The 48,666-nt window shown below is 64.1% G+C and carries 35 protein-coding genes (1 of these 35 cut by a window edge); 24 read left to right on the plus strand and 11 right to left on the minus strand.

The genetic code is table 11. The annotated features are described in order from the left end of the window. The 8 genes from OXT71_16745 to OXT71_16780 form a co-directional block, all read left to right on the plus strand. Positions 1-2,640, plus strand: partial view of a dehydrogenase gene (locus OXT71_16745; GenBank protein MDE2928044.1) — the 3' portion only. Its footprint begins 426 nt before the window's first position; the window shows 2,640 of its 3,066 coding nt (coding positions 427-3,066); the start codon falls outside the window, past its left edge; it ends in the stop codon at positions 2,638-2,640. Between the two features lie 187 nt (positions 2,641-2,827). After that, positions 2,828-3,070: a hypothetical protein gene (locus OXT71_16750; protein MDE2928045.1), complete on the plus strand. Its 243-nt coding sequence runs from the start codon at positions 2,828-2,830 to the stop codon at positions 3,068-3,070. Beyond that, a complete protein-coding gene (locus OXT71_16755; GenBank protein ID MDE2928046.1) occupies positions 3,048-3,503 on the plus strand; it encodes a PIN domain-containing protein in 456 nt (151 codons plus the stop codon). The genes OXT71_16750 and OXT71_16755 overlap by 23 nt, the downstream gene beginning before the upstream one ends. A gap of 249 nt (positions 3,504-3,752) precedes the next feature. Beyond that, a complete protein-coding gene (locus OXT71_16760) occupies positions 3,753-5,567 on the plus strand; it encodes a CocE/NonD family hydrolase (protein MDE2928047.1) in 1,815 nt (604 codons plus the stop codon). Next, entirely contained in the window at positions 5,564-7,339 is a 1,776-nt protein-coding gene (locus OXT71_16765) for a hydantoinase B/oxoprolinase family protein (GenBank protein ID MDE2928048.1), read from the plus strand. Before OXT71_16760 ends, OXT71_16765 begins: the two co-directional genes overlap by 4 nt. Continuing rightward, positions 7,336-9,432, plus strand: a complete 2,097-nt coding sequence (locus tag OXT71_16770; protein MDE2928049.1) for a hydantoinase/oxoprolinase family protein — start codon at positions 7,336-7,338, stop codon at positions 9,430-9,432. The genes OXT71_16765 and OXT71_16770 overlap by 4 nt, the downstream gene beginning before the upstream one ends. 66 nt (positions 9,433-9,498) lie before the next feature. Continuing rightward, positions 9,499-10,095: a hypothetical protein gene (locus OXT71_16775; protein ID MDE2928050.1), complete on the plus strand. Its 597-nt coding sequence runs from the start codon at positions 9,499-9,501 to the stop codon at positions 10,093-10,095. A 245-nt stretch (positions 10,096-10,340) separates the two neighbouring features. Next, positions 10,341-11,099: a sialidase family protein gene (locus tag OXT71_16780; protein ID MDE2928051.1), complete on the plus strand. Its 759-nt coding sequence runs from the start codon at positions 10,341-10,343 to the stop codon at positions 11,097-11,099. Between the two features lie 84 nt (positions 11,100-11,183). Here the strand turns inward: OXT71_16780 and OXT71_16785 are convergent, their stop codons facing one another. After that, a complete protein-coding gene (locus OXT71_16785) occupies positions 11,184-13,472 on the minus strand; it encodes an ATP-binding protein (protein MDE2928052.1) in 2,289 nt (762 codons plus the stop codon). Positions 13,473-14,227: 755 nt separating this feature from the next. Between OXT71_16785 and OXT71_16790 the strand changes: the two genes are divergently transcribed. The 6 genes from OXT71_16790 (at position 14,228) to OXT71_16815 (ending at position 17,695) form a co-directional block, all read left to right on the plus strand. Beyond that, positions 14,228-14,764: a hypothetical protein gene (locus OXT71_16790; protein MDE2928053.1), complete on the plus strand. Its 537-nt coding sequence runs from the start codon at positions 14,228-14,230 to the stop codon at positions 14,762-14,764. Further along, the gene (locus tag OXT71_16795) at positions 14,761-15,450 is read left to right on the plus strand and encodes a hypothetical protein (protein ID MDE2928054.1); all 690 of its coding nucleotides are present in this window, start codon (positions 14,761-14,763) and stop codon (positions 15,448-15,450) included. The genes OXT71_16790 and OXT71_16795 overlap by 4 nt, the downstream gene beginning before the upstream one ends. A 3-nt stretch (positions 15,451-15,453) precedes the next feature. Beyond that, entirely contained in the window at positions 15,454-15,978 is a 525-nt protein-coding gene (locus tag OXT71_16800; GenBank protein MDE2928055.1) for a hypothetical protein, read from the plus strand. A gap of 79 nt (positions 15,979-16,057) precedes the next feature. Further along, entirely contained in the window at positions 16,058-16,264 is a 207-nt protein-coding gene (locus tag OXT71_16805; GenBank protein MDE2928056.1) for a hypothetical protein, read from the plus strand. A gap of 307 nt (positions 16,265-16,571) precedes the next feature. After that, positions 16,572-17,279 (plus strand): hypothetical protein, encoded by a 708-nt coding sequence (locus OXT71_16810; protein ID MDE2928057.1) that lies wholly within the window; start codon positions 16,572-16,574, stop codon positions 17,277-17,279. 185 nt (positions 17,280-17,464) lie between these two features. After that, positions 17,465-17,695 carry a hypothetical protein gene (locus OXT71_16815; GenBank protein ID MDE2928058.1) on the plus strand — a complete coding sequence of 77 codons (231 nt, stop codon included), beginning with the start codon at positions 17,465-17,467 and terminating at the stop codon, positions 17,693-17,695. A 66-nt stretch (positions 17,696-17,761) separates the two neighbouring features. Here the strand turns inward: OXT71_16815 and OXT71_16820 are convergent, their stop codons facing one another. Continuing rightward, a complete protein-coding gene (locus OXT71_16820; GenBank protein MDE2928059.1) occupies positions 17,762-22,843 on the minus strand; it encodes a sigma 54-interacting transcriptional regulator in 5,082 nt (1,693 codons plus the stop codon). Positions 22,844-23,152: 309 nt separating this feature from the next. Between OXT71_16820 and OXT71_16825 the strand changes: the two genes are divergently transcribed. Beyond that, a complete protein-coding gene (locus OXT71_16825; protein ID MDE2928060.1) occupies positions 23,153-24,019 on the plus strand; it encodes a glycosyltransferase in 867 nt (288 codons plus the stop codon). A 6-nt stretch (positions 24,020-24,025) separates the two neighbouring features. Here the strand turns inward: OXT71_16825 and OXT71_16830 are convergent, their stop codons facing one another. The 4 genes from OXT71_16830 to fusA form a co-directional block, all read right to left on the minus strand. Continuing rightward, positions 24,026-25,048, minus strand: a complete 1,023-nt coding sequence (locus OXT71_16830; protein MDE2928061.1) for a VWA domain-containing protein — start codon at positions 25,046-25,048, stop codon at positions 24,026-24,028. Between the two features lie 11 nt (positions 25,049-25,059). Then, entirely contained in the window at positions 25,060-26,022 is a 963-nt protein-coding gene (locus OXT71_16835) for an RluA family pseudouridine synthase (GenBank protein MDE2928062.1), read from the minus strand. After that, positions 26,015-26,818, minus strand: coding sequence for a prolipoprotein diacylglyceryl transferase (lgt, locus tag OXT71_16840; protein MDE2928063.1), 804 nt, complete (start codon positions 26,816-26,818; stop codon positions 26,015-26,017). The genes OXT71_16835 and lgt overlap by 8 nt, the downstream gene beginning before the upstream one ends. A gap of 187 nt (positions 26,819-27,005) precedes the next feature. Then, entirely contained in the window at positions 27,006-29,087 is a 2,082-nt protein-coding gene (fusA, locus tag OXT71_16845; GenBank protein MDE2928064.1) for an elongation factor G, read from the minus strand. Between the two features lie 55 nt (positions 29,088-29,142). On the opposite strand from fusA, the gene OXT71_16850 reads away from it, so the two are divergent. Beyond that, positions 29,143-30,132 (plus strand): M28 family peptidase, encoded by a 990-nt coding sequence (locus OXT71_16850; protein ID MDE2928065.1) that lies wholly within the window; start codon positions 29,143-29,145, stop codon positions 30,130-30,132. Between the two features lie 42 nt (positions 30,133-30,174). Next, a complete protein-coding gene (locus OXT71_16855; protein MDE2928066.1) occupies positions 30,175-30,402 on the plus strand; it encodes an SUMF1/EgtB/PvdO family nonheme iron enzyme in 228 nt (75 codons plus the stop codon). 60 nt (positions 30,403-30,462) lie between these two features. Here the strand turns inward: OXT71_16855 and OXT71_16860 are convergent, their stop codons facing one another. From OXT71_16860 to OXT71_16870, 3 genes are all read right to left on the minus strand, one after another. Then, positions 30,463-31,614, minus strand: a complete 1,152-nt coding sequence (locus tag OXT71_16860; protein ID MDE2928067.1) for a GNAT family N-acetyltransferase — start codon at positions 31,612-31,614, stop codon at positions 30,463-30,465. Between the two features lie 41 nt (positions 31,615-31,655). After that, a complete protein-coding gene (locus OXT71_16865) occupies positions 31,656-34,223 on the minus strand; it encodes an AMP-binding protein (protein ID MDE2928068.1) in 2,568 nt (855 codons plus the stop codon). A gap of 63 nt (positions 34,224-34,286) precedes the next feature. Further along, positions 34,287-34,775, minus strand: coding sequence for a hypothetical protein (locus OXT71_16870; protein MDE2928069.1), 489 nt, complete (start codon positions 34,773-34,775; stop codon positions 34,287-34,289). Positions 34,776-35,083: 308 nt separating this feature from the next. Between OXT71_16870 and OXT71_16875 the strand changes: the two genes are divergently transcribed. Then, positions 35,084-36,055: a quinone oxidoreductase gene (locus OXT71_16875; protein ID MDE2928070.1), complete on the plus strand. Its 972-nt coding sequence runs from the start codon at positions 35,084-35,086 to the stop codon at positions 36,053-36,055. Positions 36,056-36,079: 24 nt separating this feature from the next. Then, positions 36,080-37,015: a polysaccharide deacetylase family protein gene (locus OXT71_16880; GenBank protein MDE2928071.1), complete on the plus strand. Its 936-nt coding sequence runs from the start codon at positions 36,080-36,082 to the stop codon at positions 37,013-37,015. 46 nt (positions 37,016-37,061) lie between these two features. Here the strand turns inward: OXT71_16880 and OXT71_16885 are convergent, their stop codons facing one another. After that, the gene (locus OXT71_16885) at positions 37,062-37,955 is read right to left on the minus strand and encodes a dihydrodipicolinate synthase family protein (GenBank protein ID MDE2928072.1); all 894 of its coding nucleotides are present in this window, start codon (positions 37,953-37,955) and stop codon (positions 37,062-37,064) included. A 282-nt stretch (positions 37,956-38,237) separates the two neighbouring features. Between OXT71_16885 and OXT71_16890 the strand changes: the two genes are divergently transcribed. The 4 genes from OXT71_16890 (at position 38,238) to OXT71_16905 (ending at position 46,057) form a co-directional block, all read left to right on the plus strand. Beyond that, positions 38,238-39,236: a LysR family transcriptional regulator gene (locus OXT71_16890; GenBank protein MDE2928073.1), complete on the plus strand. Its 999-nt coding sequence runs from the start codon at positions 38,238-38,240 to the stop codon at positions 39,234-39,236. After that, the gene (gene gltB / locus OXT71_16895) at positions 39,233-43,831 is read left to right on the plus strand and encodes a glutamate synthase large subunit (GenBank protein MDE2928074.1); all 4,599 of its coding nucleotides are present in this window, start codon (positions 39,233-39,235) and stop codon (positions 43,829-43,831) included. Before OXT71_16890 ends, gltB begins: the two co-directional genes overlap by 4 nt. A gap of 45 nt (positions 43,832-43,876) precedes the next feature. Continuing rightward, positions 43,877-45,358, plus strand: coding sequence for a glutamate synthase subunit beta (locus tag OXT71_16900; protein MDE2928075.1), 1,482 nt, complete (start codon positions 43,877-43,879; stop codon positions 45,356-45,358). Between the two features lie 84 nt (positions 45,359-45,442). Further along, positions 45,443-46,057 (plus strand): RNA polymerase sigma factor, encoded by a 615-nt coding sequence (locus tag OXT71_16905; GenBank protein ID MDE2928076.1) that lies wholly within the window; start codon positions 45,443-45,445, stop codon positions 46,055-46,057. A 177-nt stretch (positions 46,058-46,234) separates the two neighbouring features. On the opposite strand, the gene OXT71_16910 is transcribed toward OXT71_16905, so the two are convergent. Continuing rightward, a complete protein-coding gene (locus OXT71_16910; GenBank protein ID MDE2928077.1) occupies positions 46,235-46,579 on the minus strand; it encodes a transposase in 345 nt (114 codons plus the stop codon). Positions 46,580-47,703: 1,124 nt separating this feature from the next. Between OXT71_16910 and OXT71_16915 the strand changes: the two genes are divergently transcribed. Continuing rightward, positions 47,704-48,636 carry a hypothetical protein gene (locus OXT71_16915; protein MDE2928078.1) on the plus strand — a complete coding sequence of 311 codons (933 nt, stop codon included), beginning with the start codon at positions 47,704-47,706 and terminating at the stop codon, positions 48,634-48,636. The last annotated feature ends 30 nt before the right edge of the window (positions 48,637-48,666 follow it).

Genomic DNA, 48,666 nt, shown 5'->3' on the forward strand with positions numbered 1-48,666 from the left:
CCCGACATCTGGTATCTGGAGGACACCGACGGCGACAACCGGGCCGACGTCAAGATTGCCGTTCTGACCGGTTTTGCCCTGACCAACCCCCAGCACACGGTCAGCAACCCGCGCTACGGCCTGGACAACTGGATCTACCTGGCTCACGAGCCCCCCATCCGGACCGTCATCTTCCAGGAAAAGTTCGGCGACGAGGGCTCCAAGATCCGGTTCCCCGGCCGGGACGAGGGCGCTCGCCTGGAGAACCGAATCGGCAATCTCCGTTTCCGGCCCGATACGCACCAACTGGAGGCCGTTTCCGGAAGCAGCGGGTTCGGCTTGAGTTTCGACCGCTGGGGACGGCTGTTGACTCTGAACAGCGTCCGGCATATCCGCCAGCAGGTCCTGGCCGCCCCGTACCTGAGCCGTAACCCGGCGCTGGGAGCCGCCTCCACCTCCAAGGACGTTTCCGATCATCCACCTCGCGTCTATCCGGTCACGCTGAATCCGAAGCATCGGATCCTGACCGATATCGGGAACTTCACGTCGGCCTGTGGAATCGCTGCCTACGCGGGCGGCCTCTTTCCCGCTCCTTACGATCAGGCCTCCTTCGTGGCCGACCCGGCGCACAACCTGGTCCATTGCGACCTTCTCAAGGAGGGCGGGGTCGTGCTGAGGGCCAGCCGGATTCGGGACGAGGCGGAGTTCCTGGCCTCCACGGACCATTGGTTCCGTCCCGTCTTCGTCTACGCGGGACCGGACGGAGCTCTTTACGTCGTCGACTACTACCGGCGAATCATCGAGCACCCGGAATGGATGTCGGACGAGTACCACGATCCCGGACCGGGGCCGGAGGCCCTCTACGAGGGCGGGCGGCACGGGCGGATCTACCGGATCACTCCGGAATCGGAGAATCCGGCGCCATGGAATCCGAAGCTGGCATTGGGTCCGGCTTCGGACCGGGAACTGGTGGAGTCACTGGACCATCCCAACGGCTGGTGGAGGACTCACGCGCAGCGATTGCTGGTGGACCGCCGGAGTCGAGAGGCTGTCGAACCTCTAAGGGAGATGTTCGGTTCGAGTTCCAGTCCCGACACGCGGCTGCACGCCCTCTGGACGCTCGAGGGTCTGGGAGCGCTGGGAACTTCCGACATCCAGGTTGCTCTCCAAGACGCGGAGCCCGGAGTCCGGGAAAATGCGATCCGTCTCGCCGAGTCGAGATTGGATCAGGCGCCCGCTCTGGTGCAGGACCTGTTGGCGATGACCGGGGACGCCCATCCCGCGGTGCGCTTCCAGCTGCTCTGCGCGCTGGGATGTCTGGATTCGCCTTCCGCCCGCCGGGCGCGCCGCCAGTTGCTGCTGCAGGACATGGAAGACCCCTGGGTTCAGCTCGCGGCGCTGAGCGCCTCCGCGCCCCGCCCGCTCGAGCTGCTCGAACTGGCCGTATCCGAGTTCTCCGGATCGGCATCGAAACAGAGGGTCGAATTTTTTCGGCAGATCGGGACGCTTGTCGGCGCGGCGGGCGATCCTTCGGCCTTGCGGCGGCTCTTCGAAAGGGTCTCCGGGAGGGGCAGGCCGGCTTCGGACTGGTGGCGCGCCGCCGGCCTGGAGGGGCTGGCCCGGGGACTTCGCCGGGAATCGCGCGACGATGGCACACCAGGCATCTCGACCGGCCGTCTGTTGAAGCTGGCCGAATCGTCCTCACCGTTGCTGCGCAGCGCGGCGCTGCAGTTGTTGGATCTGGCGCCGAAGCCGCTGAGCCGGGTCGGGAAATCCCTCCCGGATCGGGTCCTCTCCAGGATCGGGGACCGGACGTTGTCCCCCGCTCTGAGGGCCGATTCGGTGCGTCTCCTGGCGCTCCTGGACGCGAAGTCCAGGTTCGACCTGTTGGCCGGACTCCTGGACACCCGGGAACCGGAGCAAGTCCAGGTCGCGGCGGTCCGGGCGTTGGCGCGGACGGAAGGCGACGGGGCGGGGAAACTGCTGATTTCCAAGTGGAGGGAAATGACGACCGACGTGCGGTTGGGAGCCACCGCGACGCTGCTTTCCAGACCGGAGACCGTCGAGCTCCTGCTGACGTCCATCGAAAACGGGGACATCCCCTTCTGGACCGTCAGCCAGAGGCACAAGTCGCGCTTGGTGATGCACACGGACCCGTCGATCCGGGCTCGGGTCCATGACCTGATGCGCAAGCTGGAAGGACGGCGCCTCGCCGCCCTGGAACGCTATCGGGCTGCGCTGGGTGTCGCGGGGAACCCGGCTCAGGGCGCCGCGGTTTTCGAGAAGAACTGCGAGAAATGCCACGAGATCGAGGGCGCCGACACCGGCTTCGGACCCGATCTGGGGGCTGTCCGGCATCGATCGCGGCAGGAGCTGCTGTCGGACATCATGCTGCCGAGCCGGGCGATTGCGGACAACTACCAACTGTACGTGGTGGAACTGAACAACGGGGTTCTTCAGGAAGGAGTGATCGCCTCCCGGACTCCGGTCTCGGTGACCCTCCGCAGGGAAGACGGTTCGGAGACCGCGATTCCCCGGGAGAACATCCGGGCCATGTTCGTCTCCAGTGTGTCCGGCATGCCGGAGGGGCTGGAAGAGGAGATCAGTGTTACGGAGATGGCCGACCTGTTGAGCTTTCTCACCGGACCGGCGAAAGATTGAGGGCCGGGAGTGGACTTTGCTGTGCCCCCTTTCTGTTCCTGCGTTTCCCCTGAGTCGGCGCCTGAACGACGACGCCCCAAGCCCCTGGAAGGGGACATTCCTGCCCTCTCACTCCCCCGGGATCGCCGGTTGGACAATCGCCGCTTGTCTTCTCGACACGAATTTCGTGTTACACTAACTTCGTGTCATGAAGAACGTCACTGTGACCATGCCGGAGGAGTTGGCCCGCTGGGTACGGGTCCGCGCTGCCGAGGAGGGCCGCAGCGTCTCCCGGTGGCTCGCGGAGTTGCTGGAGGGGATGCGGCGCCATGAGGACGACTATGAAATCGCCATGAAGCGTTTTCTGGCGAGACAACCTCGAAAGCTAAGCTGGATCGACGATCGCAAGCCGAATCGCGAGGAACTCCATGACCGAGCCGGTATTCGTTGACACCAACGTCCTCGTCTACCGGCACGACAGCTCGGACCGGGGGAAGCAGTCTCGTGCCGACCAGTGGATCCGGTTGCTTGTCCAACGTCGATCGGCTCGGACCAGCTTCCAGGTCTTGCAAGAGTTATACGTGACCCTCACCCGTAAGCTGAAGCCGGGGTTCGATGTGGGCGAAGCTCAAGAGATCGTGCGGGACCTTTCCGTGTGGCGGCCGGTGGCCATCGACTTCGCCGTCATGGACCGATCCTGGCTTCTCCAACAGCGCTATTCCCTTTCGTGGTGGGACTCCCTCATCGTTGCGGCTGCACACGTTTGCGAGTGTCCTGTCCTGCTCACCGAAGATCTTCAGCACGATCAGTTCTTCGGTGAAGTCCGAACCATCAATCCCTTCTCGTCTTCGGGACTCTCGCCTCAAGAGATACTGGATGAGTGAGATCTTCCCGCGCCGTTCCACGGCTACGATGGCCAGCAGGGGACAGTCTTGTCTCCCACCCGCCGGGAGGGGGACTTTCCTGTCCCACCTATTTGTGTCCTCGCGTCCCGCGTCGGCGCGTGAAACACGCCGCTCCAGGACGACGCGTAAAACACGCCGTTCCTCCGATTGACCGAAGACCCCCCAGCCGTTAGTCTCTGGCGTACATTTCCTCCGGCTCTTGGCGGACATTTCGCAGGGGAGGAGCGATTGAGTTCCCGGCCGACTTCCCGAACAACGTCGAGAATTGATCTGAAACGCCATATTCTTCTCCTGGGACTCCTCGCATTCGTTTCGGCTTCGGCCCTGTCGGGTGAATCTCACAGTTGGCAAAACCGCCTGTCCCAGCCCGACCACGAGGTAGCGGTCCGGATCGACGTCCGGGTTCCCATGCGGGACGGCGTCGAGCTGTCCGCGGACGTTTATCTTCCCGACAAGGGGGGGAAATGGCCGGTCATCCTGGAACGGACCCCCTACGACAACAGTAGAAACTTCTACGTGAACCGGGCGCGGTACTTCGCCCGCCGGGGTTACGCCTACGTGGTTCAGGATTGCCGCGGGCGGAACGACTCCGACGGCAGGTGGTACGCCTGGTCCCATGAGATCAACGACGGAAGGGACACACTCGACTGGTGCGGGACCCAATCCTGGTCGGACGGCAACGTCGGCATGAACGGGATGTCCTACATGGGCCTGGTCCAATGGATGGCGGCCCCCACCGGATCTCCCTACCTCAAAACCATCATTCCCCAGATGGCGCCGGCGGACTTCTACCTCTACGGGATGAACTACACGGGAGGCGCCTTTCAACTGCACATCAACCTGCCCTGGGCCATGGCCAACAGCTCCAGGACCCGGCAGCCGCTCAGCTTCTACGACTGGGACCGGCTCTTCCGCCACGTGCCGATCCTGACCGCGGACGAGGAGGCCACCGGCCGGGCCATCGATTTCTACCGGGACTGGGTGCGCCATTCGAGTTGGGACGACTTCTGGAAGAAGATCGGCAACTACGGCAAGTTCGGCAGGATGGACCTGCCCATCCTGCAGATCGCCGGCTGGTGGGACATCCACGGCGTGTCCCTGTTCGCCAACTACGAAGGCATCCGGACCGAAGGAACCGAGCGGGCGAAGCGGCTCCAGAAGGTCGTCATGGGGCCGTGGGTCCACACCGAGAAGCCGGAGCAAAAGACCGGCATCGTCGACTTCGGCGAAGAATCGGTCGTCGATCTTTACGAACTCTGGCTGGGGTGGATGGATCGCTGGCTCAAGGGGATCGGTAACGGCATCGAAGGCCTGCCGCCGCTGCAGCTCTTCATCATGGGCAGGAACGAGTGGAGGGAGGCCCAAGAGTGGCCGCTGCCCGAGACCCGCTGGACACCCTACTACCTTCAAAGCGAGGGCCGCGCCAACACCTTGTTCGGGGACGGAGCTCTGGATGTCCGGAAACCGGACGGCGAGCAGCCGGCGGACTCCTACGTCTACGACCCCGAAGACCCGGTCCCCCTGGTGACCGGAATCCGGGACGGATCCCATCCCCCCGCCGATCACCGGCCCATCGAGCGCAGGGACGACGTGCTCGTCTATACGAGTCGGCCGATGGGGAAGGAACTGGAGGTTACGGGACCGGTGAACGCCAAGATTTACGCCAGCAGCTCTGCGTTGGACACCGACTGGACCGTCCGGCTGCTCGACGTCTTTCCCGATGGCCGGTCGGTCAACCTGTGCGAGGGGATCCTGCGCGCCCGCTTTCGGGAGTCCTTCGAAAAGCCGGTCCTGATGACGCCGGGCACGGTCTACGAGTTCAACGTCAAGATGGGTGTGACGGGCCACGCCTTCCTGCCGGGCCACCGCATCCGCATCCAGGTCTCCAGCAGCAACTTCCCCCGTTTCGACCGCAACCTCAACAACGGCGGGGCCCCCGGAATCGATCCGGAGATCGTGGTGGCCACCCAGAGGGTCTACCACGACCGACGCCACCCCTCCCATATTCTGCTGCCGGTCATCCCACCCGAGGACCCGGAATGATCCGTAAGGAAGAAGAGGGCTCAACACCCGGCAACCGAAGATTCGATCCGATCCTCTTCGAGGTGATTCGAAACGCGCTGGTGGAGGCCACGGAGGAAATGTCGGTCTCCATTCAGCGCAGCGCCTTCTCCACCAACGTCAAGACCCGGCTCGACTATTCCTGCGCCTTCGTGGACTCGCAGGGCCGGATGGTGGCCCAGGCCTTTTGCCAACCGGCCCACCTGGTCACCATCGGCCGCCTGGTGCCGCGCGCGATCCGGGAATACGGAGCCGGGAACCTGGAGCCGGGCGACATGCTGGTGGTCAACGACCCTCACCGGCAGGCGAGCCACCTGAACGACATTTTCCTCATCGCTCCGTTTTTCCACCGGGGGGAGCTGGTGGGTTACCTGAGCAACTGCTGCCACCACGTGGACGTGGGCGGCGGAGCTCCCGCCAGCATCGGAGCCTTTCGGGAGATCTACCAGGAGGGAATCATCCTCCCCGTGGTGAAGCTGGTTTCCCGGGGCGAAGTCCATCCCGGGCTCTGGAAGATGATCCTGGCCAACGTGAGGGCCGCCAAGGAAGTGGCCGGCGACCTCCGGGCCCAGATCGCCGCCAACAACATGGGAATGCGGCGGCTGACCGCCCTGCTGGACCGGTACGGAAAAGAGACCCTCGACTTCTACATCGAACGGCTGCTGGAGTACACGGCGCGGAGAATCGAAGGGGAATTGGAAAACCTGCCCCAGGGCACGTACGAAGCGGAAGGATGTCTGGATGACGACGGCATCACGGACCGTCCCGTCCACCTGAGGGCCAAGGTCACCCTGAAGGACCGGAGGATCGCCTTCGACTTCACGGGAGCGGACCCGCAGCGATCGGCTCCCATGAACAGCAACCTCACGCAGACCTTCACCGCCTGCGTCTACGTTCTGAAGTGCCTGGTGGATCCGGACATCCCCGTCAACGAGGGCTTCTACCAGCCCATCGAGGTGATCGCTCCCAAGGGGTCGGCCCTGAATGCCCGCCACCCGGGCGCCATCGTGGGAGGTTGGGAGGTCTCCATGCGGCTGTGCGAGGTCCTCTTCAAGGCCCTGTCGGCGGCGGTTCCGGAGCGGGTCCCGGCCGGAACCAAGGGGATGATCTGCCATGTGGGGTTCGGCGGAGAGGATCCCCGGACCGGGGAGTACTACACGTTTCTCGAGACTTTGGCCGGGGGTTACGGCGGCCGATACCGTTCCGACGGGCCCGACGCCGTCCAGACCCACATCCAGAACACTCAGAATGCGCCCATCGAAGAGACGGAACTCAACTATCCGGTGCGCATCACCCGTTACAACCTGATCCCGGACTCGGAGGGCGCCGGACGCTTCCGCGGTGGTCTGGGTCTCTGCCGGGAATACGTCTTCCCGGAGCACGAACCCGTTTTCACGACCCTGGCGGACCGGGCCAAGTTCCCCCCCTGGGGCCTGTTTCAGGGCAGGGACGGGCAGCCGGCCCGCTACCTGTCCATCTCCGGCGGGGACCCTCGCAAGCTGCCCTCCAAGGGAACGGCTCCGGTGGGAGTCGGCGAGCACGTCCGGGTCGAGACCTGCGGCGGGGGAGGATACGGGCCGCCCTGGGAGCGGGACCCGGAATCGGTGCTGCGCGACGTGCGCGAGGAGAAGATCAGTCCGGCCCGGGCCCGCGACGCCTACGGAGTGTCGGTCGACACGGATCGCTGGACCGTCGAACCGGCCGAGACCAAGCGGCTGCGCCGGCAGTTGAAGGACCGGGGAAGCCGCGAATGAAGACCCGATTTCGTTTGGGCGTCGACGTGGGAGGCACCTTCACCGATGCGGTCCTGATCTCGGAAAAGACCGGAGAGACCCGGACCGCGAAGGTTCCTTCGACTCCCAGCGACCCCGCCGTCGGTTTCGTGAACGCCGTGGACCGGATCCTGAAGGAGGGATTGGAACCGGATCAGGTCTCCTACCTGGTGCACGGCACCACGGTCGCCACCAATTCCCTGATCGAGGGGAAGACTCCGCGCACGGCCTTCATCACCACGCTGGGGTTCCGCGACATGCTGGAGATCGGACGCCAGGTGCGGCCCTCCCTCTACGACATCCATTTCGAAAAGGCGCGTCCTCTGGTTCCCCGCGACCTCTGCTTCGAGGTCCCCGAACGGCTGGACGCCGAGGGAAACGTGTTGTTGGCGCTGGACGAAGACCGGGTGCAGGAGATCGCCGCCCGGCTATCAGGAGAGGGCGTGGTCTCCGTGGCCGTCTGCCTCCTGCACTCGTACCTGAATCCGGCGCACGAGCTGCGGGTCGGCGAAATCCTGCGGGAACGGAACCCGGACCTCATCATCTCCCTCTCTTCCATCGTCTGCCCCGAGTTCCGCGAATATTTCCGCGCCAGCACCACCGTCATCAACGCCTGCGTCCGGCCGGTGATCACCAGCTACCTGCAGGGGATCGAGCGCTGGCTGAAGGGAAAGGGGGTGTCCGGCGAGCTGCTGGTCATGCAGTCCAGCGGCGGCGTCCTGACCTTCGAAACGGGGGCCGAGAAGCCCGCGTACATGGTGGAGTCGGGGCCGGCCGCCGGCGTGATCGTCTCCAACCACATCGCCGGCGGCCTGGACTACCAGGACATCATCTCATTCGACATGGGCGGCACCACGGCCAAGGTGGGCCTGATTCTGGACGGACGCCCCAAGGTGACCAAGGAGTACGAAGTCGGCGCCCAGGCGTTGCCCGGGGCCGGCCAGTCCCGCGGCAGCGGATACCCGATCCGGACCCCCGTCATCGATCTGGTGGAGATCGGCGCGGGAGGCGGAAGCATCGCCTGGGTGGACACGGGAGGGATCTTGCGGGTGGGACCTCGGAGCGCGGGAGCCGACCCGGGCCCCATCTGCTATGGACACGGCGGAGCGGAACCCACCATCACGGACGCCAACCTGGTTCTCGGACGGCTCAATCCCGAGTTTTTTCTGGGCGGGGAGATGGGCCTGGACCGGGACGCCGCCGGCCGCGGGATCCGCGGCCGATGCGCCGGGCGCCTGGGGATGGAAGCGGTGGAGTGCGCCAACGGGATCGTGGAGATCGCCAATGCCGAGATGACCAACGCGCTGCGGATCATCACGGTGCGGCGCGGCTACGATCCCAGGGACCTGGTGATGGTGGCCTTCGGCGGGGCCGGCCCGCTGCACGCGAATCGCCTGTGCGCCGAAATGCAGATCCCGCTGCTCATCGTGCCTCCGAGTCCCGGGACGGCCTCGGCGCTGGGCCTGCTGGTCACCGACCTCAAGCACGAGTTTTCCCAGACCCGGATCATGCCCAGGGACCGGGCGGACTTCGACGAGATCAATCGCATCTTCTCCGCCATGGAAGAGCAGGGGAGGGAGGTCCTGAGACGGGAACGGTTGGCGGAAGGTGACATCAGTTTTCAGCGGCAGATCGAAATGCGCTACGCGGGACAGTCCTACGAGCTGCCCATCGAATGCCCGGGGAGCCGAGTGGCCGCCGCCGAGCTGGAAGACGTGGTGGAGAGGTTCCACGTCGAGCACGACCGGGCTTACGGTCACGGTTACCCGGACCAGCCCATCGAGCTGGTGAATTTCCGGCTGACCGCTCTGGGGGCCATTCAGAAGCCGCGACTCCGGGAGATCCTGCCGGCAAACGGCGCCCCAGCGTCCGCCGCGGCCGAGAGACCCGTGTACTTCGGGTCACACGGAGAATTCGTGCCGACGGCCATCTACGACCGCGCCCGGCTCAAGGCCGGTCATCGGATCGAGGGTCCCGCCATCGTCGAGGAAATCGATTCCACGACCTTGGTCCAACCGGGCTATCGGGTGGATGTGGACCGATACGGAAATCTGTTGATCTCTCCCCAGGCCTGAAGCGATGCCGCCCATCCCCGCGAATCCGCCCTCGACTGCACAAGTCACCCAAGAGAGCAAACGCCCATGTCCATAGGGATTCCGGGTGTTCTCGTCCTGGTTCTGTCGAGCGCCCTTCAGGCCGCGACGCCTTCGTTCCAGGGCGAACCCGCGTGCGGCGGCAAGCCCAAGGGCACGGCTTGCTGGCGGGAGTTGTCCAACCGGCCGGGATGCCATGTCTGGACTTCCAACCACGAGCCGGACGCTTCCGTGACTTGGACAGCCGATTGCGACGATGGAACGGCTGGCGGCACCGGAACCTTGAAGTGGGTCTGGGAGAAAGACCGGGAAACCATCGAAACCACAGGCCGCCTGCGCGCCGGGAAGCGGCACGGGCGATGGGTCATGCACTGGGCGGACGGGGGCGTCTCGGAAGGCAAGTTCGCGAAGGGTCGGCGGCACGGGCGCTGGGTCGAGCGCTGGACCAACGGGACCGTCGGCGAAGGCCGGTATGTGAGGGGCCGGCGGCATGGCAGGTGGGTCATTCGCGACGGATACGGGACCACCCATGAGGGTTCTTATCGGGACGGAAAGCAGCATGGGAAGTGGGTCGCGCGCAGAGACGGGCGGGTGATCGGAGAAGCGAAGTTCGTGGAGGGAGATGGCCGGTGGGTCGACAAATAGAAGGCTCAGGCGACGAAAACGTCTCCTGCCTTGGTGCGAAAGGGAAACTGGGCAATGTCATTCCGATTGACCCGCCGCGAGGTCCTGTCCGTTTCTGCAACCGGTTTGGCGACCGGCGGCTTCGCCCGCGCGAGCAAAGGGAAGCCGGCCGCGGCTGCCATTCCACCGGTCGAGGCTCTGATCACAGGCGACGAGCCCCAGGTCGAATCTTCCGGAGCGACGACAATGGCGACAACTGGCAGGAGGTGACACGCTTCACCGGGCTCGCCGATATGGACGCTCCCTACAGCATGTTCGAGGGCAAGGACGGCTCGTTGCGCCTCTTCGCCTCCGCCGCGCCCATTCCCGGGGGAAGGGGATGGCCCAGGGAATATCCTCGTTGGCTCATGCTCCTCATGCGCTCCCTGGACAAGGGCCTCACCTGGTCGACCGTCTCGGTGATCGGCAGCAATGACTACGACATGGACGAGGGCACGATCGCCTATTTGCCGGACGGCAGTCTGGGATTTTTCTGCCGGCCGACGTCGGCCTGGTTTCAGTCCTACGACGACGGAAGAACCTGGTCCCCGCCGCGCCTGCTCCTGACCGACCCGATCATCGAAGATCCCAACTTCGGAAGCGAGTTTCTCGGCCCCAAACTGCTCCGGCGGGGAGACGTGGTGACGACGCCCGGCGGGGTGACCGCCGTCGTCTTCGGGGGTCGCCACAAACTCGAAAGCGACGATCCCAAGGTGCCCAACAACGGAGAAGTGATCTACAGCCGGGACAACGGAAGGACCTGGGTGAAGCCGGCGCCGGGACGCGGCTTCAAGTGCGATCCCAAGTCCTACTACCCCAATGCCTGCGTTCTGGAGGACGGTTCCATCTTCATGGTCGGCCAGCGGGAAGGCTTCAAGAACCGATTCGGCCCGCATGGGGCCGAGGTGACGTCGGTCCGGTTCCGCATCAAGAAACCCGAGGAGGGGGAAGGGGTCCGACTCCTGCCCATCGGCGAACCCTCTTGATCGGGTGCGGGCTGGTCCCTGTCGGCAGGCAATTCCGTTGTCGGGTTCCTGCGGCAGTCCTCGACGACCTGGAAACGCGGGTTCTTACAAGTCGTCAGGCGCGCCCATCCGGTAGCCGACTTGGCGCTCGGTAAAGATGTAGGTCGGACTGGACGCTTTGTCGCCCAGCTTTTTGCGGAGCTTCTTGACGAAGGCGCGCACCGGACGAAAATCGCCGGAATTGAGCCGGCCCCAGACTTGGCGCAACAGGGCCTCGTACGTCGTGACCCGTCCAGCATTGACGGAGAGGACGCGGAGCAGTTCGTATTCGGTAGCCGTCAACTGTACTGGACGGTCGGCGAGGGTCACACGGCGTTCCGCGTAGTGGACGGCCAGGTCTCCCACCCGGAAGGGTGTGGCCGGCTCATGGCTCCGCCGCAGCACCGCCCCGACTCTCGCGGCAAGTTCCGTCGGCGAAAAGGGTTTGACGATGTAGTCGGCAGCCCCGACCTCCAAGGCCCTCGCGATGGTTTCATCCCTTCCGTAGCCGGAGATGAAGATGACCGGCAGCTCGGCCATCTCGGGATGGCGCTCCATCAGTTCTATTCCATCGGTCCCGGGAAGCATCAGGTCAAGCAGCACCAGCCGCGGTTTCTTGATTCTGATCAGCTCGGACACCTCCTGAGGATCACCCGTCAGGAGCGGGGTGTAGCCGGCCGTTGCCAGCGCGTCCCGGACGTGATGGAGCGTGTGCGGGTCGTCGTCGACCACCAGGATGGGCGTTCGCTTCGGCTCTTCCCGATGCGGCCGGATCGTGCTGTGGACTTCGCTGGCCGTCGCGGCGACGTCTTCTACTTCAGCCACCGGAATCGTAAAAGTGAACACGGCGCCCATTCCGGGACCGCCGCTTTCGGCTCGGATTCGCCCCCCGTGAGCCTCTACCAGACCCTTGCAGATGGCCAAGCCGAGACCGGAACCCGCGATCCCCCGATCACCGCCGTCGACGCGTGCGTATTTCCGGAACAGGTGCGGCAGCAGTTCCGGCGGCACCCCTCGGCCCTTGTCCGATACCGAGATCGACACGTAAACGTCGTCTCTCACGGCGGAGATCCCGATGGGAGAAGATTCGGGAGAATTCCGGGAAGAGTTGGACAGGAGGTTGTTCAATACCTGGACAATGCGCCTGTTGTCGGCCATCACCGGGGGCAGGTCCGGGGGCAGGTCGATTTGAATAATGTGTCTGCCGCCGCCGCTCAGGAACGTCTTCCGAGCCTGTTCCACCAAAGTGGCCACCGCCGTGTTTTCGAGAGTGACCGACAGGGTGCCCGTCTCGATGCGTCCCGCGTCAAGAAGATCGCTGATCAGGCCGCGCATGTGGTCGGCCTGTTCGTCGATGATGCGGAAGAATTGGAGCATCTCTGCCGGATCCAAAGCCGGCGCAGCGCCCAGCACGGAGGCGGTCGAGCCCTTGATGGAGGTCAGCGGAGTCCGTAGTTCGTGGCTCACCAGGCCCAGGAACTCGACCCTCAAACGTTCCAACTCTTCCAGCGGCGCCAAGTCCTGCAGGGTGACGACCGTGGATACGACTTCGCCGTCTTCCGAACGGATCGGCGTGAGGTTGACCAAGGTCGTGACGCTTCGTCCGTCGGGGACCTCGAGAACAATCTCCTCGGCACGCACGGTTTCGCCGCGGCTCAGCGCCTCGGAGAGGGGGAGTTCCGAGAAGGCGAACTCCTGGCCGTCGGCGCGCCGCAGGGTGATGACCTCCGGTAGCTGCTCCAAGGACCGGCCCGGCATGCGCAGCTTCTCGACGATCCGCTTCAACTCCCGGTTAAACGACACCACACTGCCGGTTTTGGCGTCGAAGACTGCGACGCCCACCGGCGAGGTGTCGATCAGGGCTTCCAGGTCGGCCCGGGCCCGCTGCTCCTCCCGGTGCTTGCGGGCGTTGGCGATGGCCGTCGCTGCCTGTGCAGCGAACATCACGAGAATCTCCTCGTCCTCGCTCGTGAAATCCTGTCCGCCTTCCTTCTCGCCCAGAAAGAAGTTCCCGACATAGATTCCCCGATAACGCATGGGCGTTCCCTGGAAGGCCTTCGACAGAATCTGGGGTGGACAGTAGCCCAGGAGCGACTCGACGTAGGCGGGCAGGTCTCGAATTCTCAGCGCCCCCGGAAGGTCCCGGAAGTGTGCGAAGAGCCGGGGACCGTCGGCCCAGTTCGCCATTCCTTGCTTCTCTTCGGGAGTGATGCCGGAAGTCACGAATTCCTGAATCTGTCCCGAACCGTCGATGGTCACGATGGCGCCAAAGCGAGAACGGGTCAGGGAGCGGGCGCTTTCAACGACCCCGCGCAACACCCTGTTTTCGTTGTTCAGCTCTTCGAGGCTTTTCATCGGCCCATCCTCGCCGGCCTGAAGAGCAGGGCGTTATTCGATGCTGCCAGGTGTGCGCTCGATGACGGAACCGGATACGGGGAACGCCGAACTTGTCCGGTTTCCATGATCGTGCCTTCAATATTGTTCACGAAGAAGTCATCTTACCAGGACAAATAATCACGCTGAAATCACATACTGAGTCTATAATCTACCATAGCATTCATTGAGGGATTTAATGTGATGCTCATTGCCGGATCGTCAAGTCGACTCCGTCACGTGAAGGAGCCGACACTGCCTCTAAGCCAACTCGTCCTGCGCCGGACGAAGAGTCCATTGGAGTTGTATTTCGGAAACTCCGACCGGTGGTTTCACAAAGGCACAGGTGTGCCGACTTCGGGAGGCCCCCGGAGATCCGTGGAAGTTGCCGGGTCAGTTCCTGCATGCTATCCCTGGGAAAGAGCCGCACGCCGGCCTGGAGTCTTCTGATACAGCGCGAACATCCAATCGCCGCGTAACGGGCGGCATGCTTGTCGCGGATGCCGGCGATGGCCGGCATCCGCAGCCAATGGCCGTCCGGGTTGGTTGTTTACAATATGTAGCATTCTCCCTCCCATTCGTGCTACCGTCCTCGGCAATGGTCGTCCGCTCCTGCGTCGCCGCCTTCCAATTACCCGTCTGAACTCAATTCGGACCGGGGCGCATCGCCTCCTCAAATCGCGGCCGCCGACCACGCGGCCAAATCCGTCATCCTGCATTCCGGGAAGGAAGAACCCATGCCACGCATTTGCTTTGCCATGCACGAAATCCGCCGCTCGCTGATCGCCGCAGTGCTGATTCTTCCTCTGTCCGCCTGCGCCAAGCCCAGCTATATCAAGAACGCCTCCGGCACCCAGTTGGAGGGATTGCTGTCCGCGCAACAGAACGTCTCCGACTACCAGGCCCACGTGGATGAATTATTCGCTTCCGCTGTGGAGTTGCGGCGGGAAGCCCGGGTTTTGAAGCGCACCGTCGAGACGGTCAAGGCCAATCATGACCCCGATCCCCTGGAGGCTTCCGCCGCCATCGCGGTGAGGATCGCGCAAATTCAGGCTCAGGAAGCGCGCCGGCCGGGCCCGTTGCGGAAACTGCGGCCGAAACACGAAGAGCAGATGGACATCCTCGGCAGCCTTCTGGACATGCTGTACCGCAGCCAGTCTCTGATCCACGAGTACATCATGACCGACATTGGTCCCGGCGCCGATCGGATGACCGAGATCGGCTCCGGTCTGGAACGCCTCCTGAAGCGTCAGGACGGGGGGACTCCACAATGACCCGCACACGGACTCTCTTCGCCCTGTTCCTCGTTTTGCTGTTCCCCGCCGCCACCCCCGCCAAGGACGCTCCCGCCGGAATCGTCCGGTTGTCCGAGAAGATCACCGGTGCGCTGGACCGGATCGAAAAGAAACTGCGGCAAGACAAACAAGCCTGGCAGGAAGCCATGGAGTTCTATTACGGCGCCGTCGAATCGGAACTGGCTCAAGCCCGGCTGAAGCGACGGGAATTCCGCCATGCAGAGCTCGCCCTGCGACTCCGGACGTCGTGGGCGAAGGAGCCGTTCCGGACGGCGGTTCTCATGCGTCTCGCCGAGATCGATCTGGCGGCCGACGAAGTCTCCGCGGCCCGGTTGCGCCGGCTCCGGGAGATCGACGGTCAACGCCGGTCCGGGCTCGACCGGCTGATCTCGCTGGTCAGCCGGTTGAGGATCGGGCAGGTGGAGCTGACCCGGTACCTGTCCGACACGTCGCTGTCCAATCGGGTCGGCGAGATCGACCTCTCCCGCGTCGCCCTGGCCGTGGCCGAGGCGCGGCGCCTCCGCCGGTCTCCTTCGGTCGGGCAGGAACAGGCAGCGGCCGGAATCGAGGAAGAGCGGGACCGCCTGGAGGAAGCCGTGAAGGGATTCCGGGAGTTTCTGGATGTGCTGGACCGCGTGATCGAACGGGTTCCGGACGAGGAGTAGGGAATGGATCTGAACATGGGAAATCTGATGGGAATCGCCAAGGACACCCGTTCTCTGCTGCAGGAGGTCGTGGGTCTGCGGGACCAGGGAGACGACGCCGGGACGGCTGGATTGGAGAGCGCCGCCTTGGCTGCCATCGAGCGGGTCAGGGACGCGGTCGGCAGCGCCGGCGCCGCCGGGTCCGCCGAGAGCGGGGAGGTCAAGAGAGTCCTGCTGCAGGAGCGAAGGGTCATCGACGACCGGCTCCTCTACGACACCGAACTCGATGCGCGCGGATACTCGGATCTCCTGGAGCAGAAGGGAAACATCGACGCGAAGCTGTTCACGCTGTCTGTCGGCGCCGTGCTCACGTGGGACCGGTTGTTCACCGCGGACGAACTGGACGGCCTCCGCGCCGGCGTCGACGCCGCGGCGCAGGAGGTTCGGGAACAGAAGGAACTGGCCGGTGTGGTGAACGGCGTCTTCAAGGCGTTTTCCATCAGCCTGAAGATCACCGCCAGGATCGCGGGGCTCCCGGGGGTCGTGTGACCCGCAGCGGGGTGCCGCGGGAGAAAGAGCCCTGAGCGATTCCATGAAAACATCCATTTTCACAGCTTTGGAGGACGGGATGAGTAACGCAAAAAAGTTCATGTCGGATGGCGACGGCAATCCATCCTCAATGCGCCTGATGTCCATGTTGGCGTTGATCGTGGCGGCCGTGCTCGCGTGCGTCGAGGTGTTCGGCTGGGGGTCGGGCAGCGGCAAGACCGAGCTGGTCCTGTATTTCCTGGTCGCCGCATTCGCCCCGAAAGCCGTACAGAAATTCGCCGAGTAGGCCCATGAGTCAGGAGGGGCGACGTTCCTGTCCCCCTCCTTCCGCGTTGCCGCTTTTCGCCGCCGAATTTTGGCGGCTGCAATGCTGCTGCTCACCGCGGGGACGAACCCTCCGCCCCGATCGGTCCCCGCGCCCGCGACCTGGTTCTTCCCCCAACCTGTCCCGCCTGATCGTCCCGCCTGAAATCGAGAGCAAGCCCGGTTTCTGGAAGTTGACCGCGGCTTCGACGAACCATAGGCTGATTTCCACAGATCGGCGGGTTCCGGTTATTGTTCATTTGTGGTTCTCCGGAAGGGAGTCGAAGCTCTTGAAATCTCTAGCCAAATGGATCGGTTGGATAGCGGTGACCGTCGTCGGCTCCGGTATGGGCGACGCCCGCGGCCAGTCCCCCTTCTACCTGCGGGTGGGCGCCGAAGCGGGCCAGGTCACGGTGGAACACACCAAGAAGGTGACCATCGGGGGCGGGTCCAGTTCCAGCACGTCGTCCTCAGCGGGCGCCGCGTTGGCGGGCAGCATGGCGTTCGGAGCGCGCCTCGGCCTGCCCGGAAACTGGCTGGTGGGCGGCGAGCTCGAGGCGGACGTCTCCAGCCGGCGGATGCTGGAAGGCACCATCTCGCCGACCCGGAGCGGTAACGTTCACGACGTCTGGCCCGGACGTTGGGACTACAGCGACCTGGGGGGAGCGGGCGGAAACATCATCCTGGGCCGAAGAGCCGCCGCCGGACTCGCGGACATCTATGTCCTGGCCGGGATCCGCCGAAACTGGACCGAGTTCGCGAGCGGAGCGACGAATCCCGCGACCGGAGTGGCCGGTGAGGACCGGGAACGGCTGGGAAGAAGGCCGTGGTCCATCGGCGCGGGAACCACGCTGCGCCTCAAGTGGCCGGTCGATTTCCGAGTCCGCTACATCCGTTCGATCACCGACTGGGTGGTCGCCGACGAGTCGGTGCGGCTCGACTACCGGTATGCCACGAACGGAGTGCTGGTCTCCGTCGGGATTCATGTGTTCGGGTGAAACGCTGGATTCAAGTGCTTGTGTAGGCTCGGAACAAGCCGGCGGTCAGCAGGATTCCCGCAGGAAGCCGGTCGTACGATCGGCACCGTGCGTAGATCACGTGGAGCCCGAGTCGGCATTCCATAGGCCTCACTGCTGACCCTTGTCAATACCCACAACAACCTTCGATGGAGTGTGATTGTGGTATGAAGCTGAAGACGTCAGTCACACTCGCACAGGATGTTTTGGCCGCCATCGAAGCGGTGACTCGTGAAGGTGAAAGCCGATCTCAAGCGATCGAGAGGCTGCTCCGCGACAGCTTCGCCGAGAGAGAACGAGCCGCGATGGACGAGCGCGACCGCGAGATCATCAATATGCATGCCGATGAACTCAACGAAGAAGCGGTCGATGTTCTTGGCTATCAGGTGGAAACTTGAGGCGTGGCGACCTTTACCGGGTCGCCAAACCGACCACGAGCGACCCGAAGCGCTTTCGCGTGTTCGTTACCTCCCAGGAGGTCTTGGCCTCTGGGCGCGAAACGGACGGAAGTCGACTTTGCAGCCGTGGTTGGACAAAAAGGAGAGGAACTTCTTGTAGTCCTCCTTGGGCAATCCGAGGTAGTGCACCAGACGCTGGTAGCTCCCACCGCAGGCCTCCAAGCCGAGGGAGACGATCTGGCGAACGTCGTCCCGGGTGAGATCGCGGCGAAGATAGACGTCCCGGACGTCGTCCCAGAAGTCGGCGTGGCCGTCCACGATGCGCTCGACGAGATTGGCGAGCATCTCGGCCCTCGAGGATTCCTTCTTCGATCGCGCGAGCCGTGAAGAAACCTCGGGCAGGTCAATGGCCTCATCGCAAAGGTGATAGGCGCTCTCCAGGATGTTTTCCAGCTCCCGGACGTTTCCGGGATAGTCATACCGGGTCAAGTGGAGCCGAACTCTTGCGGAAAGGGTCTTCCTGGTGCCCCAGCGCCGGTTGAAGGAGTCCAGGAAGAACTGGGCCAAGTGGGGGATGTCCGTCGGACGCTCCCGGAGCGGGGGAATCTCCAGGTAGTACACGTTCAGCCGGTGATAGAGGTCTTCCCGAAACAAGCCCTTTTCGATCAGGTCCTCCAGAGGCTGGTTGGTGGCCGCCACGATCCTCACATCCACGGCTCTCTCCCTCGTCTCGCCCACGCGCCGCACCTTCCGCTCCTGAAGCACTCTGAGCAACCGAACCTGTAGGTCCAGCGACAGGGCGCCGATTTCGTCCAGAAACAACGTTCCGCCCGACGCGGCCTCGAAGAGTCCGGGTTTGTCCCGCACGGCGCCGGTGAAACTCCCCTGCCGGTGTCCGAAGAATTCGCTTTCGATGAGCTCCTTGGGGAGCGCACCGCAGTTGACCGGCGTCATGGGGCCGTCGGAACGGCGACTGTAGTCATGTAGAGCCTGGGCGACCAGTTCCTTGCCCGTTCCGGTCTCGCCAAAGATCAGGACGGTGGCGTCGGAGCGCGCCGCCCGTTGGATGTGACCGAACAAGGTCTTCATGGAATCATGCTCTCCAATGATTGACCTGGAATCTTTCAGGGTGAGCGCGGCCGGGGCGTCGAGCCGCTCTGCAGGGCGTTCGGTCCGGATCGGCAACTGCCATTCCAGGAGCTTGATGATGCAAGCCAGGAGGTCCAGATCCTCTTCGGACATACCCTGAGGGGGTGGCTCCAGATGGAGCAGAGCCAACGGCTCTCCATCTCCGTAGAATCGCACCGCCACGGATCCGTCCTTGCCGTGGACCTGCTCCAGCGATCTGTCGAACGCGGCATCTTCGTTCATTTTGAGGAGGTGGTGGCGTCCGCTACTGACGCAGGCGCCGCAATGGGCGAAAAGACGGAATCGCCTGGAACTGTGCTCCCGGCCGAACAGATTCGCCCCCAAACCCGGGACCCCCTTGGCGACACATTTCAGGGCCGCCTCGGCGATCTCCGCCAGTCCGCCTCGTTCCCCCATGGAGGAGACCAGTTCGTGCAGATGGCCCAGATGCCTGGGCGCGGGATACTTGGAAATCCGGCGGAAAGCCCGGTCGCGTTCGGTCTCGATAGGTGCGATGAAGCGTTCGGAGAATGAGCTTTGCAAATCGGCCGAGAGGTGCATGGCCCTCTGTTTCAAGATCCGCAAGGATCGAGAGTAGGTTCGGAAGCCCTGCTTGAGATCACCGCTCGCAACCTCGGCATTGGCCCGAACCCGGTACAACTCGGACTCCAGTCCGGGCCGATCCATATGCTTTGCCAGTTGAAGCGCCCGAAGCGAGAGGACTCGGGCGCGGTCAGGCGAGTTGTCCGCCAGCAGATGTCTCGCCTTCAGGAGATGCGCCGTTGCGAGCAGAGGCAAATAGGAATGCTCCGTCGAAAGCTCCGTGGCCTTTCGAATGCAGCTCTCGGCACCGGAGGATCGGCCCAGCGCCAGGAGAGTCTCCGCAAGGCTCAGGAGCCCCTTCACTTGATGGTACGGCAGGTGCGGCGCGAGGGTCTCCATCGCCTCGGAAGCGGTATGGCATGCTCGCTCATACTCCGCCAGATCGTGGTGAATCCTGCTCCTCAAAAGAAGAAGGCGTCCCTTTTCGCGACCCGCACCCTTCGCCTCGAGACGCATCATCGTCTCTCGCGCCCGGTCCGGGCGGCCCAGCAGAACCCAGGTCCAACTCGACGCCAAAGTGGCGTCGACCCAGGATGGGAACAGGGCGAGATCGGCACTCCCCGCCAACGCCTCGGCGCCGACGCTGACCGCGGTCTCCAGATCCAACAGATGGTTCAGGTTTTTCGTCAGTTCGATTTGGAGTTCGACCTCAGTATGCCGGTTCTGATTCAAGCCCCGGTTCCGGGCGATCAAATCCCTCAATCGCCGCGCCGCATGTCTGTGGTGACCCAGCTTTCGGCTGTGGATCGCCAGCGCTTTCTGCGCCAGAATCACCACTTCGGGATTGCCGTATTCGCTGGCCAGAGACAGGCTGTATCGGGCTGAGTTTCGGGCTGCTTTGAATTGGCCGCGATCGGAATAGAGGACGGAAAGGTCCGCGATTCTCCTGCCCAGGCTGATCGATCGATGTCGTCGGATCGCTGATCGAACGGACGCCAGTTGCCAATGGGTGGCTTGGTCCAGGTCCCCGTCGGCCCACGCGAGGGAGGCGAAGGCGGGATGATACTTCTCCGCCAGTGCCTTGTTCTTCCGGCTCTGAGCCAGCATTTGAGCGGCCACCGGCCCGGCCTCCTGATGCTTTCCCATCCGGCTCATGGCGTCGAGCCACTTTGCCTGGAGTTCTCCTTTCAAGAATTCGGTGGGAGAATGTTCCAGGATGCCGAGAGCTTCCTGAAGAGCCTCCATTCCCCGCTTCATGCTCCCGACGTGGATGTGGATCTGGGCGACCATTGAGAGGAGATACACTCGATCATCCGGCTGAGATGGTCCGGAATCGAGTTGCTTCAAGCAGAAGTCCCGGCACTCCTTCAGGCTCCCGCCCACGTACATGATCTCAGCCGATTTCTTGACGCGGTCCCGGCTGCCCATGGGCAGCGCTCCCAGGCGCCGGGCGAGACGAAGCAGTCCGGACGCGTCCGCGTATGCACGTCGCTCGCACAACCGGAGCAGGGCTGCCCAGATGTATTGCCTCACCTTTCCGATTTCGTGTGCGCCTATGTAGTGGCGAACGAGGTCTTGTAAAACGAGAGCGTCATTCGACCTCTGGAACCGCCTCTCGAGGACACTGCCGATCCGTTTGTGAATCTGTCGGCATTTGGACGGAGAGGCCCCGACTCGTCGGACGATGGTCCGAGCGGTCCAATTGTGAGCCACCGTGAAGACGGGAGCATGGAGGCGTCCCGAGACGCAAGCCAGATTGAGGCGTTCCAGGGCGTGAATCTCCTCCGAGAGGGATTCGCCCGAGGTCTGAAGAATGCGTGCAAGTCCGGCTGCTGAAATCGGTTTGCCGATGAGGGCCAGATGATCCAGGATTTCTCTTTGCTCCGGCGTGAGCCGATTCAGATGGCCGGTGATCTTCCTGGATGCGCCCGCCGGCAGGAATGAACTCCTGGTTCCCAACGGTGCAGACCTCCACCGGCCCGAACGGAACGCCAATTGTCCCGTCTCGCGCATATGGCGGAGAGATTCACGAATATAGAGCGGAATGCCGGTGCTTTCCCGAAGTATCGTAGGGACAGCGGCTGGGTCGGGACCTCCAAGCAACGATTCGACGAGGCGCTCCGACTCGAGGAGATGGAGGCGCGCCAGCCGGACCTCGTCCAATTGTCCGAACCGTTCCAACTCCAGTTTCAACGTCTTCCAGTGTCCGGGCCGTTCATCGGTACGGTAGTTGGCAACGAAGAGAATGGAAATGGGGTCGTTTCGAAGCGCTCGTCGATAGAGTTCCAGGGAGACCTCATCCATCCACTGCAGGTCGTTGATGCAAAAGACGACTGGAGCGAGGGACGACGCTTTCCTAAGAAACGAGAGTAGGCAATGGGTGAGTTGCGTCGTGTTTCCCGCCTCCCTCCACGCGTCGGTGAACCGCCAGCGCTGGCCAGGTTCGGAATCCGACTGGAATGCGTCCAGCGCTCCGTCTCCCGGATGATGGCTCACTGAGAACGTTGTGGCTCGCCGGAGCCGCGCCGCCGTTTCGACCCGTTCCATCAGGGCCGTTTTTCCGATTCCGCTGTGACCGGCGATAGAGACCAATCGAGGTTTCGGATTCCGGATGTGGATATCCAGGATTTCACGGAGCGTCGTGGACTCATCTTCCCGGCCGACAAGCGCAGTTCGGAATGGAGGGGTGGGAGGGGCGGACAAGCGATCGCCGGCCTGTAGCGCAGCACTCACATGGTTGGCGGAAGAGGGTCGAAACTCCCGGTCCTTCTGAATCAAATCCAGAATCAATTGTTCCACCTTGGCCGGGATGTCGGGATTCAGATTCCGGGGGCGGACCGGGTAGGAGAGGATCTGTTTCTGGCGCAGGGTCCCGGAGTCCGTCCCCATATAGGGAGCGTGGCCGGTAAACAGACGGTAAAGAACCATCCCCAACGAGTAAAGGTCGCTTTCCTTCGATGTGGTGCGGCCGCTGATCCACTCCGGTGAGGCATACCGAATGGCTTGGGTCCGCCAGGATTTTCCGGCCGGCCGCTGCTTGGGAGCCGGCAGGTTGAGAAGCAGATCCCCAGACTTCCCCACGAAGAGATGGGAAGGCCTCAGGTAGCCGCAGAGGAAATTCCTGTGGTGAAGAAAGGACAGCAACTCTGCGAGTTGCACGGAAAACTTGATGGCTTGGCAGGGCGCCAGGTGTCCTCCCTTCTTGTCAATGAGTTTCCGGGCCAGGAAGTCGCAGACGAACCCGGGGCGTTTCCCTCGAAATGCGATGTCTTGGACCGGATGGAGCCATGGATGGTCGAGCGCCGTACGAATGTCGTACAAGCGCTCCACATCGCGGAGGCCGGTTCGGGAGGTCATCTTTCCCGGCAGCAGGCTCAGAACTTTAGAACGGGCGGTATCCCATTCGTCAACGGCCAAGTAGACTCGCAAGTCCGGGCCGGGTTCCAATGGGCGCAGAATTCGGTACCGTGAAGACATTGGGGCACTCCTTCGATCTGCACTGGTACAGAGGATTTCCCGAGACTCCGGCCAGGCGACTTCTCGAAAGAGAACAGTCCGGTTGTTGGACAACCGAGGTTCAGACCAAGGATTGATCTGCTATGACTTGTGCGGGCTTCCGGGTAAGAGAGGGCCTGGACCGACTTCGCCGAGCCATTGACTCCAGACCTCCAATTCCGTGAATCTTCGCGGGCAATTGCTCATTCGAGCCACGGCGGTAGTTAACGCCACCGGTGGGGGAAAATCAAGTTCGGTCCGGACCGGGGCGTGTCAGATTGGAAAAGATCCGTGTCGGCGACAGGCATCAGCGTCATCATTCCCACCCACAATCGCCGGGAAACACTGGTGCGGGCGGTGGAATCGGTCCAGGCCCAGACCTTCCGCGACTGGGATCTTCTCATCGTCGATGACGGTTCCCACGATGGCACGGACCGGGAGTGGTCCAACCCCGGCGATCCGCGAATCCGGTACCTGCGGACCGAACACCGGGGCGTCAGCGCCGCCCGCAACCTGGGAATTCAGCAGGCGAGATTCCCCTGGATCGCGTTCCTCGACAGTGATGACACGTGGCTTCCCAAGAAGCTGGAGGCACAGCTCACGGCCCTGGAGTCTCACCCGGGCTATTTGGCCGTGCATTCCGACGAGATCTGGATTCGCCGCGGCCGCCGGGTGAATCCGAAGAAGATCCACCGCAAGTACGGAGGCTGGGTCTACCGCTACTCTCTTCCCCGCTGCGTCATCAGCCCCAGCTCCATCCTCATCGCGCGAGAACTCCTGGACCGCTGCGGAATGTTCGACGAAGATTTCCCCGTTTGCGAGGACTATGAACTCTGGCTGCGCATGTTCGCCCGCCATCCCATCTGCTTCGTGGACCGGCCCCTGCTGGTCAAGACCGGCGGCCACGCCGACCAGCTCTCCAGGAGTACGTGGGGACTGGACCGTTTCCGGGTCCGGGCCATGGTGAAGACCGTGGAGAGCGGAGTCCTCAGCCTGCAGCAGGAGGCCTGGACTGCGGCCGAGATCGCCCGCAAGTCGGATATCCTGGCGGGAGGGTCCGAGAAACGGGGCCGAACCGAAACGGGTCGCTACTATCGTAGGCTTGGCGAATTCTGGAGCGAGCGGCACCGGAAGCGAATCCGGCGGTTGAGCTTCTGACCGGACTTATTCGTTCTTTTTTCCCTTGGCCTTTTCCCGCTCTTCCTGCTCTTTCTGGAACCGCCGCTGCTCCCGTTCCAGGGCCCGCTGCTTCCACTTGTCCATGGGGTCGTACGGGGCGTAGTAACCCACGCGATGCCGCACCCGGACGTCGTCCGCCTTCACTTCGATCTCGATCTTCCGGAAGGTGCCGTCCTTCTTCCTGTTGGTGGGGACGTAGGTCAGGTTGTACTGGCTCCGCAGCTCCGTGTCGATGGTCTTGAAGGCGTCCGCAAGGTTGTTGCTGGAATGGGGGAAGAAGACGGTTCCGCCGGTGCTCTCCGTCAGTTTTTCCAGGGCGTCGTCGCCTCTGGCGTCCTCACCCGCGCCGAACCGGGTGGTGCTGATGGCGTAGATGGTGGATTCGGCCAGGTAGGCCATCCGGAGCGTCTCGTCGAAGCTGTGGGTGCTGGTCAGGTCCGACCCGTCCGAGAGAACCAGGATTGTCTTGCGGCCGTACTCCTGCAGCATCTTCTGCTCCGAGATCAGGTAGATGGCGTCGTAAAGGGAAGTGCCTCCTCCCGCCCTCAGGTTGTCGATCTCGGCCAGCAACGCGTTGGGGTTGGAGGTGAAGTCGTGCAGCAGCGTCACACCCGTGTCGAACTCCACGAGCAGCGCCTTGTCGGTGGGCCGCATCACGTCAAAGAGGAAATCGGTGGCCACCTCCTTCTCGAAACCCAGCTTGAGCCGGACGCTGGCGCTGGCGTCCACGCAGATGGCGATGGTCAGCGGCAGGTTGGTCTGGGGGGCGAAGTTGGTAATCCGCTGGTGGCGTCCGTCCTCTTTCACGATGAAGTGCTGCGGCGAGAGGTTGGTGACGAACCGGCCCGTCTTCTTGTCATGGACCGCAACCAGGACGTTCACCGCCTCCACCTCCACCCGGAACGGTTCCAGCGGATCTTCTGCGGCGGCGGTGTCCGACTGGGCCGGGAGGCCGGTCGTCAGGAACAGGACGATCAACAGCCTGATAATGAGGTTTTCTGAGGACATGAGCCACCTCATTATTCCAAAACCGCCAGAACCGCTTCAAGCTCCGGCGGAAGGGGACTCTCGAAGCGCACCCGCCGGGCCGTGGCGGGATGGACGAAGGCCAGGGAGGCCGCGTGGAGGAAGTGCCGACCCAGCCTCGCCATCTCCGAGTCGCGGATCGATTCGGGCAGTCGACGAAGCCGGCGGCTGCCGTAGGTGCCGTCTCCCACCACCGGGTGCCCCAGGTGGGTCAGGTGAACCCGGATCTGGTGGGTCCGTCCCGTATGGGGCGCGACCGACAGATAGGTGAAGCCAGGATGCCGCGAGAGCACCCGGTAGCGGGTCAGGGCGGAGCGCGGCTTGCGGGTCCGGGTCGAGATCCGGGTTCGGGACCGGGGATGCCGCCCAAGCGGCGCGTCGATCTCGCCGCGGTCCTTCTCCACCGCGCCGTAAACCAGCGCCAGGTACCGCTTCCGGACCTCCCGCCGGGCGAACTGGCCGGAGAGATGATCGTGCGCCCGCTCCGTCTTTGCCACCACCAGGAGTCCCGAGGTCCCTTTGTCCAGCCGGTGCACGATTCCCGGCCTGACGGTCTCCTCCCGGCTCAACTTCTCCAGATGGTAGGCCAGGGCGTTGGCCAGGGTCCCGCTCCAGTTGCCGGCTCCCGGATGCACCACCTGTCCCGCCGGTTTGTCCACCACCAGCAGGAAGGAGTCCTCGTAGAGCACGTTCAGGGGAATCGGTTCGGGCGTCAGGCCGGTGGGCTGCGGCGGGGGCGGGTCCACGCGGATCTCGTCTCCCGGGCGCAGCAGGTAGCTGGGCTTGCGGCGCCGGCCCAGCACCAGGACCCGGTTCTCTTCCACCCACCGCCGGATGCGGCTCCGGCTGAACCGGGAGAGCCGGCGGCTCAAATAGGCGTCCAGGCGCCGGCCCGCGTCGCCGGAGCTCACCCTGAGGCGGATGGTTCCGGTCCCGGTTCCTTCCGGTTCAGACACGGCGGGCCCGAACCGGGTTGCGTCTCATGTGGCGGTAGAGCAGCAGGGCGCAGGGAACCAGCAGCAGGCTGATGAACTGGGAGGTGGAAAGCGCCCCTCCGAAGACGAACCCCCGGTCGGCGTCGCCCCGGAAGAACTCGATGCCGAAGCGCAGGATCGAGTAGCAGAAGAGGTAGGCGGCGAAGACTTGTCCCTTGAAGCGCCTCGCCCCGTGCAGCCAGAGCAGGACGAGAAACAGCGTGAAGGTGGCCAGCGACTCGTAGAGCTGGGTCGGGTGGAGCGCCACATTGATGGGCACGCCCACGACGCGATGGGCATACTCGCTGGTGAAAGTGACCGCCCAGGGAAGCGAGCAGGGCTGTCCGTAGTCGCATCCGGCCGCGAAACAGCCCAGGCGGCCGATGGTCTGCCCCAGGGCGATGGCCGGCCCCGCGGCGTCGGCCACCGTCCGGAAATCCATGGACGGTTGCCGGCGGACATAGAGATAGCTGGCGGCCATGGCGCCCAGCAGTCCCCCGTAGTAGACGCCGCCGGCCTGCCAGAACCCCAGGGTGAAGAACCTTGAGGGGTCCTGCTTCAGATAGGTTTCCCAGTCGGTCAAGATCATCAGCAGCTTGGCGCCGACGATGGCCGAGAGGATGATGATGAATCCCAGGTCCCAGCTCCGCTGCCGCGGCACTCCGTCGCGGGCGCCCAGCCGGGCGAAGAGAAAGATGGCCGACAGGCAGGCGGCCGCCAGCAGCGCCCCATAGGTGTGAAGGGTCAGGGGGCCGATTTCCAACAGCTTGGGAAACATGGTGGTCGAAGAGTCTATGTGGCGCCCGGCATACCGTTGAGGTCAGGATGGAGCATTGGGTGGGGCGCTTTCTTGTTGCCTGTTTCTATTTTCCCATTTTGCCATGTTGCATTGGGAGTGCGGCGGCAGGAAAGCCGCCGCTCCAGGTCGCCGCTCCCGTTCGGCGGCAGGAAAGCCGCCGCACCCACTACTTCTTGTCCCGCTTGGCTTCCTCGATCACCTTCTCGGCGCAGTGCGGCGGGACGATGTCGTAATGGGACGTCTCCATGTGAAAGCTGCCCCGGCCTCCCGTCATGGAGGTCAGCGTCGGCGCATAGTTGAGCATCTCGGCCAGCGGCACCTCGGCCTGGACCACCTGCATGCCCGTCTTGATGTCCATGCCCTGGATCCGTCCCCGCCGGGAGTTCAGGTCGCCCATGATGTCGCCCGAGTTCTCCTCCGGCACATAGACCTCCACCTTCATGATGGGCTCCAACAGCACCGGCCGGGCCTGTTCCATGCCTTTCCGGAAGGCCAGCGATCCGGCGATCTTGAAGGCCATTTCCGAGGAGTCCACTTCGTGGTAGCTGCCGTCGTAGAGTGTCACCTTGAAGTCCACCACCGGGTACCCGGCCACGTACCCCCTCGCCGCCGACTCCACAACTCCCTTTTCCACGGCGGGGATGAACTGCCTGGGGATGGATCCGCCGAAGATCTCGTTTTCGAATTCGAATCCGGTCCCTCGGGGAAGCCCTTCCATCCGGATCTTGCAGTCTCCGAACTGTCCGTGTCCTCCGGTCTGTTTCTTATGCCGCCCGTGGACGTCGGCGTTCCCCGTAATGGTCTCGCGGTAGGGCACCTTGGGCGGTTTCAGAATGACGTTGACGCCGTACTTGCGCTCCAGCTTGGCCACCGTCACCTCAACGTGCAGCTGCCCGGTGCCCGAGAGCAGAAACTCCTTGGTCTGTGCTTCGCGGCGAAACGAGATGGAGGGGTCTTCCTCGATCACCCGGGCGATGGCGTTGCCGATCTTGTCTTCGTCGCCCCGCGACTTGGGCTCCACGGCGAAGCTGATGGCGGCTTCGGGAAACTCCACCTTGCGGACGATGTTGGGCGCCGTGGGTACCGAGAGGGTGTCGCCCGTGGCCGTATGTTTCAGCTTCATCACGGCGCCCAGGTCTCCCGGCCGGAGCTCCGGGACAGGTTCGTAGGTCTTTCCCTGGGGGATGTGGACCGAGCCCAGGCGTTCGTTGGACCCGGCGGTCCGGTTGCGCAGGTTCGAGTCCGACTTGATGGTGCCGGTGATCGCCTTCACCAGATTGATCCGCCCGGCGAAGGGATCGGCCAGGGTCTTGAAGACGTAGGCGGTAACCGGGCCGTCCGCGGAAATGGAGAGTTCCGCCTCCTCCTCCGATCCTGCCGTCAGGCCCGGTACGGGAGTCCTTTCCAAGGGATTGGGGAAAAGCTCCACCATGGCGTCCATAAGTTGCTTGACCCCTGCATTCTTTCCCGCCGACATGCAGAAGGCGGGGACGATGGACCGGTCGACAAAGAAACTCCGCAACCCCTGAACCAGCTCGCTCTGGGTCAGCGTGCCCTCCTCGAAGTACTTCTCCATCAGGTCGTCGTCGCTCTCGGCCACCATCTCGATCAGCTCTTCACGGCGCTGCTCGGCTTCCCCCTGAAGCTCGTCCGGAATGGCCGCTTCCTGGAAATCCCCGCTCCCGTCCGTTTCGTAGACGTAGGCCTTCTCGCCGATCAGGTCGATGATTCCCCGGAAGGACGCCTCCTCACCCAGGGGAATCTGCACCGGCACCACCGTCCGGCCGAAGGACTTGTGGACCGACTCCAGGCTCCTTTCGAAGCTGGCCCGGTCCCGGTCCAACTTGTTGAAGACCACTGCGCGGGCCAGACGATGCTCTTCGGCGAACTCCCATGCCTTTTCCGACTGCACTTCGACTCCCGCCGTGGAATCGACCACCAGCAGGGCCGAGTCGGCCCCCATCAGGGAGGACTTGGCGTCCAGGATGAAAGCCGGATAGCCCGGCGTGTCGATGATGTTGATCTTGGTGGATTTCCACTCGCAGTGGGCCACGACCGAGTTAATGGTGATCTGCCGGGCAATCTCGTCCTCGTCGTAGTCGGTGACCGTGTTTCCGTCGTCCACCCGACCCAGGCGGTTCACTGCCCCGGCCGAGTAGAGCATGGCGCTGGCCAGAGTGGTCTTGCCGGAGTCCCCATGTCCGATCAGGGCGATGTTGCGGATCTCCCTGCTGTCGTAGACGTTCATGAACGGCTCCTTTCTGGGGTATAGTACGAAATTGAGCAATGTAGGATAGCAGTCCGTGGCGAAAGTCGCCACGGAGTTCGGCCGGCGCCGCGCTCCGTTGGTTCCTCCGTTGCACCAGCCGGGCGTTCGCACCGGTTCTCTCGACACCATGCCCAAGGGACTCTTCATCCGGCTTCTGATTCTGCTGGCGGTCGCCGTCGGTTGCGGCCAGGGAGCCGGTGTCGACGGGCTTCAGGTGCTCCGTCACACCCGGGAAATCGTCCGTCACGGTCCTCATCCTCCCGGATCGGAGGCCCAACGGAAGGCGGGCGAGTACATTGCCGGACAGTTGGGAGCCCTGGGCCTTCAGGTGGACACCCAAACCTTCCGGTCGGTCACGCCCCGGGGGCGTCTGCGGATGACCAACGTCCGGGGCATCCTCCCCGGCCGCGATGAACGGATCCTGATTCTGGCCAGCCACTACGACAGCAAGTTCTACGACACCTTCGAGTTCGTGGGGGCCAACGACGGCGGGTCCAGCAGCGGCCTGGTCCTGGAACTGGCCCGGTTGCTGGTCGAGAATAACCCCACCGGCCTGACCTTCTGGTTCGTCTTCTTCGACGGGGAGGAGGCAGTGGGGGAAACCTGGACTTCCGCCGACAGCCTTTACGGAAGCCGGGAGTTCGTGAAGCGGGAGAAGGCCCGGGGGAACCTGCGCAAGGTCGGCGCCATGATCCTGCTGGACCTGGTGGGAGGGAAAGACCTTCGGCTCTTCCGGGAAGGATATTCCACTCCGTGGCTGAACGAGATCATCTGGAACCAGGCCTCCCACCTGGGCCACGAGAGAATCTTCCGGCCCTCGGGACGCGGCTCTCACATCGAAGACGATCACCTCCCCTTCCTCCGAGCGGGAGTCCCCGCCGTGGACCTCATCGACCTCAGCTACGCCCACTGGCACAAGCCTTCGGACACGCTCGACAAGCTCTCGGCGCCCAACCTGGAGGTGGTCGGCGAGGTGGTCCTGGCCAGCCTCCCCGAGATCGCCCGGCGGGTGAAGCGGAAGTGATGTCCGGACTGATCTTCGTCGCCCTCATTTTTCATCTACGACGTGCACGGGAACGTGTGGGAGTGGGTGCAGGACTGTTGGAACGGGAGTTATCGGGGAGCGCCGGCGGACGGAACGGCGTGGGAGCGCGGGGACTGTTCCCTGCGCGTCATGCGCGGCGGCTCCCTGGTCAGCGACCCTGGGTCCCTGCGTTCCGCGTACCGCCTCGGGTACACCACCGGGGGAACCTTCGGCATCGGCATCCGGTTGGCCCGGGCCATTTCTCCTTGAATCCTTGGGCCAATTCCCCAGGATCGACATCCCGGCGGGCCGGACTGCGATTCGATCCGTTCAGCTCTGGTCCAGTTGCCAAAGCGGGAAGTAGAAGGGGAACAGCGGCGTTTCGATCCTGGTGGACTCTTCGCCGCGGACCGGGTGGGGACCGAAAACCAGCGACGTCAGCTCCCGCCGCGTCAGTTCGTAGTGCCGCTCCAGCCGATCCTGTCCCAGGAGCAGGCCTTCCTTGGTGGAGCGGAAGCTGATCTGCTCGGCCGCGTCGGTCACCCCGATGGAGAAATCCTCCCCCCCGGACCCCGTCCGCCGCTCCAGCCAGGGGCGGATCTTGTGCAGGAACGCCGTGGGGCAGTTGATGCGGATCATCATGGACTTGGTGGTCAACTGCCGTCGTCGGGGAAGTGTCCGCTCCAGCAGTTGCCCTGCGGTCGACCCGGTCAGGGGGTCGTAGGATTGGATTTGTGAGCCATCCGGAAACCGGCGGAGGGCGTGCGCATAAAGGGTCTCCACGGCCTCCCTGCTGCCCCCCGCTTCAATGAGTCCCGGCTTGTTGCCCGCGCCGGAGACGATCAGGTAGCCGGTGGCGGCTCCGTCCTCCACGGCTACGAGAGTGCGCATCAGCGGGAGCCGCAGGAGCGCTTTCCACTCGGACCGTGATCTCCGCACGCCGTATCCTTCGGCTTCGTGCATGGCTCGGATCCGGTCCAGATGGGTCCCGGAAGACGGGTCATAACGCACGATTTGCTCGGCGTGTTCGCGGAAACGGCCGCCGTCCTCGCCGGTGCAGGTGTAAATCCATTCCTGATAGCGGACCGGTTCGAAGGCGCCGTGTTCGTAAAAGGGAAAGGTGGCGATCCGGGTCCAGAGAACCGAGAGGTCGCACTCCATCTCCTCCATGCTCGCGAGGCAGCTCCTGAGACAGGCGAGTCCGTACCCCCGGTGGCGATGCTCCGGATCGGTTGCCGTCGGCGAAATGATCCCGATGTTGAACGAGACGTCTTCCACGTCGACGGTTCGAAGCAGGAAGGGCACGACGCTCACGGTGCGGCCGTCCACTTTGATGACCCGGATGTTGCGATGGTTGCTTTCCTGGTAGACCAGGGGGTAGTCGGTGAGCATGGTCTGGTCCATGCCCTGGCGCATGGCGTCGTCGACCAATCCGATGACCTCGGGAAGCTCTCGCTGCGTACACTCTTGGACTCTCGGCATTTCGTCATCCTTTTCTTGTGTGGGATGTGAGGGGCGCCGGTTCAAACCTCACTCGTTTCCTTCGGAATCAACTCTTGCACGGCCCGGCGCACTTCCGCCGCCGCCTGGGAGTACCCCTGCCGCGGGTTCAGCCGCACCGGCTCGCCGAAGGTCACCGAGACCGGACCTCTCCTGGGCCACCGGCTGCCGGCCGGGAACACCCGGAACAGTCCCTCCACGCAGACCGGAACCACCGGGACCTCCAACCGCACGCCCATGAGGCCGATTCCGGGCTGAAAGCTGCCGAGGGCGCCGTCGGCAGACCGCCGGCCCTCGGGGAAGACCAGGGGGCAGCAGCCGTGGTCCAGGAGTTCGCCCGTGTAGCGGAGACTGCGCCGGATCCCTCCCATCCTCTGGGGGAGGGGATAGGCATTGAAGCAGCCGCACGCCAGAACGTACTGGAGGCTGGCGGAGAACCTCTCGCTCCAGGAGAACCCACGGGGGCGAAAGTGCGGCAGGAACCACTCCTGAACCATGGCCGGGACCACCCGCCGCCGCCAGAACGGGGGCAGCGCCGCCAAGATCACCGGCGTGTCCAGGTGACTGACGTGATTGGCGGCGAAGATCACCGGGGGACGGACCCGCTCCAGCAGGTCTGCGCCAGTCACCGTGAGGGGAAGGCGGTTGCGAAGGAGCGGAACCATGAAGCCCTCCCGCAGGCCGGTCCGCGCCCAGCGGACGGGCGCCCGGCGTGTCCAGTAGGGCAGGACGGTCTGGGGCCGGTCCCGGGGAGGGGAAGCATCCGGGCTCCGCGCCTCCTGCGCCTCAACGGAACCCGGACCCGTCGCCGGTCCGGTCAGTGCTGCCTCCAGTTCACGGACCGTGCCGATGCGGGCCAGTCCCTCTTCGTCGATCTCCAGTTCCCGGCGGTCCTCCAGCCGCGAGAGAAGGTCGACCCGGTCCAGGGACGACAGTCCCAGGTCCTCGTCCAGACGCTGTTCCCCGCGAATCTGACGCGGGTCGCGTCCCGTGATCTGCGCCAGGATCGCGCGGGCCGGGGAGACCGTCTCCCGGCGGTGAGCCCCGCGCCGTTGTGCGACCCGGCGGGCCACCTGGTGGCGCCGGACCTTCCAGGTGGACGGAGTTCTCGGGAAGTCCGCCTCCGGCCAGATGGACCAACTCCTGACGCGCTGGTGGGTTTCCAGGCGTCGATTGGCGAGACGGACGAGTTCCTCCGGGTCCTGCTTTTCGTCCGCCGGAATCAGAGCCGCGTGGACCACGTCGCCGACCGGGCTGGGGCCGGGCACGACCACGCTGTCCCGGATGCCCGGAAGACGGTTCAGCACCGATTCCACGTCCTGGGGATGCACGTTGAGGCCGTCGGCCGTCACGATCAGATCCTTCTTGCGGCCCTTGTAATAGAGCACTCCCGTCTCGTCCAGCTTGCCGACGTCGCCGGTTCGGAACCAACCGCCGTCCAGGACGTCCTGAGTCTCGCTCTTGGCGGTCAGGTACTCGGTGGCGACGCTCTCCCCGCGGACCAGGATCTCGCCGTCCTCAGCCAACCGGACCTCCTGTCCGGCGAGGGGGCGTCCCAGGGCGCCGCGCCGGGGTCGAAACGGGTGGTTCACAGCCACCACGGGACTGCTCTCGGTGAGTCCATACCCCTGAAGCAGCGCGAAACCCAGTTCGGCCCACCACTCCTCCTGCCGCAGCTCCAGCCGGGCGCCGCCCACGACGATGGCCCAGAACTTCCAGCCCAAGGTCCGGTGCACCCGCCGGTACTTCCACCAGCGGACGGCCACCCCTGCCAGCCCACGCCTCTTCACCGGCCCCGGGGGAATCGTGACGCTCTTGCGGACCCGCCGCTCCAGACTGGTCAGGACCCGGGGCACCGAAACCAGGACGGAAACCCGGTGCCGCCGGATGCAGTTCAGGATCGCCGCCGGATGGAGCTCGGACATGAACACCACGCCGCCCCCCAGGATGAGGGGAATGAAGAGTCCGGCCGACTGGCCGAACATGTGGCTCAGGGGAAGCAGATTCAGGAACCGGACGGGCTGGAAAGGCCTGGCGTACTTCCGGTAGCGGGCGATCTCGCGGGCGAAGGGCGTCAGGTTGGCGCAGATGTTCCGGTGGCGATGGATGACACCTTTGGGCGACCCCGTGGTGCCGGAGGTGAAGACAATCTCCACCGGGTCGTCCGGCTCCAGCGGAACCCGGGGGAGCGTCTCGCTCTTGGGCTCGAGTGCGGCCAGCTTCCGGAACGACAGGCGTTCCACGCCGGCTTCCGGCCTGATCCCCCGGCCGTGCACCAGCAGGCGCGCCTGGACCTTCTCCTGAATCCGCTCCACCAGCGCCGGACTGGAGGTGGGGTCCAACGGGACGACCTGGACTCCCTGGGAGACGCAACCCCAGAAAACGGCGACCCACTCCGGTCCATTCTCTCCCCAGAGCAGGAGCCGGTCTCCCTTCCGGATGCCCCGCTCCCTGAGATGCCAGGCAAAGGAGGCGATCCGGCGCCACAACTCGGGATAGGAGAGGATGCGGGTGCGGAGGCCGTCGTCGAAACGAACCGCTTCGCCGTCCCGCCCCTGCAGATGGGGGATCAGGTCGAGAAGGGTCTGCATCGATGGAAATTCAGGAACTCAAGAGAAACGAAGACCGGGCGGCCGATGGGGGATGAAATCGGCTCACCACATGGACTGATCCATCTCCACGCCGTCTTCCAGGTACCACAGGCCGCCACCGTAGTCGCGCGAGATCATTAGGTAGACCTTGGTGATTTCCTTGGCGTCGGGTCGGGCGATCATCACCCGGAAGGTGAGCCGCTCGCCCGCCTTGGGCAGGTTGGCGCCCTCCAGGCTCCAGCCGCGGGCGGAGATCTGTGGCACGCTCCACCAGGAATCGGTGTGACCTTGGACGAAATCCGTCATCGGAATGGGCACGTCTTCCGTGCCCTTGACCAATTGCAGCCGGGCCTTGACCTGGCCTTTCGCGGCGCCGAATCCGAGCCGGTAGGAGTTCCCGGACGAGAAATCGCTGAGTTCGACGGAGAGGATGATGTCATCGACCGTCGTCCTGATGACCGGAGACGACATGGTGACGCGGTCCTGGCCCAGGACCGGAAATGTCAGAAACATGACCAACAAAACCAACAGGGCCACTCTCGGCATCTTCATCCCCTTCATTGCAACAGTCGCTGGACTGCTTGACGAACCTTAATTTTCGGCATCATAACACCAAGAGGAGAAAAGAGGAATGAGGAAATCGGAATGGGGAGTGAGAAGTATGAGAGAGGGGGTTCTTGGGAAATCGGGGCCGTTCCGTCCCACCCGGAATCTCGCCGAGGCCTGCCCCGGGAGACTCGCCCCGCGTCTTCCCTCGCTTTTCTCCGGAAGCTATACTCCGGCTACCATTGGAGCCCGGTCCGCGGGATCAGGAGTTTGATTCGGACGCGGGAATCCGGGCCGTCGATTGGGATCAGCCTATGAAAGCCATCCGTGTGAACGAAAACGGGGGCCCCGAGGTCTTGCGCTACCAGGAGACGCCCGAACCGCAAATCGGTCCGGCCCAGGCGCTCGTCGAGATCGAGGTCGCCGGCGTCAACTACATCGATACTTACCATCGGTACGGCCTTTATCCGGCGCCCGTACCCTTCACTCCCGGTGTGGAAGGCGCCGGGACCGTGCTTGAAGTGGGTTCCCGGGTGGATGGGGTCCGCGCCGGCGACCGGGTTGCCTACGCCATGACCCTGGGCTCCTATGCTCAGCGGGCGGCGGTGGACGCGTCGAAGCTGGTGCTCCTGCCCGACGATATGGACGCTTCCGTCGCGGCCACCCTCATGGTGCAGGGACTCACCGCCCACTATCTGGCCCACGGGTCCTTTCCCTTGAGCGAGGGAGACACGGCGCTGGTGCACGCCGCCGCCGGCGGCGTCGGTCTGCTCCTGGTGCAGATCGCCAAACGCCTGGGGGCCTCCGTCATCGGGACGGTCTCGACCGAGGCCAAGGCGGAGTTGGCCCGGGAGGCGGGCGCCGACCACGTCATCCTCTATACGGAGCAGGATTTCCAGATCGAGGTGGAACGGCTGACCGGCGGGGCCGGAGTGAACGTGGTCTACGATTCGGTGGCCAAGACCACCTTCGAGCGGAGCCTGAACTGCCTGCGCCCCAGGGGATACCTGGTCCTCTTCGGGCAGTCCAGCGGGCCCATAGGCCCCTTCGATCCCCAGATTCTGAATCAGAAGGGCTCCCTCTTCCTGACGCGTCCCAGCCTGAATCACTATGCCCTCACCCGCGAAGAGCTGATGGGCCGCGCCGACGACCTGTTCCAGTGGTACGCTGGAGGAGAACTGAAAGTGCGCATCGGCTCGACCTACCCGCTGGCCGAGGCCGAGGCCGCGCATCGCGCGCTGGAGGGAAGGAAGACTACAGGCAAGGTTCTTCTGCTGACTTCCTGACCTCCGGATTGGAGCAAGAGGAACATGAAGCAACTCGGCCGGCGAATCGGTCTGCCGCTCATTCTTTTTTTCCTCCTGCCGGTTCCCGGACTCGCTGAACCCGACCGGAAAATCGCCCTGACCTTCGACGATCTCCCGTATTTGGGACCCTTGGGTTACTGGCGCCCGCGAGAGATCAGCAACATGATTCTGCGCACTTTGAAGCGGCAGGACATTCCGGCGGCCGGCTTCGTGGTGGAGGAGCGCATCCAGGATGATCTGGCCACCTTCGTCATCCTGGAGGACTGGGCGGACGCGGGGCACATCGTGGGCAACAACACCTTTGCCCACGTCGATCTTCACCAGTTGAAGGCCAACGAGTTTCTGGAACACGTGGGCGACGGCCAGAAGTACCTGAAGCAGCTCAGCCGGAGCCGGCGGGGGTTCAACTACCGCTACCTGCGGTTCCCCTACCTCCACCAAGGGGACAACGAAAAGAAGAAGAACCGGGTGGCCAAGGCCCTCTACCGGGCCAGTTATGAGATTGCCCAAGTCACCATCAAGACGGGAGACCGCCGGTTCAACCGGATCTTTCTCGACGTGGAGAACGACGACCTTGTCAGGGAGAGGCTCAAGGCCATCTACCTGGCGCACGTGGGCGCGGCGGTCGACTACGGCGAGGCCCAGTCGCAAGCCGTGTTCGGCCGGAACATCCCGCACATCCTCTGGCTGCATTGCGCCATCGCCACCGCCAGTTTCCTCGAGGATACGATTCAGATGCTCCAGGACCGGGGGTATTCCTTCATCTCCATGGCGGAAGCCCTGGAGGACCCGGCTTTCAAGACTCCCGAGACCTACGCGGGGCCCCTGGGGCTGAGCTTCATCGACCGGGTGGCGGCCACCCGCGGGCTCCCTTACGACGCCGACCACGGCGTGATCCGCGTGAGCCAGATCGAGGACCGGCTTCAGCAGGAGCCTTGATCCAAGGCGCGATTCGGTCGAATTCCGCGGAAGCCGCAGCCGGCCGTCAACTGCGCTGGCCGAGTCCCAGTTCGGTCATCCGGCCCACGACCAGATCCGTGTCCTGCCGGGTCAGCGGGCGGATCGGCCGCCGCACTTCTCCCACCTCGAATCCCAGGTGCCGCAGCAGCACCTTGGCTGCGGAAAGCGTGGACCCGCTGATTCCCAGCAGGACGTCGATCATGGCGCAGGCCGTCCATTGCAGTTCCCGGGCCCGGGCCAGGTCGCCCGCATAAAAGGCCTTGTAGATTCCGACGAAGAGTTGGGGCATGAAGTTGTAGGTCAGACCGATCCCGCCGTTGGCCCCCATGACCAGGCCGGACAGGAAGACTTCGTCATTCCCGGAATAGACCAGGAGCTCCGGTCCCAGGAGGCCGATCTGCCGCATCAGGAAGTGGTTGTAGTCGCTGAACTTGATCCCCTTGACCGTGGGTAGCCGGAGCAGTTCGGTCATGAGGCCCACGGTCATCCGGGAATGGGTGGCTGCGGGAATGTGGTAGACGATGAGGGGCAGCGGCGTGGCCGAAGCGATGGCCGAGTAGTGCCCGACGATGGATGCCGGGTCCGTGCCGTAGTAGATGGGCGGGATGGCGCTGACGGCGTCGGCGCCGGAGGCAGAGGCGTGACGGGCCAGATCGACGGCCGCCCGGGTGGAAACGTGTCCCACGTGGACGATGACGGGAACCCTTCCGTCGGCGGCCCGCACGGTCGCTTTGGTGAGTTCCTTGCGTTGATCCTGCGTCAGCAAAAGGCCTTCCCCGGTGCCGCCGGCGATGTAGAACCCGTCGACCCCGACTTCCAGATGCCACTCCATCAGGTCCCGGAGGGCTCCCGTCCGTATGTCTCCGCGGTCGTCCACGGGAGTGACCAACGCCGGATAGACTCCCTGAAATCGCTTCACTTTCGGATCTCCTCTCAAAAGCCGGCAGTTGCGAATCACACGCGCTGCCGGTTGTGGTTCCGGATCACGAGGCCGTTCGGGTCCAGCCGGTCCGCGCCGGAGCCGGGCTCGCTGTTGACCGGCAAGATGATACGCGGGTGAGGGCATCCGGTAAACGGGTGTTCCGTATTTCCCGTTGCCCTTCCACAACGTCGGCGCATCCGGGAAGGGATTCCAACCATTATTTATTTATCTAATAATAGGTTGACGCCGTATAAGAAATGTATATACTACGCCCAATCTATGCGAATCGAGTGCCTGAAATTATTTTGTGACGTCGTCCGCCTTCGCAGTTTCTCTCAGGCAGCCCGCCTCAACGGACTTTCACAGTCCGCCGCCAGCCAGGCCATGCTGCAGTTGGAGAGGACCCTGGGGGTCAACCTGATCGACCGGTCGACCCGCCCCCTGCAGACCACGGAGCTGGGCAAGGTCTACTACCGGGGATGCAAGAAGATGCTCGACGAGTACACGGATCTCGAGGCATCCATTCGCCAGGAGGGGGAGCGGATGGAGGTCTCGGTGCAGGTGGCGGCCATCTACTCCGTGGGACTCAGGGACATGGGGCAGTACGTCGACCGCATTCGGAGGAGCTACCGGAACGCGGAGGTCCACATCGACTACCTCCATCCGGACCGTGTCTATCGGCGGGTTCTGGAAGGGACGGCGGATCTGGGACTGGTCTCGTTTCCCAGGAACACCCGGGAGCTCACCACCCGTCCCTGGAGGGACGAGCCCATGGTGCTGGTCTGTCCCCCAGGTCACCGCCTGTCCAGTCTGACGCGGGTTCACCCCAGGGACCTTGCCAAGGTGAGCTACATCGGTTTCGAGAAAGGGCTGGTGATTCGGCGCGAGGTCGATCGTTTCCTGCGGGAGCAGGGAGTCGCCGTGAACGTGGTGCTGGAGTTCGACAACATCGAAAACATCAAGGAAGCCGTGGAAGTGGGGGCCGGAGTGGCCCTGTTGCCCGAACCCACGTTGATGCGGGAAGTCCGGTCGGGAACGCTCGCCGCCGTGCCTCTGGTCGAGCCGGGAATGGTCCGGCCCCTGGGAGTCATCATTCGGCGCCACGCCCGTTTGAGTCTGGCCGCCCACCGCTTCATGGACCTCCTGAAGAACTCCGGGAACCATAACGGCAAGGACCGCTCCGCGAGGCCGGCAGGCGGCCAGATACCTCCTGCCTCGGGTCAGCGGCGCGCACCCCGAAGCGGTTCCGCCGGGGTCCGCACCGGGGGGACATCGTGACTCGCCGGGCATTTCCAGGCCAAGAGGGGCTCTACGATCCACGCTTCGAGCACGACGCGTGCGGCATCGGGTTCCTGGTGGATATGAAGAGGCGCGTCTCCCATGAGTTCGTGGAGATGGGCATCCAGATGCTCCTCAACCTGAATCACCGGGGAGCGTGCGGCTGCGAGGAGAACACGGGGGACGGAGCCGGGATTCTGCTGCAGACGCCCCACCGTTTCTTCGCGGACGTCTGTGCCGATTCGGGAATCCGGCTGCCCGCCCGGGGAACCTATGGCGTCGGCATGATCTTCCTCCCCGACCGGACCGGGGCGCGCCTCGAGTGCGAGCGGATCCTGGACGGCGTGGTCCGGGAGGAGGGCCAGGAAGTTTTGGGCTGGCGGACGGTTCCGGTCGACAATTCTCTGCTGGGACCGACGGCGAAAGCCTGCCAACCCGTGATTCGCCAGATCTTCATCGGCGCTCGGAAGACGGAGCCGGGACAGGACCTGGAACGAAAGCTCTACGTCATTCGGCGGCGCGCCGAGAATCGGGTTCGAGCCTCCGACGTCCCCCACAAGGAGATGTTCTACGTGGCCAGCCTCTCCTCCCGGACGGTGGTGTACAAGGGGATGCTCCGGGCTGACCAGATGACCAGCTTCTACCCGGACCTGGTGGAGCCGACACTCGAGACCGGACTGGCCATGGTCCATTCCCGCTTCAGTACCAACACCTTTCCCAACTGGAGCCGGGCCCATCCCTACCGCTACCTCTGCCACAACGGAGAGATCAACACGCTGCAGGGCAACGTCAACTGGATGCGGGCTCGCGAAGCCCTGTTCGAATCGGATCTGCTGGGACCCGATCTGGCGAAGGCGCTGCCGGTCATCGATCCCGACGGCAGCGACTCGGCCATGTTCGACAACGCCCTCGAGATGCTCTACATGGCCGGGCGGACGCTGCCCCATTCCATGATGATGATGATTCCGGAACCCTGGAGCGGGGACCCGGACATGAACCCGGCGAAACGGGCCTTCTACGAGTACCACTCCTGCCTGATGGAACCCTGGGACGGGCCCGCGTCCATCGCTTTCACCGACGGCCTGCGCGCCGGCGCCGTGCTGGACCGCAACGGACTGCGTCCTTCCCGCTACTCGGTCACGACGGACGGACAGGTGATCCTGGCCTCCGAAGTGGGGGTGCTGGACGTGCCGCCCCAGCAGGTTCTCCGCAAGGGGCGCCTTCAGCCCGGCCGCATGTTTCTGGTGGACGCGGTTGAGGGACGAATCATCTCGGACGGAGAACTCAAGCGGAACGTCTCGGTGGCCAGGCCCTACCGCAAGTGGCTCCGGGAAAACCTGGTGCCTCTCGATTTCTGCCCTCAAGGGCGGCGTCCTCCGTCCCTGGGACGGGATCAGCTCCGGCGGCAACAACACCTCTTCGGATACACCAACGAAGACTTGCGGCTGCTCATTGCTCCCATGGCCTCGGATGGACACGAGGCCGTGGGTTCCATGGGAACCGACACGCCGCTGGCTCCGCTGTCGGACCGGCCCCAGCTTCTTTACAACTATTTCAAGCAGCTCTTCGCCCAGGTGACCAATCCTCCCGTGGACGCCATCCGCGAGGCTTTGATCATGTCCCTGGACACCCACCTGGGATCGGAAGGGAACCTGCTGGATCCCAGGCCCCGGTCGGCTCGACAGCTCCGGGTGGCCTCTCCCATCCTGGACGGCGTGCGCATGGAGAAGTTGCGCCGGCTCGACGGCGGCGGTCCCGGCGGGTTCCGGACCACCGTCCTGCCCGCCTTTCTCAAGGTCCGGGAAGAGAATCTGGAACAGGCCATGGAACGGCTCTGCTGCGGGGCCGCGGCGGCGGTTTCTTCGGGCAGCGACATCCTGGTCCTCTCGGATCGGGACGCCGGCCCCGCCGAGGCTCCGATTCCGGCCCCGCTGGCGGTCTCAGGCGTTCACCACCACCTGATCCGGGAAGGGCTGAGAACGCGGGCCTCCCTGGTGGTGGAGAGCGGAGAACCGCGGGAGGTCCACCACTTTTCCCTGCTCATCGGCTACGGCGCCGGCGCCGTGCATCCGTATCTGGCCCTGGAGACCATCCGGGGCATGATCCGGGATGGGATCTTGCCGGAACAGTCGTATGAAAAGTGCCGGAAAAACTACGTCAAGGCGGTCAACAAGGGCGTCGTCAAGGTCATGTCCAAGATGGGCATCTCCACGGTCCAGAGCTACCGGGGCGCCCAGATCTTCGAGGCGGTGGGCCTGGATTCCACTGTCGTGGACCGTTACTTCACCGGCACCCCGTCGCGAGTGGGCGGCGTCGGCTTGGAGGTCGTGGAGACGGAAGTCCGGCAGCTCCACGAGCGGGCCTGGATCGGGGAGGAACAGATCGACGGTCCTCTGGAGTCGGGCGGCCAGTATCAGTGGCGGCGAAACGGCGAGCACCATCTCTTCAATCCTCAGACCGTGCACCGGTTGCAATACGCCTGCCGGAACGACGACGAGGACGCCTACCGGGACTACAGCCGCCGGGTCAACGATCAGACCCGGAGGCTGTGCACCTTGCGGGGGCTGTTCCGCCTGAAGCGCTCCGACCAACCGGTTCCGCTGCACGAGGTCGAGCCGGTCGAGGCGATCATGAAGCGGTTCAAGACCGGCGCCATGTCCTACGGCTCCATCAGCCAGGAGGCCCACGAGTCATTGGCCGTCGCCATGAACCGGATCGGCGGGAAGAGCAACACCGGCGAGGGGGGCGAGGACCCCAAGCGCTATGTCCCCGATCCCAACGGCGATTCCCGCAACAGCGCCATCAAGCAGGTGGCCTCGGGACGCTTCGGAGTGACCAGCGAATACCTGGTCAACTCCAAGGAGCTCCAGATCAAGATGGCCCAGGGGGCCAAGCCGGGGGAGGGGGGACAGCTTCCGGGGCACAAGGTCTATCCCTGGATCGCCCAGGTGCGGCATTCCACGCCCGGCGTGGGCCTGATCTCGCCGCCGCCGCACCACGACATCTACTCCATCGAAGACCTGGCGGCGCTGATTCACGACTTGAAGAACGCCAACCACGAGGCACGGATCAGCGTGAAGCTGGTGGCCGAAGTGGGCGTGGGCACCATCGCCGCCGGCGTTTCCAAGGGAAGAGCGGACGTGGTCCTCATCAGCGGCCACGACGGGGGCACCGGAGCCTCGCCCCTGACCAGCATCAAGCACGCCGGGATCCCCTGGGAGCTGGGGCTGGCCGAGACCCACCAGGTGTTGTTGGTCAACGACCTGCGCAGCCGGATCGTGGTGGAGGTGGACGGCCAGCTCAAGACGGGGCGGGACGTGGTGGTGGCCGCCCTGCTGGGAGGCGAGGAATTCGGTTTCGCCACCGCGCCGCTGGTGGTCCTGGGTTGCGTCATGATGAGGGTCTGTCACCTGAACACCTGTCCGGTGGGGGTGGCGACCCAGGATCCCGAGCTCCGGAAGAAGTTCACCGGAGACCCGTCCCACGTGGTGAACTTCATGCGTTTCGTGGCCCAGGAGGCACGGGAGCTCATGGCGAGCCTGGGTTTTCGCAGCATCGACGAGATGATCGGCCGGAGCGACAAGCTGGGTGTCCGGGACGCGGTCGACCACTGGAAGACCCAGGGCCTGGACTTCTCCCGGATCCTCTACCGGCCGGAAGTGCCCTCCACCGTGGGGCGGTTCTGCCAGATCCCTCAGGACCACAAGCTGGACGCCGCCCTGGATCGAACCCGGCTGCTGGAACTGTGCCGGCCGGCGCTGGAACGGGCAGAACCCGTTTCCGGGAGCTTGCCCATCGCAAACGTGAACCGGACCGTCGGCACCATGGTGGGGTCCGAGCTCACCCGGCGTTACGGGAGGAAGGGACTCCCGGAGGACACCATCCAGCTTCGTTTTCGAGGCTCCGCCGGCCAGAGCTTCGGAGCCTTCGTCCCGCGGGGCATGACCCTGAGCCTGGAGGGAGACGCCAACGACTATATCGGGAAAGGACTCTCCGGCGGCAAGATCATCGTCCGGCCTCCCCGGGAATCGGTCTTCGTGGCGCAGGAGAACGTCATCGTCGGCAACGTGGCCTTCTATGGAGCCACTTCGGGCGAGGCTTATATTCGAGGTTTGGCCGGAGAGCGGTTCTGCGTCCGCAACAGCGGAGTCCGAGCCGTCGTCGAGGGAGTCGGCGACCACGGCTGCGAGTACATGACCGGCGGCTGCGTGGTCGTCCTGGGTCCCACCGGCCGGAACTTCGCCGCCGGCATGTCCGGAGGCTTCGCCTACGTGCTGGACGACTCGGGGGAATTCTCGTCCCTCTGCAATCACGAGATGGTGGAGCTGTTGCCGTTGGACGACGCGGAGGACCGGGAGATCCTGGCCCGCATGGTGCGCCGGCACGTGGAGCTGACCGGGAGCGAGGTCGGATGGCGACTGCTCTCCTCTGCAACGCCCATGGCCTCCAGATTCGTCAAGATCTACCCGGCCGACTACCGCCGCGTGGTCGAAACCCGGGAGCAGATGAAGGGCCGGGGCCTCTCCGATTCGGAGGTGGTCATGGCGGCCTTCCAGGTCAACGCCCGCGACAAGGCCCGCGCCGACGGCCGGTAGCAGTCGTCGAGCCCGCAAATTCGGAGAGCATGACAAGAGGAGTAGATGGGTAAGCCCACCGGCTTCATGGAATATGAGCGGGAGCCGCTTCCGGTCCTGACTCCCGGCGAGCGGGTCGGAACCTGGCGGGAGTTCCACGAGCATCTGCCCGATTCCGCTCTGAAGCGCCAGGGAGCCCGCTGCATGGATTGCGGCGTCCCCTTCTGCCACACGGGGGAGGTGATGGGCGGGATGGCCACCGGCTGCCCCATCCACAACCTGATCCCGGAGTGGAACGATCTCGTCTACCGGGGGCTCTGGCGGGAAGCCCTGGAGCGCCTCCACAAGACCAACAACTTCCCCGAGTTCACGGGACGGGTCTGTCCCGCTCCGTGCGAGGGCTCGTGCGTCCTGGGCATCATCGAACCGCCGGTCACCATCAAGAGCATCGAGTGCTCCATCGTCGACCGCGGATTCGAGGAGGGTTGGATCGTCCCCCGCCCGCCTTCCCGCCGGACCGGCAAGAAGGTCGCCATCGTGGGGTCGGGACCGGCCGGTCTGGCCTGCGCCGACCAGCTCAACCAGGCCGGGCACGAGACCACCGTCCTGGAGCGCGCGGACCGGATCGGGGGGCTCCTGACCTACGGCATCCCGGCCATGAAGCTGGACAAGGAAGTGGTGTGGCGCCGGGTCGAGCTCCTGGCGGCGGAGGGCGTCCGCTTCCTCACCGGGATGGACGTGGGCGGCAACTTCCCGGCCTCCAGGCTGAGGGACGAATTCGACGCTGCCGTCCTCTGTTGCGGCGCCACCAAGCCCCGGGACCTGCCGGTGGAGGGGCGAGACCTGGACGGCGTCCACTTCGCCATGGACTATCTGCACGCCAACGCCAAGAGCCTGCTGGACAGCAATCTCGAGGATGGACGATACATCTCCGCCCGGGACAAGGACGTCATCGTCATCGGGGGCGGGGACACGGGAACCGACTGCGTGGGAACCGCCCTGCGCCACGGTTGCCGCAGTCTGGTCCAGTTCGAGATCCTTCCCCGGCCGCCCGACAGCCGGGCCCCGGACAACCCCTGGCCCCAATGGCCCCGGATCTACCGCATGGACTACGGGCAGGAGGAGGCTGCGGCCCTCTTCGGAGCAGACCCCCGCCGCTTCTCCATCATGACCGTCAGGATGGAGGGCGACGCCTCGGGACGCCTGCAGGAGGTCCACACCGTGGGGATCCGGTGGTCGCGAAACGGGGGGAGACCGTCGTTCGAACGGATCCCGGGAACCGAGCAGGTGTGGCCCGCCCAACTGGTCCTGCTGGCCATGGGATTCCTGGGGCCCGAGGATCGGCTCCCCGATCAACTGGGATTGGAGCGGGACCCGCGTTCCAACATCAAGGCCGATACCAGCGACTATGCCACCACCATTCCGGGAATCTTCGCCGCCGGCGACGTCCGGCGAGGGCAGAGCCTGGTGGTCTGGGCCATCCGCGAGGGGCGGGAAGCCGCCCGGGAGTGCGACCGCTTTCTCATGGGATCGACGCGGTTGCCTTGAGTTCCTGCCCCGGATCAGCCGAAGCCGACAAATTCGGTCATCTGGCGGCGAGCGCCGGGCTGATCGGATAGGATAACGGCTCAGATGATTTCCCCATCGAAACGGTCGAGCAAGAACGTTTCGCAGACCGGTGGTTCCGACCAGCGCCTTCTGAAACGGGTGCGACAAGGCAGTGCCTCGGCCATCGAGGTCCTGTTCACCCGGTATTCACCATGGGTGCGAAGACGAGTGCGGGGACGCCTGCCGCAATGGGCCCGCGACGGGATCACCACGAGCGATCTGGCGCAGGATGTCCTGCACCACACATTTGCACGGCTCAAATGGTTCGAGTCGAAGCACATGGGCGCCTTGCGGAGCTATCTGCGGCGCGCCGTGGAGAACCGCGTCCAGGACGAGCTGCGACGCGCCACCCGGCGTCTGGATGACAGCCGTGTCGCACCGCCGCAGGAACCCTTTCGTCCCACTGAGGAAGCGTCCCCACAGCATCAACAGATGCTGAACAAAGAGATGTGGAAGCGCTACCGGGATGGCCTCAAGGGCCTGAAGGACCGTGATCGACACCTGATCGTCGGACGTGCGGAACTCGGGTACAGCTACCGGCAACTCGCGGCCATCGAACGCATGCCCAGCGCGGACGCGGCCCGCAAAGCGCTCAAGCGGGCCGTGATTCGGCTGAGCAAGGTCATGCCGAAGGCTTAGCAGCCTGCGCGGGAACTCGGCATTGAGCGATCTTTGTCCATACCAATGCTCATGGGCAATGGTTCATGGTTCCGGATACCATCCATTCCTGTACTCCAACTCCGGGGGAATCGAATTGTTGCGCTATGTGCGACTCGGAAGAGGCCGATCAGGGCTGGTTTTCGGCTTCACGCCGCCTCATCTCCCCCTCATGCACGTCAGAGTCACCCGTTTCACGAACGCCGGACACACCTCTCCTAGAACTGCTGCCGGGATGATCTTCTTGAGGCTGTGCGCGGCACACTCCAGCGAGAACTCCCCGGCCACCCTCGCCTTGGCACGTAGACCGAACCCTCGGAAACCCGCGTTCTTGATCTGACCGAACACCGGCTCCGCGATCGTCTTGCGTCGCGCGTACGACGTTCGGCTTTCCGGTTGCTTCATCCGCTGGTTCATGGCCCGGAGGAACGGCTCTGCCCGTTGCTCTTGATCGTGCTTGCCGCCTCCAATTTCGATCGGCAACAGGGACGATAGCGCCGACACGACACGCAAAACGCGGTGTGCGGGAAGTGGGCGCGGCGGCGCGCAAATGGCCAAGGTAACACAGTATTATCACAAAAAGTGCGCATTTTATCTCCATAATATCACACACTGGTCGGTATCCTATCTCTTCATTGTGCTGCCCGATCCTCTCCTGATCAGGAGCCGGAACCTGCTCGACTCGACGTTCTCCGCCATTTCGCGGGAGGCGAGGAGGGCCCGCTTGCAATACAAGTTGTCTTGTTGCGAAGAGGAAGAGAAGTTCCATGATGAGCAATAGGCGAACGACATGGACTTCGCTGATGCTGGTCACCATTGGCATCGGTTCCCACTTCTCATGGCCGATGTCCCCGTCCGGTTCGGGGCTCCACCGAACATCGTCCGACCGTTGGGCCTGCCGACTCCATCTCGCCCGGTCCCACTCCCGGATGGAGAACTCGATGCGCGCGTCCATCCCGGTTCGCGCGGACGTGTCCGCCTTGTGTGTTGCCCCGAGTGACGGCCGAATCGAGACGCCGATTGCGGGCGGGTGCGTGGCTGAAGTCCGACACCGGGAGTTACTCCGCCGGGACGGACGAAATGGAGTCGGAACCGGCGCTGGACTTTTTGGGTCTATCGAATCGTTTGCTACGCCTTGGGAGTTGTGTCCGGGCCGGTGGTTCCAGTCACCGACTGTCCCACTCGGCCCCGGTCGTGGCGTCTTCCTCATTCCAGTAATCGGGATTTATGCCTCCGCAACAATCCGGCGCGCCAACTCTCCGCGCCTGGTCCGGGAGCTGGGGAATTGGATGAGAGCAGACGGAAAGAGATGGTGGGCGGCGGTGTGCATCACTGCAGTGACCCGCTTCCATGCGCGACGCCCACCGATCGAAGAACAGCGTCGGTGACAGTCCTGTTTTCGCGCAGACTCCTATCCGGCGTGTTTCGTCGGGGGCCGGGCCTGCGGCGGTTCGTACGCCAGGACCCGTGAAATCCGGCCCATCGTGCTTCAAATGTCCGAAATCTCCCCATCAGACGTCACTAAGGGGTAGGCGGAAAGAACTTTCGACGCCGCATCAGTCCGACTGCAGCGGATCTCACGCGAGCGTCGGCGTCGAAGAGCCTGATGACACGAACCCGGATGAAAAGTGAGTGACAAGAATCGCAACGATCTCATAGCTGACGTAGCGGACGCGCTCACCCTGGACCACGACGTCCAATGGGATCGATGCCTGGAGCTCGCCGAGCCCGCCGACCGCGAGATGCTTGAAAACCTGCGGGTCACAGCCCGTGTCTTCAAGAGCCGGCGCCGTGCCGGACCGGCATCGGCGGCGGTGGAACCCCCGGCGACCAGTCTCCATCCGCGTGCCGGGGCGTTCATGGGCCGTGTCTTACGCACGCTGATGGTCATCGCCACAGTCGAGGTGGTGGTCGGGTTGATTCTGCTCCCGTGGGCTTGGACGGACTACCACCGACAGCATGGCGACTTGGCTGTTTTCTTTGTGGTGCTGCTCACCGGGCATTGCGCGAGTGCATCCCTACTGCTGTTCGCCGGTGCGCGGGAACGGCGGACTTGGCTGCTCGGCGGCTTTTTCCTGGTCCGGGCCACACTGGGGCCGTTTCACATGCTGCCGGCGATTTTGGGGGACCTCCCCGCGCCGCACCTGGTCGAAACGTTTCTTCAAGGCGCACCTCTGCAAATTAGAATATTCGCTTGTCTCTACGTTCCTGCGTTCCACTTCTCTCCCGCGTTCCTTTGGGCGTTTGCTCGAGAGTGTCCGCGGATACATCGTCGAACCCGGCTTGATGATCTCGCGCGCCGCATGGTTCCGGTCAGCGTCGCAGCAGGGGTTGCCGTCTGGGTCGCACTCGTGGCGACACTGGAATTCGCGCGGGCCGGTTACGCGAATGCGCCTGTTTCTCTGGCCATCGATGGATCATTTGCCATTGTTGAGCTGTTGACGCTGGCGGCGGCCGTGGTCATTGCGCTACGGGCGCACAGTGCGCCGGCCGACGAGGTCAGGCGCGTCGTCATGTTCGGCTTCGGGTTCATTATTTTGGGAATTATATCTAATGCTTGACACCCCCGCTTCATTCATGTAGACTCTTTC

This window comes from Acidobacteriota bacterium (genome assembly GCA_028874215.1).
Classification (GTDB): Bacteria; Acidobacteriota; UBA6911; order RPQK01; family JAJDTT01; genus JAJDTT01.

Coding starts and splice junctions, on each gene's coding strand:
- OXT71_16790 (MDE2928053.1), top strand. CDS start 14,228: ATGCCACGCATTTGCTTTGCCATGCACGAAATCCGCCGCTCGCTGATC.
- OXT71_16765 (MDE2928048.1), top strand. CDS start 5,564: ATGATCCGTAAGGAAGAAGAGGGCTCAACACCCGGCAACCGAAGATTC.
- OXT71_16820 (MDE2928059.1), bottom strand. CDS start 22,843: ATGTCTTCACGGTACCGAATTCTGCGCCCATTGGAACCCGGCCCGGAC.
- OXT71_16875 (MDE2928070.1), top strand. CDS start 35,084: ATGAAAGCCATCCGTGTGAACGAAAACGGGGGCCCCGAGGTCTTGCGC.
- fusA (MDE2928064.1), bottom strand. CDS start 29,087: ATGAACGTCTACGACAGCAGGGAGATCCGCAACATCGCCCTGATCGGA.
- OXT71_16800 (MDE2928055.1), top strand. CDS start 15,454: ATGGATCTGAACATGGGAAATCTGATGGGAATCGCCAAGGACACCCGT.
- OXT71_16755 (MDE2928046.1), top strand. CDS start 3,048: ATGACCGAGCCGGTATTCGTTGACACCAACGTCCTCGTCTACCGGCAC.
- lgt (MDE2928063.1), bottom strand. CDS start 26,818: ATGTTTCCCAAGCTGTTGGAAATCGGCCCCCTGACCCTTCACACCTAT.
- OXT71_16890 (MDE2928073.1), top strand. CDS start 38,238: ATGCGAATCGAGTGCCTGAAATTATTTTGTGACGTCGTCCGCCTTCGC.
- OXT71_16785 (MDE2928052.1), bottom strand. CDS start 13,472: ATGAAAAGCCTCGAAGAGCTGAACAACGAAAACAGGGTGTTGCGCGGG.
- OXT71_16865 (MDE2928068.1), bottom strand. CDS start 34,223: ATGCAGACCCTTCTCGACCTGATCCCCCATCTGCAGGGGCGGGACGGC.
- OXT71_16860 (MDE2928067.1), bottom strand. CDS start 31,614: ATGCCGAGAGTCCAAGAGTGTACGCAGCGAGAGCTTCCCGAGGTCATC.
- OXT71_16770 (MDE2928049.1), top strand. CDS start 7,336: ATGAAGACCCGATTTCGTTTGGGCGTCGACGTGGGAGGCACCTTCACC.
- OXT71_16795 (MDE2928054.1), top strand. CDS start 14,761: ATGACCCGCACACGGACTCTCTTCGCCCTGTTCCTCGTTTTGCTGTTC.
- OXT71_16750 (MDE2928045.1), top strand. CDS start 2,828: ATGAAGAACGTCACTGTGACCATGCCGGAGGAGTTGGCCCGCTGGGTA.
- OXT71_16815 (MDE2928058.1), top strand. CDS start 17,465: ATGAAGCTGAAGACGTCAGTCACACTCGCACAGGATGTTTTGGCCGCC.
- OXT71_16870 (MDE2928069.1), bottom strand. CDS start 34,775: ATGAAGATGCCGAGAGTGGCCCTGTTGGTTTTGTTGGTCATGTTTCTG.
- OXT71_16880 (MDE2928071.1), top strand. CDS start 36,080: ATGAAGCAACTCGGCCGGCGAATCGGTCTGCCGCTCATTCTTTTTTTC.
- OXT71_16830 (MDE2928061.1), bottom strand. CDS start 25,048: ATGTCCTCAGAAAACCTCATTATCAGGCTGTTGATCGTCCTGTTCCTG.
- OXT71_16905 (MDE2928076.1), top strand. CDS start 45,443: ATGATTTCCCCATCGAAACGGTCGAGCAAGAACGTTTCGCAGACCGGT.
- OXT71_16900 (MDE2928075.1), top strand. CDS start 43,877: ATGGGTAAGCCCACCGGCTTCATGGAATATGAGCGGGAGCCGCTTCCG.
- OXT71_16775 (MDE2928050.1), top strand. CDS start 9,499: ATGTCCATAGGGATTCCGGGTGTTCTCGTCCTGGTTCTGTCGAGCGCC.
- OXT71_16805 (MDE2928056.1), top strand. CDS start 16,058: ATGAGTAACGCAAAAAAGTTCATGTCGGATGGCGACGGCAATCCATCC.